Source organism: Humitalea rosea (assembly GCF_003253705.1).
Lineage (GTDB): Bacteria > Pseudomonadota > Alphaproteobacteria > Acetobacterales > Acetobacteraceae > Humitalea > Humitalea rosea.
In genome coordinates, this window is the sequence record NZ_QKYU01000017.1 from 1 (window position 1) to 57,671 (window position 57,671).

Here is a 57,671-nt window from a genome sequence, read left to right on the forward strand (position 1 = left end):
CTGCCGCAGGCTGCATCGCCTGATGCAGCCATGAACCCACCCAGACCCGACCAGGCAACCACATCCATGACGTGAATCCGACAGGCTGCTAGGCCGCCGCAGTTGCAGGCAGGCGGCCGGGCATTTGCCTGTCTCTTGGACAGTGCTCGGGGCCATATCGCCGGGGACAAGGGCGCGCGGCATGGCGCGCGGCTTGCTTTGCCGGCAGCGATAGGGGCAGCCTTGCGTCGCCCGTGACGCCGCGTCCGCCCCGCCGGAGCCTGCCATGACCCCAGCCATCACCCGTCGCGCAGCCGTCCTGACCGGTGCTGCCCTGCTCGGCACGCCCGCCATCCTGCGCGCGCAGACCGCCCTGCCACGGGTAAAGTACCAGGTCGACTGGGCCTTCCAGGGGCCCAACGCCTATATGCTGCTCGGCCGCGACAAGGGGTTTTTCCGTGACGCGGGCGTGGACATCACGGTCGATCGCGGCTTTGGGTCGGGCCGCGTGCCGGTCGACGTCGCCGGCGGCGCCTATGAGATGGCGCAGGCCGACATCAACCCGGTCATCAAATTCGTCGCCCAGAATCCCAATGCCGGGCTGCTGGTCATCGGCATCTTCGGCGACCGCAGCCTGCTCTGCACCACCGTCCGTGCCGACAGCGCCATCCGGGTGCCGAAGGATCTGGAAGGCAAGACGCTGGCAGCACCCGAGTCCGATGCCGGCCGGCAGATCTTCCCCGCCTTCGCCGTCGCCGCCGGCATCGATGCGAGCAAGATCAACTGGCTGACGGTGCAGCCCGAGCTGCGCGAAACCATGCTGGTGCAGCGCCGTGCCGATGGCATCACCGGGGCCGCCACCAGCACCGCGCTGTCGCTGAAGGCGCTGGGGATGGACCTGCCGGCGCAGCGGATCATGTACTATCGCGACTATGGGCTGGATCTCTACGGCTCCTGCTACGTCACGACCAAGGCCTATGCGCAGCGGAATCCGGATCTGGTGCGGGCGGTGCTGCGGGGCGCCTTCCGCAGCCTGATCTACGCTCAGCGCAACCCGGCCGAAGCCATCGCCGCCCTGCGCGCCACCGAGCCTCTGACCGATGTCGCCATCGAGACGGAACGCCAGGCGGTCTCGATCGATGAGATGATCCGATCGGAAAATGTCCTGCGCAACGGCCTGTCGGTGGTCGATCCGGCACGGCTGGGCCGGGGGCTTGCGGCGGTGGCCCAGGCCTATGGCCTGCCCAACACGGTCAAGCCCGAGGACATGTACACCGATGCCTATCTTCCCCCGATTTCCGAACGCATGCTGAGCGGAGGCATCTGAATGCCGAATGTCCCTTCGGTCGATTTCTCGGCCGGTGCTGCCGATCCGGCGACCATCGCCGCCCTGGGCGCGACCTTCGAGAGCTGCGGCTTCGTCTCCCTGCGCGGGCATGGCGTGCCGCCGGAGGTGATCGCCGACGCCTTCGCCGCCGCGGAAGAGTTCTTCGCCGCCCCCGAGGCGGTGAAGCGCGCGGTGCAGAACCGCGCCAACAACCGCGGCTATGTGCCGATGTTCGACAGCGTGCGCCCGGGCGAAAAACCCTCTGGCCAGGAGGCCTTCTCGATGGGCCATCCGGATCGCCCGGAGGAGCCCGAATTGCGTGCGCTGCCCTTCCATGCCGAAACGCCGTTTCCGGCGCTGCCGGGCTTCGAGGCACGGCTGACGACCTGCTACCGCGCGATGTTCGCGGTCGGCCAGGCGGTGTTGCAGGCGGTGGCGCGGCATCTGGAGGTCGATCCGGGCTTTTTCGACGAAGCCTCGGCCAAGACCTATTCCAACATGCGCGTGGTGCATTACCCGCCGGCCGAGGCGGTCGCCGAAACCTCGGATTACGGGGTGGCGCCGCATGTGGATGAGGGGCTCATCACGCTGCTGATCCAGGACATGAACGGCGGGCTGTCGGTGCTCGGCCCCGATGGCGCCTGGTGGCCCGTGGTGCCGGACCCGGAGGCCATCGTCATCAATGTCGGCAAGCTGCTGCATCGCTGGACCGGCGGGCGCTATGCCGCGGCGCTGCATCATGTGGTGAACCGCTCGGGGAAGGAGCGGTATTCGATGCCGCTGTTCGTGCATCCCTCCTATCATACCGTGATCGACCCGATGACGCTGGCCGGCCACCGGCCGGAGGGCGAGGCCTTCGCGCCGATTGTCGCCGGGGAACGCGTCCTGGCCAATTTCAAGGCCCGCAGCAAATCCTGGGCGGAGCCGCAACCGGCCTGACGCGCTTGCGGGGCGGCGGCGAGGGTCCTAGATCGCCGTAACACCGAACAAGGCAGACCCGTGCCCGACGACGCCAGCAGTATCCGTTTCGTCGCCAAGAACATGCGGCTCGATCTGCGGCTGATCGCGGAGATGATCCCGCATGGCGCCCGCGTGCTGGACATCGGCTGTGGCGATGGCGCGCTGATCGGCCACCTCCAGCGCGAGAAGAACGCCGATGCGCGGGGCATGGAGATCGACATGGCCGAGGCGACCCGGGCGGTCGCCGCCGGTCTTGCCGTGATCCACGGGGATGCGGACCAGGATCTGGCCTTCTACCCCGACCAGGCCTTCGACTACGTGGTGCTGTCGCGCACGCTCCAGGCGGTGGAGCGGCCGCGCGAGGTGCTGCACCAGATGCTGCGCATCGGGAAGCATGCCATCGTCTCCTTCCCCAACTTCGGCCATTGGGCGCTGCGGCTGCAGATCCTGACCAGCGGGCGGATGCCGATGACCGAGACCTGGCACCGCGCCTGGTACGAGACGCCGAACATCCACCCCTGCACGATCCGGGATTTCTTCGACCTCTGCGCGCTGGAGGAGTACCGGGTGGAGCGCTGGCTGGCGGTGGATGACCGCGGGCTCAAGGCGCCCTGGCGGCGCAGCGCCTGGCTGGCCAATCTGTTCGGGGAACAGGCGCTGTTCCTGCTGACGCGGGGTTAGCGCCGGCCGGGGCGCAGATACTCGCCCAGCAGGAACAGCACCGTCACGATCACCACGACGACGACCGAGGCGGCCACCAGCACCGGGCTGACCTGGAGGTTCACGTCATCCCACATCTGCTTGGGCAAGGTGCTCCGCAGCCCGCCGCCGATGAACATGGCGACCGTCAGCTCCTCGAAGGAGGCGAGGAAGGCGAAGATCAGCGCCCCCACCAGCCCGCCGCGGATCAACGGCATGGTGACGCGCAGGAAGGTGCGCGGCCGGTTGGCACCCAGCGTCGCCGCCGCCTGGTCCAGCCGCAGGTCATGCCCCTTGAGCGTCGCCAGCAGGATCACGAAGGCGATCGGCATGGCATGCACCGTATGCCCGATCATGATGCCGAGGTCGGTCGCCACCAGCCCGATCTTGGCGAAGAGCTGGAACAGCGACACGGCGACGACGATGGAGGGCACCACCATCGGCGTCATGAACATCAGGAAGGCCGCCCCCGACAGCCGGCTGCCGCTGCGCGCGAGCCCCAGCGCGGCCAGCGTCGCCAAGGTCACCGTGACGAAGGCCGTGGCGATGCCGATGCCGAAGGAGCGCAAGGTCGCCGAGACCCAGACCGGCGAGGTCGCATATTCCTCGAACCAGCGCAGGCTGAAGCCGGGCGGCGGGAAGGACATGAAATTGGAGCTGGTGAAGGCCATCGGCACCATGGACAGCACCGGCACCACCAGCACCACCACCATGGCGCAGGCATAGGCCGGCAGCAGCCAGCCGAGGCGATGCCCACCGAGCAGCCGCGCCGCCCCCTCCGCCAGGCCGCCGAACACCGCCGCCAGCACCCGGCTGAGCCCGAGCCCGAGCCGCCGGACCAGGCCATGCGGCGACCGCCGCACCGCGCCGCCGCCGCCCGACATGCCGGACAGCCCGAAGATCGCGTCATAGACCACGCAGGTCAGCAGCGCCGCCGCGATCAGCACGGCCGACAGGGCGGCGGCGAAGACCATGTTGTCCATCTGCTGCACCTGGATGATGATGGCATTGCCCATCATCGTCTCGCGCGGGCTGCCCAGCAGTGCCGGGGTGATGAAGTAGCCAAGGGCGGCGATGAAGACGAGCAGCCCGGCCGAGGCGACCCCCGGCATCGATAGAGGCATATAGACGCGCCAGAACGCGACCACGCGGGAGGCGCCCAAGGTGCCCGCCGCCGGCCGCAGCCGCTCATCGATCCCGGTCATGACCGAGAGCATGGAGATGACCGCCAGCGGCAGCAGGCTATGCGTCATCGCGAAGAGGACGACGCCGCGGTTGAACAGCAGGTCCGGCGGCGCTTCCACGCCCAGGGCTTGCAGCGTCCCGGCGACGATGCCGGTGCGGCCCAGCAGCACCAGCCAGGCGAAGTTCTTCACCAGCGCGCTGGTCCAGAACGGCAGCAGCACCAGCAGCGTCGCCATCCGCCGCCTCCGCGCCGGCAGCCCGGCCAGCCAATAGGCAAGCGGATAGCCGAGCAGCAGGCAGAACCCCATCGTCTGCAACGCGATCATGAAGGTCGAACCGATGATCCGCGTATAGACCCCGACGCCAAAGGCACGCCGGTAGGCCGCGAGCGAGAAGGCGCCGGTGTCGCCATCGGTGAAGCTGAGCGAGAGCAGCCCAAGCGCCGGCCCGACCAGGAAGGCCACCAGGAACAGCACACCCGGCACGGCGAGCCAGAGCGCGTCCCGCCGGCGGGGCGCCAGGGCGGCGCTCATCGGGCGGGGGCTACTTGGCCACCTCCAGCGGCGCGGGCGCCGGCACGACATGCCGGTTCGCCGGCCGCTTCAGCCCGAGGTTTTCGCGCAAGGTCCGGCCGGTGTAGGCGGTGCGGAACAACCCGCGCCGCTGGATCTCCGGCACCACCTCGGCCACGAAGCGTTCCAGCCCCATCGGCATGATGCTGAAATTCATCATGAAGCCATCCGCCGCCCCGGCCGCGAACCAATCCTCCAGATTGTCGGCCACCTGCATGGCGGTGCCACGGAAGGTCTTGTTGCCGCGCTCGTAGCGCAGATAGAGCTGGCGCAGGGTCAGCTTGTCCGTCCGGATCATCTCCACGATGTGGTCGAAATAGGCCTTGTGCTGGTTGGAGGTCTTGGGGATGCGGTCCTCGGGGATCGGCTCGTCCAGCGGCAGGTCGGACAGGTCGGTTTCCAGATCCATGCCGAGCCGCATGCGGCCGACCATGGGATGGATCATCTCCTGCAAGGTCTGGAACATGTCCTCGGCTTCCTGGGCGCTGTCGGCGATCAGCACCGGCTTGCCGGCCAGGATCTTCAACTCGTCCGGGTCGCGGCCGAACTTGTCCATGCGGCCCTTGAGGTCGCGATAGAAGCGCAGCCCGCTCTCGATCGAGGCATCGGAGGAGAAGACGATCTCCGCCGTCTCGGCCGCGAATTCCCGCCCGGTGTCCGAGGCCCCGGCCTGGATGATCACCGGATGGCCCTGCGGCGCGCGGCGGATGTTCAGCGCGCCATGCAGGGTGAAGAATTTGCCCTCGTGATCCACCGCATGCTGCTTGGCGGGGTCGAAGGTCAGCCCGCTGGTGCGGTCGAAGATGAAGGCGTCATCCTCCCAACTGTCCCAGAGCTTGCGGACGAGATCGACATATTCCTGCGCGCGCTCATACCGCTGCGCGTGCGGCGGCAGCCGGTCCAGGCCGAAGTTGCGCGCGGCGAAGTCGTTGGCCGAGGTGACGACATTCCAGGCCGCGCGGCCGTGGCTCAAATGGTCGAGCGAGACGAATTGCCGCGCGACATTATAGGGCTCGGTGAAGCTGGTGCTGACCGTGCCGCCAAGGCCGATGTGGCTCGTGAGCCCCGCCAAAGTGGCGAGCAGGGTCACCGGCTCGAACACATTCATGAAGATGGGGAAGCGGCTATAGGCTTCGAGGTTGCTGGTCCGCGCCGCCGGGGTATCGGCGATGAAGAACAGGTCGAACAGCCCGCGCTCGGCGAGCAGCGCGGTGTCGCGATACCATTCGATGCTGGTCGAGGCATCGGCCTGGGTGCTGGGATGCAGCCAGGAGGCGCCGTGGTGGCCGGTCCCATTGACCAGCAATGCCAAGGCCATTTTCCGTTCGGCGGTCATGGGCGATGTCCTTCTCGGCTATTCCGCGGCTTTGGCCAGGCTCGGCGCGCGAAAGGGCGGGCGCCGCAGGCCCAAATGATCGCGGAGTGTGCGCCCGGTATATTCGGTGCGGAACAGGTGCCGTCGCTGCAATTCCGGCACCACCAGGCGCACGAAATCCTCCAGCCCCGCGGGTTGCAGATGCAGGATCAGCATGAAGCCATCGCAGGCCCCGCCGGTGAACCATTCCTCCAGCCTGTCCGCGACATGCTTCGGTGTGCCGCGCAGGGTCCGGGTGCCGCGCTCGTAGCGCTGGGCGATCTGGCGGAGGGTCAGCTTCTCCTCCCGGATCATCCGCACGATCTCGGCGAAATAGGCGGTGTGCAGGTTCGCCTTGCTCGGGATGCGGGATTCAGGGATGGGTTCGTCATAGGGCAGGTCGGAGAGGTCGGTCTCCAGATCCATCCCCAGCCGTTGCCGCGCCACCGCCGGATGCAGCAAGGCCTGCAAGGTCTGGTGCTTGTCCTCGGCTTCCTGCTCGCTCTCGCCGACGACGACGGGCATGCCGGCGAGGACGCAAAGCTCGTCGCGCTCGCGGCCGAAGGCGGCCATGCGGCCCTTCACGTCGCTGTAATAGGCCTGGGCCTTCTCCAGCGTATTGGCCGAGGCGAAGACCACCTCCGCCGTCTCCGCGGCCAGCGCCTTGCCATCGTCCGAGGCACCGGCCTGGATGATGACCGGATGGCCCTGCGGCGTCCGCTCCAGGTTCAGCCCGCCCTTGATCTGGAAGTGCTTCCCCTCGTGCAGCACCGGATGCAGCTTGGCCGGATCGTAGAAGCGGCCGGCCTCGCGGTCATAGACGAAGGCATCGTCTTCCCAGGTGTTCCAGAACTTCTTGACCAGCGCCACGAACTCGCGGGCGCGGTCGTAGCGTTCGGCATGCGGCGCCAAAGGCGCATGGCCGAAATTGCCCGCGGCGTAATTATTCGCCGTGGTCACCACGTTCCAGGCCGCGCGGCCGCCGCTGACATGGTCCAGCGAGGCGAATTGCCGTGCCACGTTGAACGGCTCGTTGAAGCTGGTGGTGGCGGTGCCGCCGAGGCCGATATGCTCGGTGGCCCCGGCCAGGGCGGACAGCGCCGTCAGCGGCTCCAGCACATTGGTGAAGAGCGGAAACCGGCTCCAGGATTCCAGATTGTCGATCCGCAGCGCCGGGGTATCGGCCATGAAGAACAGATCGAACAGCCCGGCCTCCGCGATCCGCGCCAGACGGCGATAGGCGGCGATGCTGACATCGCTGCCGTCTTCCGTGCTGGGGTGTCGCCACCCCGCCGGATGCGCGCCGGACAGATGCGCCGAGAAGGCGAGATGCATACGGCGTTCGGCGGGCATGGCGGTGTTTCCTTCAGCCCAGCAGCCAATCCTGGAAGCGTTCCTGCACCTTCGTGCGGTTCGCTGTCCACCAGGCGGCGTTGCTCGGTGCCAGCCCGGCGAGGTTGGCGGCGGAGGTTGGCAGCAGCCGGGCGCGTTCGGCGGTGATGAAATCAAAGGCCTTGGTATTGGTCGGTCCATTGGCGACGACGTTGGAATAGGCCGCCTGCCGCTCCGGCTTCATGCAGAAGGCGATGAACTGGCGTGCCAGATCCGCCTTCGGCGTGCCGCGCAGGATCGACCAGCCATCGGTCGAGTACAGCCCCTGGTTCCAGACCGTGCGTACCGGCGCGCCGCTGTCGATGGCGGCATAGGCGCGGGCGCTCCAGGTGTCGCACATGTCCAGCTCGCCGCTTTGCAGCAACTGCGTGTTCTGCGCGCCGCTGGTCCACCAGACGTTGATGTGCGGCTTGATCTGGTCGAGCTTGCGGAAGGCGCGATTGAGGTCGAGCGGGTAGAGATCCTTCGAGGCCACGCCATCGGCCATCAGCGCCGCCTCGATGACGCCGGTATAGCCGCGATACAGCCCACGCCGGCCGGGGAATTTCCCCACGTCCCAGAAATCCGCCCAGTTCTGCGGCCCGGCATCGCCGAATTTGTCGGTGCGATAGGCGATGACGGTGGAGAAGACCGAGAAACCGAGCCAGGTCGGCGTCAGCATGCCCTCGACCAGCGTGGACATCGGGGCGATGTTCAGCGGTTCGAGGTACATCCGCGGCGCGGTCAGGTTCAGCACATGCGTGGGCGTCACCATGCACAGGTCCCAGATGTAGCTGCGGCTGTCCACGGCGAGCTTGAACTGCACGGTCGGGTCGGGCTCATGCCCCACGCCGACGACGCGGATGCCGGTCTCCTGCTCGAAGGGTTCGTAGAAGGCGCTTCGGATTGCCGCGCCCGGCGCTCCGCCGACATCGGCCGAAATGATCTGGTCCGCCGCGAAGGCGCGGCCGCCGGTGAAGACAAAAGGCGCGGCCAGCCCCGCGGCGCGCAGCACGGCACGGCGGGAAGCTGTCCTGGTCGGGTCCGTCATCGTCATCTCCTCAACGAAAGCCATATACGTCTCAAGCGGGCAGCAGGCGCGCCCGGTCGGCGGCCCAGCCCAGCGCCACTTCATCGCCGATGCGCAGTTCGGCGTGGCCCGGGGAGCGGCGGGCGACCAGCGTGGTCCCCGAATCCAGCGTCACCAACAGGCGGAATTCGGAGCCAGCATAGACGGACTCGCTGATGCGGCCGCGCAAGGCGGTGCCATCGGGGGGCAGCAGTTCGATATGTTCCGGGCGGATCACCAGCGCCGCCGTCTGGCCCGCCGCGGGGCACGGCGCCCCGGCAGGGAGCGGCAGCGCGCCATCGGCGGTCTCAAGCATTCCGCCCGGACCGACCCGCCCGCGCATCACATTGGAGATGCCGATGAAATCGGCGGCGAAGAGGGTCTTGGGCCGTTCGTAGATATCCTGCGGCTCGCCGAGTTGCTCGATCCGGCCGTGGTTCATCAGGCAGATGCGGTCGGACAGCGCCAGCGCCTCGTCCTGGTCGTGGGTGACGAAGATGATGGTGGCGCCGGTGTCGCGGTGCAGCCGCTTGATCTCGATCTGCATCGTCTCGCGCAGCTTGCGGTCCAGCGCGCCGAGCGGCTCATCCATCAGGATCAGCGCCGGCTGGTACACGAAGCACCGCGCCAGCGCCACACGCTGCTGCTGCCCGCCGGACAGCTCCCCGGGAAAGCGGTCCTGCAAGGCGCCGAGCCCGACCATCTCCAACGTCGCGGCGACCCGGCGCTGCAACTCCGCGCGGGGGATGTGGCGCATCTGCAAGGGGAAGCAGACATTCTCCCGCACCGTCATATGCGGGAACAGCGCGTAGCTCTGGAACACCACGCCGACGCCGCGCTTATGCGCGGGGGTATGCGTCTCGTCGCGGCCGTCGATGAACAGCGCCCCGGCGCTCGGCTCGATCAGCCCGGCGATGAGCTGCAACAGCGTGGTCTTGCCGGACCCGGAGGGGCCGAGGACGGTCAGGAACTCACCCGGTGCCACGTCGAGGTCGATCGGCAGCAGCGCATCCACCATGCCATAGCGCTTGGCGATTCCGCGCGCCGAGAGCTTGGCGGGACGGCCCTGGTTGACGCTTGCCGTGACGGTGCTCCCGGTGTCTGCGTTCATGTGTCCGATTCCGTCAGTTGCCCCAACGCATATGCGACCTCAAGACGTCTGGCGCAGCGTAGTCTAGCCGCGCCGACGCCGGGCGCGCGCCAGGCCCGGCACAAAATACCCCTGGCGCATCGGCTTTGATGAGACATGCGGCAACCGGCGCTGCGCAGGATGCAGCTGCACAAAACCGTGACAGCATCACGCAGCTTCCCCGAGCTTGGCGGGCGGCGCCGTCGCGGCGCCATGGATGCGGTCCGACAGCCCCGCGGCGCGGCGCACGAAGTCGAGCGGTCCTTCGAAGTCGAAGGCGCGATACACCGCCGCGAGATGGCTGAAATGCGGGGCCTGGGCGAATTGCGCGAAGGCGAGCCGGTGCCCCGCATAGCCGCTGTTCAGCAGGTCGCGCGCATAGGCGAGCAGCTTGCGCCGGTCATCGGCATTCCAGGCATCGTTCAGCGTGTAGAATTTCCGCAGCCAGGGGCCGGCCTCGCCATCGAATTGCGCGGCGTCGGGCGTCACGCAGATCTGCCCGCCGATCAATTCCCGCGCCGTGTGCATCATCGCCGGAAGCTGGCTGCAGGCCAGCACCCGCCCGGCATAGAGCAGCGACTGGTTCGGCATCTGGAACCCCGCCGGCGAGGTTTCCGACAGCGCGATGGAGGCGGTCAGATGCGCGTGGATGCCCTCGCGGTAGCAGACCAGATCGGCCAGCTTCTCCTGCACCGCCTGCAATTTTTCCAACCCGGTCTGCCGCGCGTTCCACATCGCCGCACCGATCATCGCATCGGCGTTGTAGAGCAGGCGCAGAACAAACGGGAAGGCGCTGTAGCGGTGCAGGGTCGCGCGCACATGCTGCGCGGCGCGGGTGTGGCGGTAGAAGAACACATCCTCCCACGGGATCAGCACGTCGTCGAACACGACCAGGGCCTCCACCTCGTCGAAGCGCGTCGCGATCGGATGGTCGGCGGCATCCTGGGTGGCGAAGGAGGCGCGGCAGATGTGCTTCACCCCCTTCGCCCCCATCTTCACGATGCAGCCGACGGCGTGCTGGCTCTCCTTCTCATTGGTCCAGGCGCCGACCGTGGGCTTGAGGAAAGCCTGGTCGGCATAGGCGGCGGCGGTCTCGTACTTCGCGCCGCGCAGGATGATGCCGGCATCGGTCTCCTTCACCACCCGGATCATCATATCCGGGTCGCGCTGCTCGACCGGGCGGGAGCGGTCGCCCTTGGGATCGGTATTGGCGGAGACGTGGAAGGGGTCGTTGTGCACGGAGGCCAGGATGTGGCGGTCGATGTTCTCGGCGAATCGAGGGTCGATCTCGGCCAATACATCGCGCCCATCGGCCAGCGACCACATCTCGCCCACCGTCTCATCGCCCATCCGCGTCACCACGCCGCCGAGGTCGCGCAGCACAAGGTCGATCCCCGCCCATTTGCGATGCCAGTCCTCGCGCGTCAGCGGCGGGTTCAGCAGCAGGCTGTGGGTTCCGGCATCATCGGTATACGTCAGCGCCGCCTTCGAAGCCTCGGCATGGTGCAGGTCGTAGACCCGCGCCTTGGCCGCGATGATGGGGCGCAGCGCCGGGTGGCTCGTGACATCCCGCACGCGGGCGCCATCGATATAGACCTCCCGCCCATCCTGAAGCCCCGCGAGGTATTGCGCGCCGGTGCGGATCATCGCCTGCCCCTGATTGCCAAGGCGTCATGCTGCGCCGCGTCAGGGCATCGGCGAAACCATCTTCTGCCACGGTACTGGATAGGTATAGCCTATACAGATGCGGCTCTCCCTCCGGTCCCTGCGCTATGTCGTCGCCGTGGCGGATGCCGGTTCGGTCTCGGCGGCCGCGAAGCATCTGCATCTGTCGCAGCCCTCGATCAGCGACGCGATCGCGGCCTGCGAGGCCGAGTTCGGCTTCTCCCTCTTCATCCGCCACCATGCCCGCGGCGTGTCGCCGACCCCGGCGGGGGTCCGGGTGCTGGCCGAGGCGCGGGTGCTGCTGACCCATGCCGATGACTTCTACCAGGCCGCCCGCGCCATGGGGCGCGAGCCGGTGGGTGACATCGCCGTTGGCTGCTTCGTCTCCGTGGCGCCGCGCTTCGTGCCGGCGCTGCTCTCGGGCTTCAACACCATCTTCCCCCGCATCCGCCTGGTGCTGGAGGAGGCCGACCATGAGGGGGTGCTGGCCTCGCTGACCCAAGGGCGGACCGAGGTCGCGCTCGCCTATGATTATGCGCTGGGGGAGGGGATGACGGCGGAGCCGCTGGCCCATCTGCCGCCGCATGCCATGCTGCCCGCGACGCATCGCCTGGCCCGCCGCGCCAGTGTGCGGCTCTCGGATCTGGCCGAGGAGCCGTTCATGCTGCTCGACCTGCCCGGCTCGCGCGATTATTTCCTCGGCCTGTTTCGCGCGGCCGGGCTCACCCCGGTGATCGGTTTCCGTTCGCGCGGCATCGAGATGGTGCGCGGGATGGTTGCCGCCGGGCATGGCTGGTCGGTGCTGAACATCGTGCCGCGCAGCCCCTATGCGACCGATGGCCGCCGCATCGTCGCACTCCCGCTGGAACCCGAATTGCCCGGCGTGCGGCTGATGCTGCTGTCGCACACCGGGCGGTCGCGGCGCCCCGCGGTCGAGGCCTTTGCCGGTTACGTGCGCCAGGCCTTCTCCCGCGGCGGCATGTTCGACCCGCGGGAAGTGGGCTTCTGACCCTGCTCAGCCGATCGCGCGCACAAAGCCCGCGATATGCTCTGCGACGAGTTTCGGATGCTGGTGATGCGGCGTAGGGATCGACGAAAAGCAACGCCGTCTGATCCGGCAGAAGCAGCGGGGCCGGAGGCCTCACCCGGCGGCGGGCGGCTCCAGCAACGCCGCAACCCGGACCAGCTCGGCCAGGGAGCGCGCGCCCATCTTCCGCATCGCGCTCGCGCGATGGATCTTCACGGTGATCTCGCTCAGCCCGAGCTCCCAGGCAGCCTGCTTGTTCATGCGGCCCGCGGCCACCAGCGCCATCACCTCCCGCTCCCGCGCGGTCAGGCTCTCGTAGCGGTTGCGCAGTTCCGAGGCGCCCGTCTCCGCCTCCCGCCGGGCGCGATCGCGGTCGAGCGCGGTGGCGACCGCATCGAGCATGTCCTGGTCGTGGAACGGCTTGGCCAGGAAATCGATCGCGCCCGCCTTCATCGCGCGGACCGACATCGGAATATCGCCATGGCCGGTCATCAGGATCGCCGGCAGATGGATGCCCAGGCTATGCAATTGCGCCTGGAGGTCGAGCCCGTTCATGTCGGGCAGCCGCACATCGAGGATGATGCACCCCGGCTCGTCGTCGCGCGAGGCATCGAGGAAATCCCGCACCGAGGCATAGGGCCGCGCCTGCAGGCCCGTGGAGCGGAACAGCCCGACCAGCGCGTTCCGCAGCGAGGCGTCGTCATCGACGATATGGATGATGGGCGCGGTCATGCCGGTGCCGCGGGCAAGGTGAAATGGAAGGTCGCGCCCGCACCGGGCACGCTGGTCGCCCAGAGCCGCCCGCCATGCGCCTCGACGCAGGCGCGGCAGATGGCGAGGCCGACGCCGATGCCATCCTCCTTGGTGGAATAGAAGGGCTCGAAGATGCGGGTGATGCGGTCTGGGGCGATGCCGGTTCCGGTATCGGCCACCTCGACGCGGACGTCCTCGCCATCCGCCTGGGCGCGGATGAGGATCTCACGCGGGCGCGGGCTGTCCGCCATGGCCTGCGCGGCGTTGAGGAGGAGGTTGGTGACCACCTGGCGCAGCCGGCTCACATCGGCCATGACCCGCGGCGTCCCGGGCTCGGCGCGGACCCGCAATATGGCATCGGCCGCGCGAAGCTCGCGATCGACCAGCAGGGCGGCGCTCCTGATGGCATCGACGATCTCCAGCTCCGCCGGCGTATGCGGCGCGTTGGTCAGCAGCAGCCGCGTGCGGTCCACGACATCACGGGCACGCAGCGCATCGCCGACGACGGCCCCGATCGCCGCCTCCGCCTCCACCAGATCGGGCGCCGGGCGGCGCAGCCAGCGCAGCGCGGCCTCGGCATTGGTGACCACGGCGGCGAGCGGGCTCTTCACCTCATGCGCGATGGAGGCGGTGAGCACCCCTACCGTCGCGGCGCGCGAGGCGCGCGAGGCCTCGCGTTCGATGATCGCAAGCCTGGCCTGGTCGGCCTTGTAGTCGGATATGTCGATGATGCTGACGAGAAGGTTGCCGAACCCCTCCAGATCGCGCGGCAGCACGGCGGTGACCAGGCAATCCCGCAATTCACCATCGAGGCGCCGGACCCGGCTTTCGGAGCGATAGACCCGGTCGCCGCGCGCCATCGCGGCGATCCAGCGCTCGAAGGTCTGCGCCGAGGCGGGCACCACATCGGCGAGGCGGCCGATCAGTCGGCTTTTCTCCCGCGCGCCGGTGAAATCGAGGGTGGAGTCATTCACGTCGGTGATCCGCACCGTGCGGTGCAACTGGTCGAACAGCTCCGGATGCGCCGCGAAATGCGCCTGCACATCCCGGCCTTCCGCGCGTAGCGAGAGGATGACCTTGCCGACCTCGGTCCAATCCTCGATCCAGATCGAAATGCCGGCACGGCGCAGGTCGCGATCCCGGATCGCCTCGCTCCTGCCGCGCGCGAGCAGCGCCGCGATGGCGACGCCGGTCCCCAGGCTCAGCACCGCGCCCCCCGCCAGGGCATCGCCATCGCCGAGCAGCAACAGGCCCACCGGCACGCAGGCAAGGGCGAGGAGGGTCGCCGCCCGCTCGATGGCCCTGCCCGGCCGCGGTGTCGTGCCGTCGGCCGCGGTGGGCGTCGGGGCAACGTCGAGGCTGGGGGCCGGTGCCATGGCCATGGCCTACCGAGCGCCGCCGACGGCTTCGCTGAGGCAGCGCGCGATCGCATCCGCCTCGAAGGGCTTGCTCAGGAAATGCAGCGCGCCGGCGGCGATGGCCTGCTCGCGCACCGCATCCTCGGGGAAGGCGGTGATGACGATGACCGGCAGGCGCGGGCGGCGGTTGCGGATCGCCAGTTGCAATTGGAGCCCGTTCATGCCCGGCATCTGGATGTCGGTGACCAGGCAATCGGGCGATGCACGGCTGTCGGCGAGGAAGGACTCGGCACTGGCGAAAAGGCGAACCTCGTAGCCCAGCGAGCGCAGCAGGCTCGACAGCGCGGCGCGGATGGCCTCGTCGTCATCCACGATGGCGATGACGGAGCTGCTACACATGCGGCGAAATCGGCAGGCTGAAATGAAAGACGGCGCCGGCCCCGGCGGTGGTGTTGACCCATAGCCGCCCGCCATGCGCCTCGACGCAGTTGCGGCAGATGGCCAGGCCCATGCCCAACCCGCCCGGCCGGGTGGTGTAGAAGAGATCGAAGATGCGGGGCAGATGATCCGCTTCGATGCCCACGCCCCTGTCGCGGACGTCCACGCGGACGTCATCCCGGTCGCGCGCGATGGTGATGGTGAGGTCCCGGGGCTGGGCCAGGTCGGCCATGGCCTGGGCCCCGTTGATCATCAGGTTCACCAGCACCTGCTGGATCTGGATGGGGTCGGCGAGGACATGCGGGACATCCTCATCCGCATCGAAATGCACCGAGGCGCCGAGCGTCCGCAATTCGCGCTCCACCAGCAGGATCGCGTTCCGCGCCGCATCCGCAAGGTCGATGGCCGCACTCCGGCGCGGCGAGTTGCCGAGGAAGGATCGCGTGCGCGCCACCACGTCCCGGGCGCGGGTCGCATCGGCGATGACCCCGGTGATGGCGGCCTCGGCCTCGATGAGGTTGGGGATGGGCCGGCGCAGCCAGCGCAGCCCGGCCTCGGCATTGGTCACGATGGCCGACAAGGGCGAATTCACCTCATGTGCGATGGTCGCGGCCAGTGCGCCGATGGTGGTGACGCGGGAGGCGCGGGCGATTTCGGTTTCCGCCGCGACCAGCCTGGCCTGCGCCGCCTTGAATTCCGTGATGTCCATGGCGGTCACGATGATGTCGCGGAATCCGTCGAGGTTGCCGGGCAATTCGGCCACGAACAGCGTGTCCGCGACGCTGCCGTCGGGGCGGGTGATATGCGCCTCGGAGCGATAGTAGGGCTCGCCATTCGCGAAGGCGATGATCCATTGGATGAAGGTGTGGTCGGTATCCGGCAGGATGCGGTCGAGGGTGCCGAGGAAGGCCTGCTTGTCCGCAGCACCCATCATCTGCACCGTGAAGGCGTTCACGTCCCGGATGATGACCTGCCGGCGCAGGGCGCGCGCCAGATCCGGCTCGGCCGTGAAATGCGCCCGCATGTCATGGATGCCGGCCTGCTTCAGCGCGATGACGGCCTTGCCGACCGCGGTCCAATCCTCCCGCCACAAAGAGATGCCGGCGCGTTCGAAGATGGCATGCCCGCGCTTCTCGCTTTCGGCAAGCCGGGCGGAGAGCCACCACGCCGCGCCGATCGTGGCCAGGAGGAGGAGGCAGGCCAGGATGGTGAAGCCGGCCGCGACCCTGGGCCGGTCCACCATCGCGGCGGCGACCAGCAGGCCGCCGGCCACACAGGGCAGCGCCGCGAACAGCACCGCGCGGACCCCGTGCGACAGCAGCGCCGGCAGGGGGCGGTGCTGGCTGGCGGGCCGCGCCCAATGCGGCAATGCGGCCATACCGCCCTCAGCACGCGCCAGCGGCGGCGCGAGCCCGGTCGGCCAGCGGGAGAAGACCTGCTTCAAGGCCGGTGCGCGTTGGGGAACGCGGCGGTCCGGGTGCGATTGCGGTACGGGGGGTGGAGCTGTGGCGTCTGGCACTCCCAGCCGTCGTTCCGACGGCCCTCCGGATCGGACGTAAAAAAGGGTGCCAGCGCAGCCGTGCCGAAACAAGCGCGCCGGCACCCCGATGGTTCAGGTGAGCAGCGTGGCCTTCAGCGTGACCTCCGCCTTCAGCAGCTTCGACACCGGGCAGCCGGCCTTGGCCTTGGCCGCCAGCGCCTGGAAGGTGGCATCATCGGCGCCGGGAATCCGCGCCTCCAAGGTCAGATCCACCTTGGTGATGGCATAGCCGTCGGCCTGCTTGTCGAGCGTCACCTCGGCGGTCGTGTCCATCTGTTCGGCGGTGAGGCCGGCCTCGCCCAGCATCAGCGACAGGGCCATGGTGAAGCAGCCGGCATGGGCGGCGCCGATCAACTCCTCCGGATTGGTGCCCGGCTTGCCCTCGAAGCGGCTGGCGAAGCCGTAGGGATACTGATCGAGCGCGCCGCTATGCGTCGTGATCGCGCCGATGCCGTCCTTGATGCCGCCGCGCCAACGCGCCTTCCCATGCGTTTTCATGATGTTGTCCTCATTGGGGTCGCCTCGTTCGCGGGGCGGGATGCCGCCGCGCCGGTGCGACCTGCTGATATCGGTCGGAGTCCTGCCGGCCAGCCTGGGCCGGGGCGCCATGATGCCGCTGCCGATGGCCGGGAGCTTGACGAATCACGTCATGGACCGCCGGACGATGGGTCAGGCAAGGCTTAACGCCGGCGGCCGTCAAGCAGCCGCCTGACCGTGCATGGCCCGCCGGGGGGCGGCCCGCTCGAGCGCCGCGCGGATATCGTCGCGCGAGCGGTGGAGGCCGTCGCGCCAGGGGGCGCCCTCCGCGGCGGGGGCGACGTCCGGCACCGGCATCTCCAGATATGCGGCATGGCGGCGGGCCAGGGCGGCGGTCTCGCCCGCCTCCCGCAGCCGCTCGGCGGCATAGCTGCGGGTCGTGCGCAGCAGCCGGTAGTGGACGGCCTCGCCCGCGGTATCGACGGCGATGAGGGATTTGGCCGCCATGCGCGTGATCTGCTCGACGAGCCCATGCCGCTCCGCCGCCTCGCCCGGCACCACCGCCATGGCGGCCGCAAGCGTGAAGCCGCCGGGGAAGATGGCGAGCCGGCGGAGCACCCGCCGTTCGGCCTCCGGCAGCGGGCGGTAGCTCCAGTCCAGGCTCGCCTCCAGCGTCTGCTGGCGGGGCAGGGCGGTGCGGCGGCCGCGGGCGAGCAGGCCGAGCCGGTCCCTGACCTGCTCGGCCAAGGCCTGCACGCTCAACATCCCGACCCGGGACGCCGCCAGTTCGATCGCCAGGGGGATGCCGTCCAGGTGGCGGCAGATGGCGGCGATGGCGCGAAGGGCCTCCGCATCGGGGGTGAAGCTGTCGAGGCTCGCCACCGCCCGCTCGACGAACAACTGGACGGCGGGGCAGCCGAGCAGCGTCTGTGCCGGCAGGCCGTCCGCCTCCTCCGGCAAGGCGAGGCCGCCCAGCCGGTGCACCCATTCGCCCTCGGCCAGCAGCGGCTCGCGGCTGGTGGCGATGATGCGTATGCCGGGCGCGGCCCGCAGCACGGCTTCGGCCAGGACGGCACATGCGTCGATCAGGTGCTCGCAATTGTCGAGCACAATCAGCAGGCGCCTCGGCCCCCGCTGGCGCAGCAGCCCGACCAGGGCCGGAATCGGCGCCTCGGACGGGATGCGCCGGCCGAGCGCCGCGGCCAGCGCGGCGGGGACCAGCGCCGCATCGGTCAGCGGGGCGAGGTCCACGAAACAGGCATCCTGCGGCTCGGCCTCCACCTGCTGCCAGGCCGCGGCCAGGGCCAGGCTGGTCTTGCCAATGCCCCCGGGCCCGACCAGCGTCACCAGGCGATGCTGCGCGATGAGGCGCGCGGCCGCGGCGCGGTCGGCAGCCCGGCCGACCAGGCGGGTGAGGAGCACGGGCAGCCCGGCCATAGCGCGGGGCTCCACCGGGCCGGGAAGGGGGGCCGCGGAGGTGTCCTCGACCGGCGCGACGAAGGAATAGCCCTGCCCGGGGATGTTGAGGATGTAGCGTTCCCCCCCCTGGCCCTCGCCGAGCTTCTTGCGGAGGCAGGCGATATGCACGCGCAGGTTCACGTCATCGACGAAGACACCGGACCAGACGTGGTCGCGGATCTCCTGATGGGTGACGACCTCGCCCGCCCGCTCGACCAGCAGCGTGAGGATGCTGAAGGCGCGGCTGCCGAGGCGGACCGGCGTGCCGGCTTCGAGCAAGATGCTCTGCTGGGGCAGAAGCTCGAAGGCACCGAATTGCAGCCGCCGGGCGGCAGGCGCTTCGGCATAGGTGGTGAGCTGCATGCGGTGCCCTTTCGCGCCGATCGCCGGATCGGCTCCCCTTGGCGCGGGGAGCGTGTCGCCACGACCTGTTGCTCAGGCGACATGAGGGGCAGGCGGCGGCGCCGGTGCAATCATACCAAGGTATGACGACCGTACGGTCAACTGCCCTTGAACTCCGGTTTCCGCCTGTCGAACCGGCGGTCCTCGGTGGTCTGCGCCAGGGCCTGGTCGGCGGCCGATAATTCCAGCAGCGAGGAGGGTCGCATGTGCTGACCCTCCCGCCGCATCCATCCGGCCGCCACGCAGGTCGGCACCGGCTTTGCGCGGCTGACGGAGAAAACCATCATGAAAACTTTGCTGTGCCCACATATAAAAAATCGCACATGAGGCGCGGTATTGGACGGGGGCGGGATAATGCCGGCATCGTGATGACATGGGCTGGTGCGCCACCGTCCGGGCATGTTTGATATGCTGGTCTGACCTGGACGCGATGCGTGGACAGCGCCGTCTGATCGCTTCCGCGCGCGGCGGCGTCGGGGGAACCAGCATCCGGGAAAATAGCGTCCGGAACGGACCGCGTCGTCGGAGGGTGACATGAAGCCAGTCGATGTGCTCATCGTAAGCGATGTCAGGATCTATCGCGACGGCATTGCCCTAGCGCTGCGCGGCGACCATCGCTTCGCCACGATCATGCTGGTGGGAACCGTGGAGGAGGCGCTGGCCTCGGCCCATGGCCGCCGCCCCGATGTCGTGCTGCTCGACCTGGCCGGTGACGGGCTCGCCACCATCGCCGAGTTGGCGCGCAGCCTGCCCGGCCTGCCCGTGGTGGTGCTGGCGGTGCCGGAGGCGGAGGAATTCATCCTTGCCTGCACCGAGGCGGGTGCGGCCGGCTATGTCACGCGCGACGGCTCGCTCGACAGCCTGGCGGACGCGATCCAGGACGCGATGCGGGGCGAGTTCCGTTGCCCGCCAAGGATCTCCCGCCTGCTTTCGCTGCGCCTCTTCGCCCTGCGCTCCACGCCGGTGGCGCGGGATGGTGCCGCGCGCCTGTCGGATCGGGAGGAGGAGGTGCTCGATCTGATGGGGCAGGGGCTGTCGAACAAGCAGATCGCACGCGCGCTCGGCATCGCCGTCGCGACGGCGAAGAACCATGTGCATCGCATCCTGACCAAGCTCGCGCTGGGTCGCCGCGGCGACGTCGTGCGGCTGCGCGCGGCACGCCTTGCCCATGCCGAATTGAACCACGGCTCATCCATGGGCGTAGGCCATCCGTGAACCCTCACCGACAGTGCGGGATGGTTTGGGAGGGATCATGATCCGCCCTTGATCGCGCCGGGGGGGATCGATTGTGCACGTTGCTGTCATGATCGAGAAAATTTCGGAAAGAATTTCCGAAGCCGGTCCAACCGCCTCCTGCCCGGCTGGTCGCCGCGCATGGGCGCGCGCCGTATCGGGGAGCTGAACATATCATGGCGGTCCTCATCGTTCCCGGCGTGCAGGTGCAGGCACGCTTCGACATCGTGCCACCTCTGCCCGCCGCCAGCGGCATCGTCGGGATCGCCGGCATCGTGGATCGCGTGCCGGCGGATGGCGGCCTCGTCGGCGTCACCCGCACCACGGAATTGCGCGAGCTGCTGGGGCCCGGCACCGAGGCCAGCATGCCCGAGGCGGTCCATGCCCTGGCCAATGGCGCTGCCGAACTCGTCGTCTCCGCCGTCACCGGCGGTGCCCGCGCGCAGACCGAATTGCGGAACACCGATGGCCAGGTCTGCGTCCGCCTCGTGTGCCGCTCGGCTGGCGCCTGGGGCAATGAGATGCGCGCCGATGTGCAGGCCATCACCGGCGCCGACAATGCCCCGATCCGGGTGACGCTGCGGCTGCTGCGCGGCGGGCGCGTGGCGGAAACCTTCAGCGATCTGCGCGTGGCGCCGGGGCAGCCCGATGATCTGTTCGACACGATCAATCGCAGCTCGCGCCATGTCGTGGCGCTCGATCCCGGTTTCGGCGCCGGCACGCTGCCGGGCGATGGCATCTTCGCCTTCGCCGCCGATGGTGCCGCCTTGCCGGTGACCGAGGCCGGCGGCGCGCGCGAATTGCTGCAATTGCTGCCGGGCGATGGGGTCGATCCGACCGGGCTCAGCGTGCAGATCACCACCGGCGCCGGACGGGTCGGGCTGCGCGTGTCGCAGCGTGGGCTGCAGGAAAGCTACACCGGCCTGTCGATGGACCCTGACGACAACCGCTATCTGCCCGACGTGCTGCTGCGCGAGGGGCGGCTGGTCCGCGCCCGTGTGCTGCCCTCGCTGGCCGTGGCCGCACGGTTGCCACGCGGCACCGATGCGCCGCAGGATTTTGCGGGGGGCGTCTCGCCCGGTGTCGCCGACTACCAGACCGCCATCGACCGGCTGGAGGATGATCCGCGCATCGACCTCGTCCTCGCCGCCTTCGAGGCCGCGCGTCCCGGGGCCGAGGTCGTCCAGATCCACCAGGCGCTGCTGGCCCATGCCGTGCGCATGGCCGATGCCGCGGCGCCGCGCATCGCCTTCGGCGCCGTCACAGCCGATGAGCAGCGCAGCCTGGACGCCATCCGCGCCCATGCCGCCGCGGTGCGCGGCCGGCGTTTCGTGCTGATCGCGCCGAGCGGTGCCGCCGGCGCGGTGGCGGGTGCGGTCGGGCGGCTCAGTCCCGAGATCGCGCCGACCTTCAAGCCGCTGCCGCTGTTCGAGATCGCGCCCACGCGCTTTCGCGAAAGCGAGCTGAACCGGCTGCTCGGCTCGGCCACCAATCTGTTCGTCGTGCAGGACCGGATCGGCGTCGGCATTGTGGTACTCAAGGGAATCGACACGACAGGGGACCAGATCTCGGTCACCCGCGTCGCGGATTCCTGCATCCGCGAGACCAAGGCGACCGCCGAGCGCTACATCGGCGCCACCAACACCGATGAGGCGCGCACCGCGCTGCGGCAGCAGCTGGTCGCGACCTTCACGCGCATGGAACGCGCCGGCTGGCTGGTGCCCTCGACCGATGGGACCGACCCCGCCTTCCTTGTCGATGTCTATTCGACGCAGCTGGATTTCGGCCAGGGCATCGTGCGGGTGGACATCGCGGTGCGGCCGGTCCGCGCCATCGATTACGTCTACGCGACCATCCGCGTGAAGGTCTGAACGCGGGGCACATCATTCCGCAGCTTCGAGGATAGCCGGCATGCCCATCATCTACGCGGCGAGCGAGAGCACCGTCAGCATCGGCGGCACCGTCATCGAAGGTGTCCGTGCCATCGAGTTCCGCCAGCTTCGGGCGCGCAGCAACCTCTACGCGCTGGGCGGCACGGAGCGGATCGGGATCGTCTCCGGCCCGGAATCGGTGGAGGGCAAGGTGGTGGTCGCCTCGGCCAGCGCGGCGCTGGATGCGGTGGGTGCCGGCACCTTCCAGCTCACCGCCACGCTGCGCCATGGCGACACCAGCAAGACGGTCACCTTCGACGAATGCTTCCTGCTGGCGCGCAGCTTCGCCCTCTCGGCCGGGGAGCATGGCGAGGGCACCTATGTCTTCAGCGCGGTCCGCGTGCGCGACGATCCGCCCCCGGCGGCACCGGGCTGACGGGCGCGCGCCATGAGCGCCTACTGGAGCGGAACGGAGGACGGGGCACGGGCCAGCTTGCAGCCCGGCACGATACCGGGAAGCTGGCAGCTTGGCGGGCCGGACGGGCCGCTGATCGCCGCCATCTGCTTCCGCGACCGCACCGAGGCGCTGGCCATCGCCGCGCGGTCGCCCCAGGCGGCGCAGGTGGCCCTGACGCATCTGCGCGCGCTGGCATTGCGGCGTGAGGGGATCGCCGATCCGCGGGCGCTGGATCTGGCGGTGCTGCATCTTGCCGGGGCCGAGGCCGACGACACGCTGCCCGGATTTGCCGAAACCGCCTTGTGCGTCGCGCGCGGGGCGGGCCTCGGCCTGTCGGAGATCGCCAAGGCACCGGCCGCCGAGATCGACGCCATGGCGCGCGCGCTGCTGCCGGCGGCGGAGGATGGCACCACGCGCATCGTCTTCGCCATCGCACCCGCGCATGACCCTGCGGGTGAGATCGAGGCACGCCTTGGCGCCCTGCTGCGCCGGGCCGCCGTGACGCGCGCGATGGCCACGCCGGAACCGGCTGCGGCGCCGGTGACGGAGCCGGCTGCCGCCCCGCCCGCACCCCCCGCGGCGGAGGCGCCCATGACTTGGGTGGCGCCGCAGCCTGGCAGGAGCGAAGGCGGCATGCCCGCCGCCGCACCCCCGCCCGCGGGGCCGCGCCCCTTTCGCCTGGCACCGGCCGCAGGCACCGCGCGCAGCGCCGCCAGCACGGTGCCGATGCGGTCCAGGACCATCGAGGCGGTGTGGCGCCCCGCGCCGGCCGCGGTCGCGACACCCGGCCAAATGGCGAGCCGCCCGCCCCTGGCGCTGGTCACCCCAGCCTGGCCCGACGCGGAGGCCGCACCACGGCTGGTGGATGATCCCGCCTTGCCGGCGGTGGGCCCGGTATCGCTCACCGGCGCCGGCCTGCCCGGCTCCGCGCCGCGCGCCGCCGGCCTGGGCCTGGGCCTGGATCTGGGCCTGGGCCTGGGGCAGGCACCCGGGCGGCCTGCCTCCGTGCCGGCCTCCAGCGCCCAAACCTCCACGGCGGCACTTCGCCTGCCCGGCTGGCCGCCGGCCTGGCAGGCGGCGCCGCCCCCCGCCGCCGATGCCCCCCAGGTCGCGCCCGATGTCGCGCCGCCTTGGCAGGCGGCCTCGGCGGCCGTGCCCCTCGAAGGTCTCGCCTTCGCCGATGCTTTGGCGGCGGCTCTGGAGGATGAGGCCGATCTGCGCGGGCTGGCGCCATGACCGCGACCCCGCTGCTCGGCGACATCCCGCTGACCCGCGTGCAGCGGATCGAACATGCGCTCGACGGCGGTTTTTCCGGCGCGCGGGTGCTGGGCCTGGCGGGCGATGTGCAGGAACGGGCGGGGCGTGGCTCGCACCATATCCACATCACCGGCGCGCTGACCGGCGATGCCGCCGCCGATGAACTCGACACCTTGCAGCAGGCGGCGGCGACGGGTGAGGAACTCACCTTCGCCGCCGATATCACCGCGGCGCTGGAGCTGAGCAAGGTCGTGATCCTGCGCTTCCGCGCCAGCGAGACGGCGGGGCTGCCGGGTTTTTACGCCTACGAGTTGCTGCTGGCCGAAAGCCCGCCGCTGCCGCCCCCGGCCGAGGTCTCGGGCTTCGGCGGGCTGGATGGTCTCGGGGACCTCGGCTTCGACACCGACATCCTCGGGGACATCTCGGATCTGGCGGATCAGGCGGCGAGCGCCATCGACGCGGTGCAGAGTGCCGTGGAACAGCTCGAAAGCCTCGCCAGCCTCGGCGATCTGGCGCTCGGCAGCGGGCTGCTGTCGGGGCTGACCGACCGGGCCGGCGCGGCCGGCCGCGCCGGGGACCAGCTGGCCGGCGCCTCCGAGGCGCTGGCATCGGCGTTCGGGCCATGAGCCTCCTCGCCGCCGCTTCCGTGACGCTGGGGCGCAAACGCTACGACAGCCATGTCGCGGGGGTCGAGGTGCAGCTTGGCCTGCTGCCGCGCATCAACCAGGCCCGCATCCGCCTGCCCCGCGCCTTGACGCTGGAGGCCGCCCCCGGCGACGACGCCGAGTTGGCGCTGGAGGGCGCCGATGGCCGTGCCACGGTGCTCCACGGGAAGGTGCAGTCCGTCGCCACCGCCGGGGGCGCGGCGACGGAGGTGGTGCTGGCCGATGGCGGCGCGCTGCTGGCGGCGCTGCGCCCGGCGCGCAGCTACCACGGCCAGGATGGCAGCGCGGTGGTGCGGGCGCTGGTCGGCGATGCGGGGGCGGAGGTCGGCGCGCTCGATCTCGACCTGCCGCTCTCCGCCTACATCGCGCATGGCCGGCGCAGTGCCGCCGAGCATGTGGCGGATCTGGCCCGGCTGGGCGGGGCGCTGGCCGGCTGCGACGATGCCGGGCGCATCGAATTGCGTGCCCGCCCCAGCCGCGCCGAACGCGCATTGCGGCATGATCGGGAAATTCTGGCGCTGCGGATCGCGCGCGGGGTGCCGCCCGGCTATCGCCAGATTCTTGTCGGCAATGGCCCGGCCACGGCGGATCTGCTGCGCCATGGCGCCGGCCCTTTGCCGGATGACGCGCCATCGCCCGGGGCCGCGGCGCGCTGGCGGGCGGCGCCGGTGCTGCGCAGCGCGCGCGTGGCGGTGGCCGCTGGGCAGGCCTGCGATGCCGAGGGTGCGGGCGCCGCGACCCGCCTGACCGCCCAGGCGATCCTGCTGCCCTGGCTGCGGCCGGGGCTGGTGGTGGAGATCCAGAACCTGCCCGACCGGCTGGATGCCGGCGGCGCCTGGCTGGTGCTGACGGTCTGCCACAGCGGTGGCGCCGGGGCGGCCGCCGGAACCCGTTTCAGCGCCGTTTCGGCCGAGGCGGGGTCGTCGCTGCTCGGCAGCCTGGCCGGTGCCGTGGGAGGGCTGCTGTGAGCGCCGCCTTGTTCGACAGCATCGCCCGCATCGCCCGCCACGAGGCCGAGGCGCGCCCCACCGCCGCCATCGGCCGGGTGACGGAGGTGCATGGCGGCGACGGCTCGCCCCCCGACCATGCCGTGACCGTCACCCTGCGCGACAGCGGCGAGGTGCTGCCGCGCGTGCCCGTCGCGGTCGGTGCCTTCGGCCTCGGGCTGCTGCCGGATGAGGGCGACCTTGTGCTGGTGGTGTTCGGGGAGGGCGATTGGCACGCTCCGGTCGCCGTCGCGGGGCTGTACCACGGTGATCTGGCGCCGCCCGCGACGGCCGCCGACCTGCTCGCGCTGCATCTGCCGAAAGGCGAGGCGGAGCCAAAGCTGAGACTGGAACTGGAAAAGACCGGCGAGGCGCTGCGCCTGAACATCGGCGACGACACCAGCCTGAGCGCCTCTGCCGACACCATCGCCCTGGCCGTCGGCAAGATCACCTTGACCCTGACCAGCAAGGGCGGCGGGCGGCTGGAACTCGCGGCCGGCGGCAGCACCATCACGTTGAAGGAGGATGGCGACATCACCATCGAGGCCAAGGGCAAGCTCACCCTGTTGGGGGCGGAGCTGGATGCCAAGGGCAACTCCAAGGCGAGCCTCAAGGGCGCCACGGTGGAGATCAACTGATGGGCCAGCCCGCCGCCGTCCAGGGATCGCAGGTTGTCGGCGTGGACACGCATATCGTGCTGGTGCCCTCGCCCGGCGGCCCGGTGCCGACGCCGCTGCCGCATCCCTTCGCCGGCATGCTGGATGGCGGGCTGGTGGGCTCGGTGAAGATCGGCGGGCAGGCGGCCGGGGTGGTCGGATCGACCGCGAAGAATTCACCGGCGCATATCGCGACGCCGCCGGGCACCAGCTTCGCCACGCCGCCGGCCAACCTCGGCACGGTGAAGATGGGAAGTTCGAGCGTCACCATCGGCGGGCAGGCCGCGGCGCGGCTGGGCGACCCGGTGGCCACCTGCAACGATCCCGCGGATGCCCCGGTCGGCCAGTTGGTGGCCGCCGGCACCGTGTTGATCGGGGGCTAGGCGATGGCGGGCTTCGGCACCGATCTGTCGGTTCTGCCCGGGCTCTCCGCCACCGGCGCGGATCTGATCGACCTGCGCCCGCGCCGCCGCCCGGTGCGCGGCCCGGTGGAGCCCGGGGTGCCGGAGGCCGTGGATCTGGCGACCATAACGGGGCGGGAGAATCTGGCCCAGGCGCTGATCCTGCGGCTGATCACGCCGCGCGGGGCGCTGGCGGGGTTGGGCCATGCCGCCTATGGCTCGCGCCTGCATGAGTTGATCGGGCGCAACAAGAGCGATGCGCTGCGCCTGCTCTGCCGCGCGCATGTGCTGGAAGCGGTGGCGCAGGAGCCGCGCATCCTGCCCAAGGCGCTGGCCGTCGTCTTCGATCCCTTGCAGGAGACGCCCGCGAGCTTCGTCTTCCGCCTGGACGTGCAGCCGCGTGAGGACGCCGACCCGCTGAGCCTGTTCCTGGAGGCCGCGCTGTGAGCGGCACCAGCTTCACCGCCCGCAGCTATGACGCGATCGTGCGTGACCTGCTCACGACCCTCGTCGGCGGCACCGTGCGCGAAAGCCTGACGGCGCCGCCCGAGGGGCTGCCGGTGACGCCGCTGCTGCTGACCCGGCGCCCGGTGCGGCAGGTGAGTTTCCTGGAGGGCACAGTCGCGATCGGCGCGGGCGCCACCGCGCGCCAGATCACCTTCCGCTTCACCCCCGCCGATTTCGAGCTGGTCGCCGCCTCCGGCGCCGGCGAGCCCGATGCGATCCGCTTCCGCCCCGAAGGGCGGCGGCCGATCCCCGGCACGGCCCTGACGGTGAACTACTTCCCGGTGCAGGCGGAGCGCACCGAGCTGACCGACCTCAGTGTCGGTTCGGTGGTGCGGACCATGCTGGAGACGGTGGCGCGGGAGATGGCGCTGTCCTACCAGATGCTTGACCGCATCTACGACAGTGCCTTCATCGATACCTCGGAGGCCGGATCGCTGGACCGTCTGGTGGCGCTGGTGGGCGTGGCGCGGCTGCCGGCGACGCGACCCATCGTCGGGCTGCGCTTCGAACGCGCGGAGCGCGAGCCGGGGCGCATCACCATCCCCTCCGGCACCGCGGTCGATGACGCGGCCGGCGCCCGCTACCTGACCATCGCGCCGCTGACCCTGGAGCCGGGCGAGAACGACCGCGAGGTCGATGCCGTCGGCGAGGCCGATGACACGACGGTGGTCGAGGCCAATACCCTGATCCGCCCGGAAACCCTGGTGGCCGGCATCGCCCGCGTCGGCAATCCGCGCGCTGCCCGCAAGCTTTCTGAACCCGAAAGCGACGAGCAGCTTCGCCGCCGCGCCCGCAACGCCATGGGCGCCGCCGGGCGCGGCACGCTGGAGGCGCTGCAATTCGCCCTGGCCGCGATGCCGGAAGTCCGCAGCGTGCGCGTGCAGGAACAGCCCGATGGCCTGCCCGGCACGGTGCGGCTGGATATCGCGCTGACCGACACCGGCGCCGAGGCCCGCGCCCGGGTGCAGGCGCGGATCGACGACGTGCGCCCGGCCGGCATCCGCGTGCAATGGGGCGATGCCGCGCGGCGTAGCGTGATCCTGGCGGTCACCCTGCGCCTGGCTGGCAGCAGCCTGGACCCCGCCGCGCTGGCCGCATTGCAAGCAGGGATCGAGGGCGCGCTGCGGGCGCATGTCACGGCACTTGGTCCCGGCGCCGAACTGCGCCGCAGCCAGTTGCTGCGCCTGGCGCTGGCCGATCCCCGCGTGACCGATGCGAGCATCGCGATCCGCGGCGACGACCCCTCGGCGCCTGAGGTCGAGCAGCTCACCTTGCCCGCCGATACCGTCGCCGATCTGCAAGCCGTGACCTTCGCGCCGGCGAGCTTCGAGCAAGCGGCGGGCGACGCGCCGCCCTCCCGCGCCGTCGCCAGCGCGGTGCTGCCGATCCTGCTTGCGACGGGGGTCACCCTGGCCGAGGCGCGTGGCGCGATCCTCCTCGCGGTGAACGCGCATCTTGCGACGCGGGCGCCGGACCAGCCGCTGACCCTGGACAGCCTCGCCACCGCGATCCGTGATGACAGCCGCTACGCCTTGGCGCGCAGCGCCGCGATGCTGACGGTGGAATCCGGCAGCCGCTTCCTCCAGCTCACCGATGGCGTCGGCGCCTATCCCCCCGCCGCGAACGAGCGGATCGAGGCCGGCACCATCGAGGTCGAGCTGGACGAGGGGAACGGGTGATGGCGCGCCGCGACGACATGGCCGACCGGCTGCCGCCTGCCTGGCGGGAGGGGGAGTTGGTGCGCGGCCTGCTCGGCGTCGTCGCCGCGCAGATCGAGCTGCTGGACGACGAGGCGCGCGAGGTGCAGCGCGCGCATTTCTGGCGCACGGCGCTCAACTTCCCCGAGGTCGCCGGGCTGGGCGCGTTGCTCGACATCCCGCCTGAGCCGGGCCAGCAGCGCGACGAATACCGCGCCTGGGTCGATGCACTGCGCGACACCATCCTCGGCTTCGGCGGGCCGACGCGGGATGCGGTCCGCCAGGTGGTCGCGGAATACGCTCAGCGCCACGCCGAGGCTGCCCGCCTGCCGCGGCTGCTGCCGCCGCTCGGCGACTGGGGCAGCGAGGATGATGATCCGCCGCCGCGGCTGGTGGAAACGCCACGGCGCTGGCGCTGGGTTGCCGCCCCCGGCGATGGCGCGATGGAGCCGTTGCAGCAGATGACGGTGGAGAACCGCGGCCTCGATCCGGCGCCGGCGCATTTCCTGCTGCGCGGGCTGGCGGGCGGGCCGGAGCATTCGCCGCTGCTGGCCAATCTGACGACCGGCGAGGCCCTGGCGCTGGCGACCGATGTGCCGCAGGGCAGCATGGTTGCCCTGGTCGCGCTGCCGGATGGCACCGTGCGGGCCAGCCTCGATGGCCACGACATCACCCGGTATCTGGGCTCCATCGCCGGGCTGGTGCCGGGCCAGCCTTGGACACCCGCCGAACTGGTCACGCCCGCGCAGCCGATCACCTTGCGGCCGGGCGCCAACCGGATCTGGTTCATGCCGATCGCGCGCTACGATGTCGCGGGGCTGGACCGCTACCTGGCGGCGCTGGCCGATGCCGCGATGATGCAAGGCCGGTATAACACCGCGCGCTTCGATGCCGCGCTGTACTACCAGGATCCGTTGATGCATCTGCTGGTGGGGTTCCAGGAATCGGTGCCGGCCGCGTTTCGCGTCGATCTCGATGCGCGCTGGATGCTGGCGCCACGCGGCCGCACGGCCGAGGCGCTGGCGACGCGGGAGCGGCTGGACTTCGCGCTCGGCCGCGCCGTCACGCGCATCCGCGCAGTTGGCGTGACCAGCGAGTTGCGGCTGTTGCCATCGGCCTCGATCCAGCCCTCGCCGGATCGACTGGTTGCGATGGGGCCGAAGCGGCTCCGCGATGCCGGCTCGACCGGTGCGGACCGGCTGCTCCCGCGCGGCGGCAGTTTCGATACGACCGGTTTCGACCAAACAGGCTTTCGGTAGGGCAGGGCCGTGCGCGCAATCGTCCAGATCCTCCTCCGTGACCGCAGCGGCCGCATCCTGGCCCGCCGCGATGCGTCCAACGCCGTCATGCGCTCCGGCGCCGAGCTGGTCGCGCGCGCCTTCGCCGGGCAGGGGGCCGGCATCACCCATATGGGCGTCGGCAACAGCGACGCCGCCGACCCGGATGACTTCTCCCTCGATGCCCTAAGCAACGAAGGCGTCGCGGGCGAAAACCTCGTCGGGGCGACCGAGGTCGCCATCGCGGCCGACGCCTTCCAATTCGTGCCCGATGCGGCGCGCCGCGTCATGGTGGTGCGGCTGCGCGCGACCCTGCCCGACAGCGCGGCTCTGGGGACGGTGCGGGAGGCCGGGCTGCTGGCCCGCGGCGAGGCCGGGGCCACGCTCTACAACCGCGTCACCTTCGCGCCCTTCACCAAGGGCGATGACCACGAACTCACATTGTTCTGGGAGGTCGCCTTCCCTTACGGCGACCTCCAGGCGCTGTTCTGAACGGAGACGGATCATGGCGACCAAGGCAGCCTTCAAGATCCAGCTCCAGGGCTTCGCGGAGGCCAACCGCGATGCCGAGGTCGAGCTGAAGAACGAAGCCACTGGACAGATCATCAAGCGCAAGCCCTTCCTCGACGGCTCGCTGCTGGTGCGCGACCTCGATGCGGGGGCCTGGGAGGTGAAGGTCAGCCATCCCAACCTCGTGTTGCCCATCGCGCGCCAGCGCATCCGGCTGTTCCCCCAGCCGATACCGACCTTTGTGCCGATCCCGGTGCCGGCGAATCTGTTCCGCGACACGCCGATCCGCGATGTGCCGGATGCCGATCTCGGCCCGGTGCAGCAGACGATGGCCGCGGTCCAGGCGCAGGTCGCGCCCCTCGGCGGCAAGGCCCCGGGCGAGGTGATCCGCGCCTCGGACTTCAACACGCTCGCCAGTGCCATCGGCGACCTGGCCGGTGCGGTGAGTGAGCTGACGCGGCTCGTCGCCCCGCGTGGCCACGACCATCCGGAGATCGCCGACAAGATCGACGAGGTGCAGGGCAATCTGCGCAGCTTCGCCGATGCCTTCGGCCGCAGCCTGGTCGAGCTTCGGCGGGAGCTGGAGCTGCTGAGCCTGCGCCGCACCGCCGATGACATGCTGAACCTCGGCAATGCGCCGCCGCTGGTGCGGGAGGATTTCACCCGCCGCATCGACGATCTGGAAGCCTCGTTGCAGACCGACACCTCGACCTTCACGAGCAAGCTCGCCCGCACCGGCCAGGCGCTGCTGAACGGCGTGCAGTCGGTGGGCGAGGCGCAGCCGGAGGACCGGCGCGAGGCATTCCTGAACAGCCCGGTGACGAAGAAGCTCAACGACGTCGCCGGCCAGTACACTGCCACCGGCACCGTGCAGAAACGCGAGACGGAGCTTGCGACCTATACGCGCACCGGCGTCGCGACCGGCAGCAAGCTCGGTGGTGTGATCCGGGGAGGGTGAGCGATGCCGACTGTCGAAGCCCTCGAACGCCTCTCCGCCATTCTGGGCAGGCTCGCGCCATTGGCCAAGGCGCAGCCGGGCCAGCCGATCGAATCGGCGCGGTGGAACACGCTGGTGGAGGGCGTGCTGGAACTCGCCCGCGCCGTGCTCGACCAGGGCGAGCGCGAGACCACCGTGCCGCCGCATGCGCATCTGGAGGAGGTGCGGCTGAACTGGCTGCAGGCCGATCTGCGCCAGGCCTTCGAACGCGGCGGCCTGTCCGATCCCTCCGGCAGCGGCAAGGGGTTGGAGACGGAGGCAGCACTGAAACGCGCCGCCGCCCGGCTGGATCTGGTTGAGACGCAGACAGCGAATTTGCGCGAACGCATCGTGGGCCTCGCCACCAATGACGCGGTGCGGGGCGATGAGGTGATCCGCCTGCGCCGTGCCTCGGAGGCCGGCGGCACCGGCACCGCCGACCAGATCGCCGGGCTGCGCCGCTCGCTCGACGGTCTCAGCGCCGATGCGAAGCAGGCGGTGGCCGCGGCCCAGGCGCTGACCGTCGATGGCCGGCCGCTCGATGTCGCAACCCTGGTCAGCCGCGTCGGGGCGTTGGAGACGCTGCGCGACGGGCTGCGCCTCACCGACAACCAGCTGGTAAGTGCCGCCCAGATCGAACGCCGCTTCGCCGAGCTGGAGGCCCGCGCGGTGACCAGCGAGGAGCTGGACGAGGCGCTGAAGGACCGCACCGCTTCCCTGAGCGATGCCGATCGCGCGGGGCTGCGCGACGGGCTGCGCGCCGATCTGCGCGGTGACCTCACCGCCGATCTCTCGGCGCTGGAGACCCGGCTGCGCAACGACACCACCACCCAGATCGGCGGCTTCGACGCGCTGGTGACGCGCCGCATCACCGAGGCGACGCCGGCCCTGCGCGACTCCATCCTCGCCGATGCCCGCACCGCGCAGAGTGCCGCGAATGACGCGCTGCGCCGCGATCTGACCACCGCCACCGATGCGCGGATCGACACGCTGAACACGCAGCTCAACGCGCGGCTGGATGAGCGTCAGGGCGCGCTGGATACGCGCGTCACGACCGAGGTTGCCGCGGCCCTCGATCGCAGCCTGGCCCCCCGGCTGGCCACGGTGCAGGCCTCGATCGACGCGCTCGGCGCCCGCATCGGCCGCAGCGAAACCGGCCTCGCCGATGCCAATCGCCTGTTGGCCCAGGCCAATGATCGTGTGGCGGCGGTGGAGCGCGACGCCCAGACGCAGCTTGGCGCCTTGCGGGACCAGATGCTGCGCGGGCTCAACGACCTGCAGCGTAGCGTCGCCCAGGATGTCACGCAGCTGCGCGCCGATACCACGCAGCAGATCGCCGCCGTCGAGACGCGGACGACCACCAGCCTGCGCGGCGAGTTGAACGCCAGCGAGCAGCGGCTGAACGCCAGCATCAACAGCCGCGTCGTGACCACGGGGGCCACCACCCCCGTCATCGGCCGCGGCATCACCGGGCGGGTGACCCCGACGCCATGATCGCCGCCTTCGAGCAACGCCTCGCCACGGTGCTCGGCAGCCGCCTCGCGGCCCCCTTTGCCGGCCGGGTGCAGGTGACGCCGGGGGCGGGGCTGGCGGGTGGGCCGCATATCCTGGTGGCGAGCACGGATGTTGCGCCGGCCGGCAGCGACTTCGGCATCGGGCGGCGGCCGGAGCCGACGACGCAGGACCTCGCCCGGCGGCTGCGGGTGCTGCGCCTCGCGGTGACGGTCGAGTTGCGTGTCGTGCCAAGCGATTCCACCGAGCGGTCGGAAGCGATCCAGGGGATGGAGCGGGTGCTCTACGCGATCGAGACCGCGGATATCGCGGCCGGGCGGGCGTTGGACGCGGCACCCCCGGCCGATCTCGGCTTTCGCATCGCGCGGCTGGGCTTGCTCGATGCGCGGGCGCCGACCCTGGCCGATGACGACGGCGCCGCCGTGATCCATCTGCGCGCGGAGGGGTGGTTCTGGCCGGCGGGGGCGGTGGGCGAGACGGGGCCGGAGATCCAGGAGGTCCGCCTGCGCGCCGGCTTCCTCTCCCTGCGGCTGGTGGGCGGGCCGGAGCCGCTGATCGCCGGTGGCGCCGCCGCGGCGCTGCGGCTGGAAAGCGACGCCGCCGGCGAGATGCGCTTGCGCGCGGATGCCCCGCCCGCCGCCGCCGCCTTCGGCACGCTCTCCCTGGCGCTGCGCCGGGCGGATGGCAGCCCCGGGGTCGGCAGCCTGACCGGGGGGGCCGCGGGCCCCGGCGGCACCCGGCTCGTGCCGCTGACGGCGGCGGGGGCCGTGTTCGGCTACACCCCGCCGGCTGCCGCGGGCAGCGAGGATCTGCTGATCCGCATGGCCGATCCGGATGGTGCTGCGCGTGGCGCGGTCCTGGGCCGCTTCCCGCTGCGCACGGCACCGGCCTGAGGCGCGCGGCATGGCCCAGGTCACCGCCGCGCAGGCTGGGGAGATGAGCGCGACCGTCGAGGTCGTCATGGCCACGCTGCTGCTGCCCGTGATCGAGGTGACGACGCAGGGCCATGCGCTGGCGGTGGATTGGGGCAGCACGCCGCCGGGCGCGACCCGGGTCGAGGTGACGTCCGCAAGCCTGGCGCTGACGCCGCTGTCGCGGGACACGACGCTCGGCGCGCTGCAACTGGCCAAGGATGGACGGGGCTACAAGGTCACCGCCCCGACCGGCCGGCGCCTCACCCGCATCGTGCTGCATGGGCTGAAGGCGGGCGAGAGCAGCCTGTCCGACCGCGCCAAGCTGGTGGAGCGCGGCCTGCGCCTGGCCGTCGCGGTCCCCGATGGCAGCGGCCGCTTCACCCCGACCGGGGCGACCCCCGGCGTGCCTGGTGCGGGGCTGGTGCCGCCGCTGCCGCAGCCCGGCTACACCGCGGGCGTGCTGGACCTGGGCAGCAATGTCGCCTCCCGCCTGCGCCTGTCGCTGGTGACGGGCGATGGCCCCGACCGCTTCACCGAGGACGCGACCATGGCGCTGGAGCGGGTCGAGGGCGTCGCGGCCGATCCGCCGCTGGATCTGAAGCTGGCCGGGGAAAGCGGTGCGCCGGTGCTCTGGGCCTTCCCGGGCGAAATGCCGTCGGGCGGGGCTGCGACCCAGGCCGATCTGCGGGTGGCGGTGGAGACGGCCTTGCAGGCCGCCGTGGATGCCGGGGCGGCGCCGCGCCTGCCGCTGCGCCTCACCGCCGGGCGGGCGTCGCAGCTGCGCCTGGCCTCCTTCCAGGCGCATGGCACGCTGATCCGCCGCATCGCCTCGGTGCCGACGCTGGAGATCCAGGGCGAGGCCGCGCCGCTGCCGGCCGAAGCGCCTTTGCCCGAACGGCCGAACACCGCGACCGCCGATCTCAGCCTGCGCTACCTCGGCATCCGTCTGGTGCCGGAGTTGAGCGATGCGGTGCCGGGGGGGCCGGTCTTAGGCCCGGTCTTCGGCCATGTCGTCGGCACCGCCGAGGTGGTCCGCAGCCTGCCGCCACAGGCGCTGCGCGGCGCCCGCCTCGCGCGGATCGGGCTGGTCGGCCGTGCGCCGGAGGCCGCGGCGCTGGTGCTTACCTTGCGCAACGCCACCACCGGGGCCGCGATCGGCGCACCCGTCAAACTCGCGCTGGAGGCCGCGCGTGACATCGCCACGCGCTGGGTCGAGGTGCCGGAAGAGGCGCCCATCGACGTGCCGCTGGCGGTGGCGCTGCGGGCCACCAGCGGGCGCTTCCTCTGGAGCGCGCGCGACGATGATGGCGCGCCACGGCTGCGCCTCGCGGTCCACGATCCCGATCCCGGGGGACGGCCGTTGCTGCTCGGCGGCGCGAGCCTGTTGACGGTGGATACGATGGTGCTGCGCCAGCGCGGCGTCGCGCTGCCGTCCGCCGGTTTCGCCGGCCACTGGCCGATGCTGTCGAGCGAGCTGTTCCTGACGCTGGACCTGGCCGACCTGACCCTGCGGTATGTGCGATGAGCCTGCTGGACGACCTGCAAGGCCTCGACCTCTCCGGCATCGTCAATGCCCGGGCCAGCATCACCGTGACCATCGACGGGCCCGACCTGCGGGGGCTGATCGAACACGGGCCGATCGGCGCCCTGGGCGATATCGGAGACAGGCTCGAAGAACTTCGCGCGCTGGGCGATGATCCGACGGCGCTGTTCGGGGCACTTCTGGGCGCGGTCGGCGGGCTGGCGGGCGGGTTCAGCGCCGATGGCTTCCCCGTCGCGCGCTACGTCAGCGCGGTGGCGGAGGGCGGCAAGGTCGTCGCCGATCTGCTGCGCGAGGTCGATGGCACGCCCGCATCCTGGCTGCGCGCGCTGAAGCTGCCGGTCGGCGACGGGCTGTCCACGATCGGGCGCAACATCGACGACTTCGGGCGCGCCACGCTTGGTGACACCGGCCGCTTCACCCATGCCATGGCGCTGGCCGGCAAGGGGTTTTCGTCCGATCCCGCGGCGCTCATCGAACAGGGGTTGGGCTTTCTGCTGCCCTTCGGCGGCGCCGATCTGGGTGGGCTGCGGCGCCTGCTGGATGGCACGCTGCCCGCCCTGGCCGCCTTCACCCTGCCGGCGACGCGCACCGCCGGGCTGCTCACGGCGCTTGGCGATGTGCGGCTGGCGGCCTCGGGCGCCGGGTCCGACGTTGCGGTGCAGGCCGCGGTCACCGCGGCACTTGCGCGGCTGGCCGAGGCCCGCGCGGCGACGGTCAGCCAGATCCGGCGCGACCTGCTCGATCTCCAGGGGCGGCTGACGGGACTGCGGCTGCCGCAGGTGCTGGCGCCGCTGACCACCGCCGCCGAGACCTTCCGCACCGGCGAGGCCGGCTTCCGCGAGATGATGACCGAATTGCGCGGCTTCATCCGCGGCGCGAAGGAGGACATCGACACCCTCGATGCCGCCAAGGTCGAAGACCTGATCGCGATGTTCGAGGAGAAGCTCGACGCCATCGAGGCCAATGCCAAGGCCGAGGTCGAGACCCGCATCGATGCGCTGGCCGACGAACTCATCGCCTATGTCCGCAGCTTCCTCGGCCATCTGCATCTGTCCGAGCTGCGCGACGCGATGCACAGCCGCTTCGAGTCCGCCGCCAACGCCATCCGCGATGCGGAGCTCGACCGTTTCGCGCGGCAGGCGCAGGAGCGGCTGGCGGGGCTGCGGGGGTTGCTGTCGGCGGGCGACCTCGGCGACCAGCTTCGGGCGCCGCTGCAACAGATCGCGCAGGTCGTGGCGCAGGCCGTCACCGCCATCTCCGACGCGCTGGAGGCGATTGCCGCGGCGGTGACGGCGCTGGTGGACCAGGCGCGCGCCTTGCTCGAACAGGCGGTGGAACTGCTGCACGGGTTCAAGGCGGCGCTGGATGAGGTGGTCGCCGCCATCGACGGGCTCGGCATCGAATCCGCCACGCAGAGCATCCTCGACCGCCTCTCCGAGCTGCGGCAGAAGGCGCAGGATCTGCTCTCCGGCGTGGAACTGCCCGAGCCGCTGCGCCCGGTGGTGGAACAGCTGGTGGAGGAGCTGCGGGCGCTGGATCTCGACGCGCTGCTGCTCGATCCGGTGCGGCAGCAGGCCGAGAAGCTGACCCTTTCCGCCGCCTTGCGCGGGCGCCTGTCGGCGGTGCTGGGCGAGGTGGACAAGGCGCTCAAAAACATCGTCCCCGCGAGCCTGATCGAGAGCATCGAGGCGGAGCTGAACCGGGCGACCGAAGCCTTCGCCTCGCTCTCCTCCGCGCGGCTGGTGGCGGAATTGCAGGGGCTGTTCAGCACCCTCGCCGATGCGGTCGCCAAGCTCGATCCGGTGCCGGCGCTGGATGTGCTGCGCAAGCCCTTCGTCGCTTTGCTGGGCGCCGTCGATGCGGTCAAGCCGGACAACCTGCTGCGCCCCGTGCTGGAGGCCTATGACAGCGCGCTGGGCCATCTGGCGCTGCCCGACCCCGCCGCCGCCGCGACCTCGGGCGACAGCTTCATGAGCAGCAGCGCCGATACCCTCGGCAAAGGGCTGACGGCACCGCTCGGCCCGACCCTGGGTGCGGCGCCGAAGGCGGCGGGCACCCCGACCCTGGCGCTGCCCGGCCTGCCGCCCGGCACCAGGCCCGGGGATTTCGTCCGCCTGCTCGGCCTGCTGCCGCGCAAGCTGAAGGAGGCGGTGGCGGCGCTGGAGGCCGGCCCGCTGGCCGAGGCGGAGACCGCCTTCTCCCGCCTCACCACCGGCCTTGCCGCCGATCTGCGCGGCATCGAGGGCGCGTTGTGGGACATCGAGGACCGGCTGGATGCGGGGCTGGAAGCGCTGCTGCAACCGCTGGCGGCCGCCGAGGTCGAGGCCGGCTTCGCGATTCATGGCAGGCTGCAACTCGGCCCCGTGCAGCTCGACGCCACCGCCGATGCGCTGGCCGCGGCCAGCCCCGGCGCGCTGCGCGCCGAGTTGCGGGAGGCGATGGCGCCGCTGCGCGTGGAGATCCGCCGCACCATCTCCGGCCTCGGCCCGATCGCCGTCGCGGTGGAAAGCATCGCCGGCGGGCTGGAGCGCGCGGTCGCCGGGGCCGAGGGCGGGCTCGCCGCCTTCCTCGACCTGCTCGACCCCGAGCCCCTGGCGCTTGAGGTGGATGCGCTGATCATCGCCGCGATGGACAAGTTCCCGGTGCTGGCGCTGGCGCTGCGCGACCGCGTCGCCGGGCTGCTGGCGCGGTTCTCGGCGCTGGTGCGCGACTATGGCCCGGCGATGCTGGCGCTGCGGTTCCGGCGCGTGTTGAACGCGGTGCGGGAGGAGCTGGACGTGCTGGACCCGCACCGCCTGGTCGCCGATCTGGACCTGGTCCATGCGGCGTTGCGGGAGGCGGTGGCGGCCTATGATCCGGCGGTGATCGCGACGGAAATGCGGGCGGCCGTGCTGGATCTGTCGGCGACCTTGCGCGGCATCGATGTCGCGGCAGCACTTGGCGATCTGAGCTTTCTTGACGACGCTATCGCGGGACTCGCCGCGGCCTCCCCCACCGCGGCCTTGCAGGGCGTGGGCGCGGATCTGGAGGAGATCGGTGCCACACTCGCCGAGCTGAACCCGGGCGCGATGCTGGAGGCGGTGGATCGCCTCGGGCCGCGCGTCGTCGAGCAATTCGCCCGTGCCGTGGGCGCGGTGCGGGCGGAGATCGCGACCTTGCTCGACTCGCTGCAGTTCGCGGCGAGCGGCGGCAGCGCCTCCGCCTCAGTCAGCGTCGGGGGCGGCGACTGATGCCGCGCGACACCCTGCTGCCGCTGCCTGGCTGGGACGGGCCCGGCCTGTCGGTCTCTCGCGATGCGGCGGGGCGGCTGCTGCGGATGGCGGTGGGCGACCGGCTGCATCTGGAGCGCCAGGATGGCGATGTGGTGCTGGGCGGCGGGCTCGCGCGGATGCGCGAACTCGCGACACCCGGGCGGCTGCTGCGCGCCGTACATAGCCAGGGGCGAAGCTGGCAGGAAAGCTACCATTGCGATGAGGCCGGGCGCCCGACGCTGGTCGATGGCGTCACCATCGCGCATGACGCGCTGGGCCGCGTCGTGCTCTGCGACGGCCCCGCCGGCGCCTGGCGCTACGGCTATGATGCGCGCGGCCACCTCGGCGCCATCGAACCGCCCGGGGAGCAGCGACGCAGGCTGCGCTGGGATGCGGCGGGGCGGCCGATCGACGTGGTGGCGCCGGGCGTGCTGGATCCCGGCCGCCATGGCCGCGATGCGCTGGGCCGGCTGTGGACGCTGCGCGATGCGGCGGGCACGATCCGCCACACCTACCTCTGGGACGGGCTCTGCTGCCTCGGCCGCATCGACGGCCCGCCCGATGCGCCGCTGGCCTGCGTCTTCTCGCTCGACCTCACCTTCACCCCGGTCCGGCTGATCGGATGGGACGGGGTGCGGATCGTGCCGCGCGATGCCTTTGGCGAGGCGCTGCTCGGCATTCCCGGCACGCCCGGGCTGTTCGGCGGCACCGTCGCGGGCGACCTCGTGCATCTGCGCGCCCGTGCGCTGGACCCGCGGCGCGGCACCTTCACCGCGCCCGATCCCTTCGATGGCAGCGAGCAGGATCCGCGCCGCGCCCATGGCTGGCGCGGCGCGCTGCCTGTCGAACCGGATGGCGCGCACCAGCCCTTCGCCGTCTGCCGCAACGATCCCATCGGGCGCGCCGACCCGACCGGGGAGATCTCGGCCGGCGTCGCCACCGGCCTGCTGACCCTGAGTTCGCTGACCTGGTCTTCGGGGAACATGCTGGTCAGCTTCTTCCTGATGGACCCGCTGAACTTCATCCTCGGGTTCTTCACCAAGCCGTTCTGGACCGAGGGGCGCTGGTTCAGCAAATCGGCGATGCGCGCGCGCTACCACGGCGGCTACGGGTTCCGCTACGACCCGCTCGGCTTCGAGGCGCTGGGGATCAACGAGGGCCGCGCCTGGACCGTCCAGCACGTCATCTGGGCGCAGCGCAAGGAATTCGACGAACTCAACCCCGCGCGGGTCTTCACCCCGGTCACGCCATTCCGCCCGAAGCTCTACGGCAGCCTGCTGCGGATCGAGGCGGCGGCGGCAGGCAATGACCTGCCGCTGCGTGTGTTGCTGCTGCATGGCGCGCAGCGGGCCGATGCGCGGCTGGTGCACGGCGCCCCCGTTGGATCGCCCGAGATCGCGCCGCTGCGCGAGGACCATGCCTGGACCCGGCGCGGCGGCGCGGCCGAGGCGGTGGTGCCGGGCGCCCGCGTGCCGGTCTTCCCCTCCGGCGGGCTGCATTTCCCGCCGCAGCCCCGCATCGCCACGCCCCGCGGCGCCGCCCGCATCGAGGAGGTGCTGCCGACCGGGGAGATCGCGCCCGGCACGGTGACGCTGCGCAAGCAGCTGGTGGTGAAGAAGCTCGGCATCGGCCTGGCCGCGGGGCAGGAGGTGATGCTGACCGGTGCCGCCTCCGCGCGGGCGCTGGTCACGCTCGACGCGGTGCGGATCGTGGGGAAGGAGACGCTGCTGTTCCTGCGCGCCGATCCCCCCGGCGCCCTGGGCACCAGCGATCTGCATCTGCGCGGGATCCAGACGCCCACGGCGGCGGCCCCGGCGCGGGCGGCGGTGGCGCTGCCGCCGGGCTCCGCCCCCGGGCGGCTGGATGCGCGGCCGACCACGGCCGACCCGATCGCCGCGTCCACGCCGCTGCGGCTGAAGCAGGCGGGGGTGGTGGTCGGCGGCGCGGTGGTGGACCGGCTGGAGGCAGCGGTCGGCATCGACGTCGCGCCCGAACGGGCGAAGGGCGACAAGCCGCGCCGCATCTGGCTGGCCGCGCCCAATGCCGCCGGCCCCGATCGCCCCGTCACCGCCACCACGGCGCGCAGCCTCACCTTCCCCGCCGGGACGGCGCCGGCCAAGGGTGCGGCGATCGTGGTCTTCATCCCGGGCGCGGGCGGTGCCTCGGCGGCCCGGCTGGTGGCGGATGATCCCGTGGCGGACCAGCGCGCGCTCGACCGCGACCTGCCCGCCGCGCTCAGCGGCGCGGCGGCGGGGGCGCTGCGCTGGCGGCCGCTGGCGCCGGTGCGGGCGCTCGGGGTGTGGGATGACGCGACGGGGGCCGCGGCCTTCGTCTATCGCCCCGAAGCTTCGGGCACCGCCGTCGCCGCCGGCCCGCTGCTGGTCCGCGACGATGACAACACCATCCGCCAGGTCCGCGACGGCACCGGCCTGCTGCGGGACGAGCTGGTGCTGGGCACCGCCGCGCTGCCCGGCAATCCGGCCGTTGCCTATGACGTGGAGCCGCTGGCCTTCGACGGGCCGGAACGCGGCGATGCCCGGCTGGAGACGATCACCATCTTCGCCTTCGCCAGCCCCCCCGGCGCCGGCATCACCACCGCGCCCCGGCCGGCGCTGGCGCTGCATCGGCTGAATGGCGCGACGGTGGCCGCGGCGCTGACGACGCCGCTGCTGACCGCGCTGCCGGCGCTGGCCGGCGCCACCATCACCCTGGCCCTGCCCGCCGATGCGGCGAAGCTGGTCGCGGGCTCGGCCGAGGCCACCACCGCGCCCACGCCGGGCCAACTCGTGCGGCTGACCGCCGGGGCGGTGGATGAGGCCGTGCTGGTGAAGACGGTGCGGGTCGAGGCGTTGGCCAACCACGATCCCGGGCTCGGCGCCGCGGCCCTCTCGCTGGTGCCGCTGATGCCGGCGGGCTTCCTCTATGCCGCCGAGTTTTTGGCGCCCGACCGGGTGCGGCTGCGCCCGGATGCGCATCGGCTGGCCGGGCTGGAGCCCCTGGCCCTCGCCGCCGCAGCCCCCCCCACCGTTGCGGTGCAGATGCCGCAGCTTGCCGTGGGCGAGCTGGTCCGCGCGGTCTGGAACGGGGTCGCCAATACGGCGCTGCTGCAAGTGGAGGCGGCCGAGGGCACGGTGCTGAAGCTCGCCGGCGGCGACCTCGCGGCGCTGGTGGCCGCGGCCCCGGCCGATCTGAAGCTGATGCGGATGGCACCGGTCGATCCCGGCACCGGCACGCCCTTCGCGGGCATCAACGGCGCGGTGGTGGCGCCGGCGCCGGCGCGGCTGCGCTTCGATGTCTGGGCGCCGAATGCGCTCGCCGCGCGGGCGGCGTGGTACACCGCCGCCGGGGATGCGACGGCGGCCGCGGCCCTGACCGGCGCACCGGCCCTGCACCGCTGGTGGGCGGTGACCGACGGCACCAAGACCGTGCCGATCCAGATCACCGCCACCGCGTCGCTGGCGGTCGAGCTCCACGCGCTGCCGGCCAGCCTCTCCGGGGCGGCGGCCAGCGCGATGGCGGCGCTGCATCTGTCGGATATCGGGCTGCTCGGCGAGTATGTGCTGGATGGCAGCCAGCTCACCACCGAGGAGCTGGACCTGGCCCCGGGCCCCTCCCTGGTGCTGGCGCTGCCGCACAAGCCCCAGGCGGCGGGCGGGGTGGCGGCGGCGGGCAAGCTCGGCTCGGGCACCGTGATGATCCCCGACGACGAGACGGAGAGCTGGTACCTCGACCGCCCTACCGCGCTGGAGACGCATGAGCTGCGGCACACGCTGCAATGCGCCATGATGGGCCCGCTGCTGCTGGGCATGCTGCCGATCGCGCTGGTCGAGGACATCGTGCGCTCCACCACGACCCTGGGCGACGTGGCCTTCTCGCCCTATGTCGCCGCGCAGATCGTGACCGATGACGGGCTGCGGCGGCTGGCGATCGCCAACCCCGGCGGCGTGAGTTTCGAGGCCGGCCGCAAGGTCGAGATCAGCGCCGGCAACCAGGTGGTGCTCGGCACTCTGGGCGAGGCGGACCCGGCCGGCTTCCTGCTGACGGGCAGCGCCGTCTCCCAGATCGCGGATGGCGCGGTGCAGGTGCGGCAGGGGAAGGAGGAGCTGGGCGACGGGCTGACCGCCCTCGGCTGGATCATCGACATCTGCTCCCTGCTCACCTTGGGCAACCTCGCCTCGACCGTCGGCGCGGCGGTGTTCAAGCTGATCCCGGACCTGATCGGCGGCGCCGTGAACGTCGCAAATGGCAAGGATTTCTTCGACCCCTACAGCCTCGACCGCTTCCCCGCGACGGTGCCGGACGCCGCACGCCCCGCCAGCGTCCGGCCGCAGCCGCGCGATGGCGACACCCTCACCCTGCGCCCGCATGACCGGGTGCGGGTCTCGGCCGGCGAGCGGTCGCTGGATACGGTGGTGACGCAGGTGGATGGCACCGGGCTCGCCGATCTCGCGACCGCGCCGCCGGTCGAGGGCGCGGAGCGGCGGTTGGAGATCGCGGTCATCGGGCGGGAGGACGAGCTGCGGCGGGTCTCGACCGGCGTTTCGGACGCGCTGCACGTGCCCTGGCTGCGCTGGATCTACGACCCCTATGGCGAGTTGCGCTTCGGGACGGATGCGAAGCCGGACAGCGCGGAGGAATGGGTCCTCAAGCTGGCGCGCTGGGCCTTGAGCTCAAGCGCCTGGTCCATGGTGATCCCGGGCATCTTCATCTGGGACAACGCGCTGAAGCAGCGGAACAACAAGGGCCATCTGTCGCGCATGGAGCAGGGCGCGTCCTCGGCCAGCGGCGACCTCTACAGCCCGGTGGCGCGGCTGGCCGGCAAGCTGGAGGTGGTGGGCGATGTCGCGCGCTACCGGGTCTGGGCGCTGTCGCGCACCGACTCGATGATCCCGCAGCGCCTCGGCGACGCCCCGGGGGCGGGGTCCGACCCGGACCAGGGGGAGCCCTGGATCTTCCCCAGGCGCCGGGGCGGGGCCGCGGTGGTGCCGCCCAATGCCGACCAGCAGGCCCATGCCGATGCCGCCGTGGATGTCCCGGATGTGCTGGTCCAGCGCAATTTCCTGGAGCCGCTGCTGCTGACCGCCGGCACCCCCGACCGGGTGCTGCCCGCCGATCTGGCGCGGCTGCCGGCCGAGGCCGGGCTGCAACGCACCACCGGGGTGCATGTCGGCTTTTCCCGCCCCGGGGCGCATCGCGTCACCGTCGGCAACCTGCCCTTCGCCGCCAGCGCGGGGGAGGCGCAGACCGAGGGCCGGCAGACCATCCTGTTCGATGAAACCGTGGGCGATGTGACCCTGCGCGCCGCCGGGCGGTCCCTGGCCGAGGGCGATACGCTGAAGCTGGTGCCCTGCCAGCGCGTGACCTTCAGCGTGGCGCCCGCGGCGGGGCGGCGGCATGCGCTGCTGGTGCAGCGGCCCATCGATGGCACGCTCGCCCGCCGCCCCGCCGATCTGCTGTTGCAGGTGCAGACGAGCCTCGGCACCGAGGTGCTGGAGGTGCAGCGCGTGCATGCCGTGATCCCCTTCAGCATCGAGGAGGACAAGAGCGCCCGCTGGCCGCAGGCGCATCTGCTGCCGGAGCTGCGCCTGGCCGTGCGCCGGCTGACGATCGAGGTGGTGGATGTGATCGCCGTGCATGCCTCGCTGGTGCCGGCCGGGGCCGGACCGCTGCCGCCGGTCAAACCCTTCGCCTTGCCGGGGGAGGAGGCCTTCCTGGTGGTGCCCGCCCGGCTGCATCTGGCCCGGCCGGTGCTGGCGGTGACCTATCCGGCCGGCGCCCGCCCGGCCAATGGCACCAACCCCGACCCCGAGGTGCGGCCGGTGACGCCGGTGCCCTCGGCCTTGGCGGAGGTGGTTGCCGATGGCGCGGTGCTGCGGCTGGTCTTCGATGCCACCGACCCGCCGGAGGAGCCCTGCCTCTGCGAATGGACCCTGTCGCTGCGGGCGCAGCAGCCGAAGATCGGCGGCGGCACCGAGAATATCTCGGCGAACATCAAGGCCAGCATCGAATACCGCCCGCATTTCCGGCTGGAACTGCCGGCCGGGGTGGATACCGTCGCGGCCGGGGCCAGCATCGTGCTGCATACCTCGAACGCCGTGCGGGCCGGGGCGGTGACGGTCACGCCCTCGGACGGGGTCACCAGCGCGGTTTCGGCCGATGGCCGCGACATCACCCTCACCGTCGCGGCGGCGGCGGCCAAGGTCGCGCGCAAGGTGGTGGTGGAGGATGCCGCGGCGCCGGCGCATCAGGCCAAGCGCACGATCCTGGTGACGTAAGAGGGGCTACGCCGGCCCAAGCCGCAGCACCCCGCCGCAGCCGCCGTCGCGCGGCGTCAGCATGCGGCCCGTCGGCACCGTCGGCAGCCCCAGCGCGATGGACGGGCAGGCGCGCTCCCCCGCCGGGCGTGGCAGCCAGAGCAGGCCGGCGATGGGCGCCACCGTCTCCCGCGTCACCGACACCACCAGCAGCGGGTGGCCGGGGGCGGCCGGGTCCTCGCGCCCCGAGCGCCAGGCCCGCAGCACCAGCCGCCGGTCCTCGGCGCCATCGGGCCGCGCCAGGATGAGCAGGGGCGTCACGCCGCGATCCATGACCGGCAAGGCGGGCAGCGCCATGGCCGGACCCCCCATGCCGAGCACCTGCGCGACGTTTGCCAGGGACCAGGGCGGCAGCTTCTGCCAATCGCCGAGGGCGGCCGCGAGCGAGGCCGCATCGCCCTGCCATTGCAGCAGGAACGGCTCCTCATCCTCGCCGCCGAGGTCGCTGCGATAGGCGGCGACGCTGCGCCAGCCGCCCTCCCGCCAGGGGGCCGGCAGCGGCAGCGGCCGCAGCGCATTGGCCTGCAGCACCGCCAGATCGGGGCCGATATGCGTCGCGATCCGCGCGCCGCCGACCAGCAGCAGCGCCGCCGCGACCAGCCCGACCAGCGGCATCGGCGCCACCGCGCGCGGCGGGATCGGGCCGAACCAGGCGGCGAGGCCGCTGACCACGATGAGGCCGAGCAACAGCCCGCCCACCACATCCGAGGGCCAATGCGCGGCGAGATAGATGCGCGAGAAGGCGATCAGCGCGATCAGCACCGTGATCGCGCCCAGCACCGGCCGCCGCCACCGCCCCGGCGCCCCCGCCGCGACCAGCCAGCCGAGCAGCCCGAGCGTCACCGCCGCCATGCTGCTGTGCCCGCTGGGGAAGGAGAAGCCGGGGGCGATCGGGGTCAGCAGCGGCGGGCGGCCGGCCTGCACGCCGAGCTTGATCGCCGTCATCGCCGCCGCCGCGCCGAGGATCGCGACCAGCACGCCGGCCGCGAGGCGGAACTGGCGGCGGAGCAGCAGCCAGCCGACGATCAGGGCGCTGACCAGCACGTTCATGACCGTATCGCCGAGCCGCGTCGCCGCCAGCATCACCGGATCGGTCCATTCGGTGTGCAGCGAACCGACCAGCCCCAGCACCGCGGCATCGACCCGCACGATGGTCTCGCGGCCGGCGACATCCTCCAGCAGTACCAGGAACCCCAAGGTGGCGCCGCCCGCCAGCGCCGCCAGCAGCGCCCCGCGCCGCAGATCGGCATGCTCGGCCGCGGTCGCATAGCGCCCGAGGTGGCCGGCGATGCCGCCGCGCGCCGCGGCCCAGCCGGCCAGGGCCTGCCGCCCCGCGCCGAACCAGCTCAGCCCCAGCACCGCGAGCCCCCGCGCCACCCAGAGCGCGCCCAGCACGAGCAGAAGCAGAATGGCCGCCGCCAGCCCGAGCCGCAGGCTGACCGCGCCGAGCCCGGCCAGGACCGTGCCCGCCAGCACCCCCGGCAGCACATGCGCCGGCGCCCAGACCAGCGCCGAGGCGATATTGGCCGCGTAGAACCGGCCCGGCGCCATGCCGAGCATCCCCGCGGCGACCGGGACCGTGGAGCGGATCACCGGCACGAAGCGCGCGACCAGGATGCTGCGGATGCCGTGCTGGCGGAAATGCGCCTCGGCCCGCGCCAACAGCTCCGGCCGGCGCGAGAAGGGCCAGAGCTTGCGCAGCCCCTCGCGATACCGATGCCCGATCCAATAGGACACCCCGTCCCCGGCGACCGCACCCGCCGCCGTGGCCGCCAGGATCGCCCAGAGGTTGAGATGGCCGAGTGCCACCAGCGCGCCGATCGCGACGATGATCGGCGTGCCCGGCACCAGCGCGCCGATGATCGCGAGGCTTTCGGCGGCGGCCAGCAGGAAGGCCACCGCCGCGGCCCAATGCGGATGCGCGGCGACGAGATGCGTCGCGCTGGCGATGAGGCCGCTCATGCGCGCCGCGCGGAGGTCAGGCGATGCGGGCGTAGGGCAGGCGGCGGGCCAGCCAGCAGCCGAGTTGCAGGCCCACCACCCGCCCCGCGTCGTCGCGCTGGAAGGCCAGCGTCCAGTCGCCCGGCGGGGTGTGGTCCAGCGCGCGCGGGCAGGGCAGGGTCCAGAGATCCGGCCCGGCCGGCTCCAGCAACTCCATCCGCCCCTGGCCGAGGAAGCCCGAGAAACCGCCGTAGAGCACGCCGCCGGCATCGGTGACGGTCAGCTCGGCCTCCAGCTCGGCGCAGCGGTAGCGGCCGGAGAGATCGGTCGCCGCCTCGCCCATGCAGGGGCGCAGCAGGCTGCTCTGGTTCTCCTGCGGGCGGTCCAGCCATAGCCCGTCCTCGGCCGGGCGCAGGGTGGTGGCGGCGCCGCCGATGCTGCCATCGGGGCGCAGGCCGAGCCGCTCGGCCGAATGGCCGTAGCGCAGCCGCAGCGGCCCGTCCGGCGCCGCATCGATGCGGACGGAGAGGCCGGTCTCGGGCTCGATGTAGGCGCCGAGCCAGGGGGGCGTGGGAACCGGCGCGAGCCTGGGCGGCACCTCGCCCAGCAGGGCGGCGAGCACATCCACCGCCGCGGCATGCGCATCGGAGAGGTGGTTGAACATCACCACGACCGAAATGCGCTCCGCCGGCAGATACATGCGGTGGCTGCGCCAGCCGCGCAGCGCGCCGCCATGGCCGATGGCGGCGCGGCCAAGCTCGGTGCCCCGGGACAGGCCGAAGCCATAGGGGGCGGTGCGGCCATCGGCGAAGGCGACGGGGCCGGCGAGGCGGCGGTACAGCCCGTCCGCGTCATCGCGCGTCGCGTCGATGTGCCGCTCCCAGGCGATCATATCCTCCAGGCTGGCGCCGAGGCCGGCATCGCCGGTCCAGAGGATGCGGTTTTCCGCCGCGCGGAAGCCGGTGGTCGTGTTGCCCTCATAGCCCTCGGTGCCATCCGGCATGGCGCTTGTATCGGCGGCCAGCAGCGCGCTCCCCATGCCGATGCGGTCGAAGACACGGGCGCGCAGCAACTCGGCGAAGCCGCGGCCGGTGCGGTCCTGCAAGATGTCGGACAGGATGCGGAAGTTCTGGTTGACGTAGGAGAACCGCGTGCCCGGCGCGAAGTGCAGGCTGCGCGTGCCGCCGATGACGCGGGCGGCCTCGGTGTCGCCGAAGGGGGATTCGACCGGCGCGCCATGCAGCATCGCCACCGCCCAGTAATCCCGCATGCCGGACTGGTTGTGGCAGAGGTGCAGCGCGCCCGGCGCCGCCTGTTCCAGCAGCGGCAGGCGGGCGGCGACGTCCTGGTCCAGCACCGAGGGATCGGGGAAGGCGTCGAGCAGCACCGCGCAGGTGAATTGCTTGGTGATCGAGCACATGCGGAACAGGCTGCGCGGCGTGAAGGCGATGCGGCGTTCGGCATTGGCCCAGCCCCAGGCATGGGCGGCCAGCACCTCACCCTCCCGCAGGACCGCCACCGCGCCGCCGGGGCCGGGATAGCTGCGGGGCAAGGCGGCGAGGGCGCGGTCGAGGGAGTCGGTCATCCCGGGCAGTTTTGCCCAAGGGGAGGCGCCGCGTAAGAGGCCCCCGGCTGGCGCGGATACGCGCCGGCCGGGGCGTCGCATCAGGTCACGCTGTACTCGGCCTTGCCAACCAGCATGTCGACCACGGTCGTCATCCAGATCATGTGCAGGCCCTCGACCACATTGTAGGCGCGCGAGCCGATCCAGAAGTCGATGTCGGAGAGGGCGCGGAGCTGGTTGTCCGGGGCGCTGCCGGTGAAGGTCACGACCTTCATGCCGCGGGACTTCGCGTATTTGGCCGCGGCCACCGCGTTCTTGGAATTGCCGGAGACCGAGATCAGCACCAGCGCGTCGCCGTCATCACCGTAGAATTCAACCGCCTTGGCCATGAAATTCTCATAGCCATAATCATTCGACAGGCAGGTGATGAGGTTCGGCTCGTTGAAATCGATCGCCCGCAGCCGGCCCTGCTTGGTAAAATCGACCGCGCCATGCGAGGCAATGGACGCGCTGGCGCCATTGCCGGCGAACATCAACTTGTTGCCGCTGGCCCGCAGCCCTTGGCAGAGGTCATAAAACGCGACAAGGCGTTCCTCGATGACCGGATTTACCAGGTTGGTTTGGTAAAGATTATAGTAATCATCGAGCCAAGATTTCCAGGTCATGATGAGTCTCCAAAAAGGTAACGATATGAATGCGGCACAATGCCAGCGAACCTGCCTCCGAGCAGGTTTCGTGCCGCGCCGTTTGTGCCGTCACATGGATCCGCGAGTATCGCCCGTATGGTTTTGGCGCCGGACAGGCGCGTTTCGCACAAGGCTGACGGCTGCCGCGCCAATCCGGGTTCCGTTTAGCATCCGCCGGGCGGGCTGCCAGCGCCGCTACGCGAAAGTTTACATCCACCGGTTGCGCCTGGCGTATCGATTGGCGGTCGATGGAGTGGTGTCCCCGGCGGGATTCGAACCCACGGCCCCCAGATTAGGAATCTGGTGCTCTATCCTGCTGAGCTACGGAGACGCCCGCGCCTCGCCTAGCACAGCTTCGCCCCCGAAAAAACCACCGGCCTCTGCCGCGATGCCTGCCACCCGCCTAGGCTCCGCGGTGCGACACCAAAGGGGCAGGACAATGAGCGGCACACGGGCGGGCAATCTCGGGGCGTATCGGCTGGAAGGCCGGGTTGCGGTCGTCACTGGCGGCAGCAGCGGCATCGGCGCCGCCACCGTCCGCCGCCTGGCCGCGGGCGGCGCCCGGGTCGTGGTCGGCTACAATGCCGGCGCCGAGCGCGCCGCCGCGCTGGTCGCCGAACTGCCGGGCGAGGGCCACCGGGCCCTGCATCTGCCGATGCAGGACACCGCCACCATCAATGCCGTCGCGGCCGAGGTGCGCGCGGCTTATGGACGATGCGACATTCTGGTGAATTCCGCCGGCTTCACCCGCGCCGTGCCGCATGCCGACCTCGATGCGCTGGATGATGCGACCTTCGACCGCATCCTGATCACCAATGTGCGCGGCCCCTTCGCCACCATCCGCGCCTTCGCACCGCTGCTGCGCGAAAGCGGCGATGCGGTGGTGATCAACGTCTCCTCGCTCTCGGCCAGCACCGGCATCGGCAGCAGCATCGCCTATTGCGCCTCCAAGGCCGGGCTCGACACCATGGGGATGTCGCTGGCGCGGGTGCTGGGGCCGGAGATCCGCATCCTCTCGGTCTCGCCCGCCGCGGTGGCCACGGATTTCGTGCCGGGCCGCAGCCGTGCGGCGGTCGAGAAGCAGGCCGCCTCAACCCCGCTGCGGACGGTGGCCGAGGCGGATGATGTGGCGCTCACGATCCTCGGCGCCATCACCCATCTGCGCCTGACCACGGGCAGCGTCATCGTCGTGGATGGCGGCCGACACCTATAGCCAGCCCTTGCGCTTGAAATACAGGATCGGGACGATCGCCGAGCAGAGCATGAAGCCGATCGCCATCGGATAGCCGAAGCTCCAGTCCAGCTCCGGCATCGACTTGAAATTCATGCCGTAGATGCTGGCGACCAGGGTCGGCGGCATCAGCGCCACCGAAGCGACCGTGAAGGTCTTGATGATCGCGTTCTGCTCGACGTTGATGATGCCGAGCACGGCGTCGAGCAAAAAACTCGCCTTGGCGTTGAGCACATTCGCATGCTCGATCAGGCTGCGCACGTCGCGCACCAGCGTCTTGATCAGCGGCTGGTTCTCCTTGCGCACCGCCGTCGCCTTCTCGGCGCTGACGAAGGTCAGGATGCGCGTCAGCCCGAGCAGGGTTTCCGAGGCGCGGGTGGTGACCTCACCGACCTCGCCGAGCACGATCAGCGCGTTCTTCAATTCGCGGTCGCGCACATTGGCCTTCATCTGGCCGCGCGCGGTGCGGAAGGCGGCCTGGCTCGCGCGGTCCATGTCGGCGCCGATCCGTTCCAGGATGTCGGCGAGGCGGTCCACGACCTGTTCGAACAGATGCAGCATCACCGCATCGGGGCTGGTCATCATCGCCTGCGGCTGGCGCGCCACCCGTGCGGCGAAGGAGGCAAAGGCCTTGGGCGTCGCATAGCGCACCGTCACCAGCGCGCTGGTCGCCAGCACGAAGGTGATCGCGGTCGAGCCATATTCCCCATTGTCCACGCCGTAGAGGAAGTTGGCGGTCAGGAAGAGGACGTCATCCTCCCGATACAGCCGCGAGGAGCTTTCGATCTCCTGCATCTCTTCCCGCGTCGGGATCTCGAAGTTCAGCGCGGCCTCAAGCTGGCGCCCTTCCTCCGGCGTCGGGTTCAGCAGGTCGAGCCAGACGGCGGCGCGCAGCGCCTCCGGCGTCTGGGCCCCCTCACGCAGCAGGACGCTGCCATTCTGCATGGCATAGGTGGTCAGCATGGATACGGGCGCTCCCGCGATTGGGGGGTGGCGGCGGCAGGCTTGAGCAAACCCGCTTTAGACCGGATTGCGGAGCCATGTCTAAAGCGATGAAATTGCTCGCGACGAGATTACGTCGGCGCGGGCTTTGGCAGGCCGAAGGCCTCCGACACGGCGAAGAAATCAGGAACCTCGGCATGGCGGCTGCCGGGCAGCGTGCCATCCGCCACCCGCACCAGGCGGCAGGCCCGCATCCCGGCGGCGGTGGCGGCGTCGCATTCCTCGGCGATGTCGGAGAGGAACAGGATCTCGCCCGGCGGCAGCCCCAGGGCGGCGGCGATGGCGGTGTAGGAGGCGGCCTCGCGCTTGCCGCCCACCCTGGTGTCGAAGAAGCCGCCGAGGAGCGGGGTCAGGTCGCCGGCCTCGGAATGGCCGAACAGCAGTTTTTGGGCCGCGACCGAGCCCGAGGAATAGACATGCAGCCCGACCCCCGCCTCGGCCCAGGCCCGCAGGCACGGGGCGACATCGGGCCAGAGATGCCCCTTCAGCCGCCCATCGAAAAAACCTTCCTGCCAGATCATGCCTTGCAGGGTCTTGAGCGGCGTCACCTTGGCATCCGCCGCCATCCAGCCGCGCAGCGTCTCGGCCGGGGGCTGGTCGGGCGCGAGGGCCGCGACCTCCGCCAGCAGCGCCGCCACGACGGGGTCCTTCACCCGTTCGGCCAGGAACCCGTCCAGCGCCGCGCTGGCGAAGGGGAACAGCCGATCCTTGACGAAGGCGATGGCGGAGGTGGTGCCCTCGATATCGGTGAGGATCGCGGTGGGGTGCTGACTCACGCGGCGGTCGCGGCGGGGAAGCGCAGGGCCATGTCCGTGCCGGTGTAATGCGGGGTCCAGCCGGAGGTGTCGGTGAAGACGCGGAGTGCCGTGAACATCGGCTGCTCGCCGGCGTCGAACCAGTGCTTGTGGTTGGCCGGCACGCTGATCAGGTCGCCCGCGGTGCAGCGTGCATCGAACACCCGCCCATCGGCGTGGATGACGAAATTGCCCGCGCCTTCGTGGAAGAAGCGGATCTCATCCTCGGTGTGGATGTGCTCGGACAGGAACTTCTGGCGCAGGGCGTCCTTGTTGGGATTGTCCGGGGTCAGGCGCAGCACGTCGCTGGAGCCCGCGGCACCGCCGGCCATGAAGGCGTCCAGGCGCGGACGATAGGCCTCCAGCACCGCCTCGGCCGAGGCCCCGGGGGGGAGGGGCGCGATCTCCCAGCGTTCGAAGCGCACGCCGATGCCGGACAGGATGGCGGCGATTTCGGCGGCATCTTCGGTCGTCGTCTGCACCTGGTTGGTGGCGGCGTCCCAGACAGTCAGGCGGCTCATGCGGATCTCCGTGTGGCAAGCTCGCACTCGAGCATGAATTCCAACGCCTCGAACCGGGCGAGGGCCCCCGGCATGTCGGCGGCCCAGATATAGGAACCATGCCCCCGGATCAGGTAGCCCGGCGGGGGCGATGCCCCCATGCCGTCCCATCGTGCCTCCAGCCCCGCCTGCATGCGGGCAATGTCCTGGTCATTGTCCACGACCGGGATCTCGGCGCTGGCGTCATGCGTGGGCAGGCCGGGAAATGCCTTCAACAATTCATATCCGGCCAGGGTCAGGCTGGGCCCCGCCGCGCGCGACAGCACCGTATTGGCGATGGAATGCCCATGCAGCACCGCGCCGGTGCCCGGAAAGCGGCGATAGACCCCGCAATGCAGCCCGGTTTCGGCCGAGGGGCGCAGCGCCGGGTTTTCGGGCTGCCCGGCCAGATCCACCACCATCAGCGACTCGGGTTTCAAAAACCCCTTGTGGTAGCCGGACCGCGTCACCGCAATGCGATCCGGCCCCAGCCGCATGGAAAAATTCCCCGCCGTGGCCGGCACCCAGCCGCGCGCATCCAGGCGGTGCCCGGCGGCGATGAGGGCCTCGGCGATCGCGGCGGGGATCGGGGTCATGTTCGGGCTTCCATCGGAAAGCTTCGTGCCTGCCAGAGCCACAACGCGCCGAGCACCGCCAGCCCCCCGACGTCGGTGAGGCCCTCCGGCGCCATCAGGCACAGCCCGCCGATGCCGCTGACGAAGCGAAGTGGCAAGGTGAGAGCGCCACGGCCCATCCAGCCCTCGGTCGCGCAGGCCAGGGCCCAGACGCCGAGGCTCGCGGTCGCGAAGGCGATCAGGATCGGCAGCAGCGGCCCCTGTGCCAGCAGCGCCGGGGAGAGCCAGAACATAAAGGGCACGATGAAGGTCGCGAGGCCGAGCTTCATCGCGATCATGCTGGTCCGCCACATATCCGCCCCGGCCATGCCGGCGGCGGCGAAGCTTGCCAGCGCCACCGGCGGCGTGATCGCGGACAGGATGGCGAAGTAGAAGATGAACATATGCGCGACCAGCGGATCGACCCCGACCCGGATCAGCCCCGGCGCCACCACCGCCGCGGCGATCGCATAGGCGGCCGTGGTCGGCACCCCCATGCCCAGGATGATCGCCACCACCATGGCGAAGATCATCGCCAGGAACTCGCTGTTGCCGGCGATCATCAGCAACATGCTGGCGAAACGCCCGCCGACGCCGGTCAGGCCGATGACCCCGGCGATCACCCCCGCCGCCGCGCAGACCGCGATCAACTGCATGCAATCCCGGGCGCTGGTGGTCAGCCCCGTCTCGATGTCCTGCGCGGTTTCCCAGATGGCGCCGAGGATGGCGCCCCCCAGGCCCTGGCCCCGCAGTGCCAGCCGATGGGCCAGCGCAGCGCCCAGCATCAGCACCAGCGTCGCGCCGATGCCCCAGGCGGCGGCGCGGAAGGGCGAATAGCCGATGAGCAGCATGTACAGCAGGATCACCAGCGGAGCGGCCATGTAGCTGCGGCGGCCGATATCGATCCAGCGCGGCAGCTCCGAGCGCGCCAGTCCGCGGATGCCGTTCTTGCGGGCATGCAGGTCGCAGTGGATGTAATTGGCGATGTAGAACAGCAGGGCCGGGATCACGCCCGCGAGCGCGATGTCGGCATAGGCCCGGCCCAGCACCTCCGCCATGATGAAGGCGCCGGCCCCCATCACCGGGGGGGTGATCTGCCCGCCGGTGGAACTGGTGGCCTCGACGGCCGCCGCGGTCGCGTTGTCATAGCCCACGCGCCGCATCATCGGGATGGTGAAGGAGCCGGAGGCGACGACATTGGCCACCGCCGAGCCCGAGATGGTGCCGAACAGGATGCCGGACAGCACCGTCACCTTCGCCGGCCCGCCGCGCGCGCGCCCGACCGCGGCCAGGGCCAGGTCGTTGAACCAGTCGCCGGCCTTGGAGGTCTGCAGGAACCCCGCGAAGACCACGAACATGATGATGAAGGTGGCGCTGACCTGGATGATGGTGCCGAGCACGCCATTGTAGCCGAAGATCTCGGCCAAGGCGGCATCCCAGGTCACGCCCTGGTGGTAGAGCACGCCCGGCAGCCAGGGGCCGGCGAAGCAATAGGCGATGAAGGCCAGGCAGATGATCGGCATGATGATGCCCGCCGTCCGCCGGGTGAATTCCAGCACGATCAGCAGGCCGACGAAGGCCGCGAGCGAATCGCGGCCGCTGGGGCCCATGAAGGAGCGCATCTCGATGCCGCTCGCATCGCCGATGTAATGCAGCGGAATCAATATGCAGAGGAAGATCAGCGGCCAGTCGTACCAGGGCACGCGGGTCGCGACCGGCCCCGCACCGGGGGCAAACAGGGCAAAGCCGAGCGCCGCGCCGCCGAAGACGTGCACGGTGCGGCTGATGGTCGGATCGACCGGTTGCACCAGCAGGATCCACAGGTGCCAAGCCACGAAGACCGCCGCAACCGCACGCCAGACCAAGCCTTGCCACCCCGCGAGCGCACGCCGCGTGGTGGCGAATTCGATGTCATCTACGGCCGTCACCTCTGCGGCCGTCACCTCTGCCGTGCGCGCCTCACTCATGCGTTTTCTCCCGTTTTGATTCGGGCTTTAGCACAGAGTTTAGCGAGGGGCAGACATGCAAGCGCCGCCGGGCCCATTTGGGCCACGGCGGCGCGTCACGCCATTGCCGGCCCCCGAAGGGGCCTGGCCACCTCAGGCCCAGGTCAACTCAGGCCGCAGGGCGGCTCGGGTGCTGGGCCGGGGTCGCCGTGCTGGTCGCTGCGGCCGGGCCCGGAATGCTGCCGGCCGGCGGCGCGGTCGGGGCCTGCGCCTCCATGGAGGCGTCGGGCTCTTCTTCCTTCATGTTCGCCTTGAAGGATTTGATACCCTTGGCCAAGTCGCCCATGAGGCCGCTGATCTTGCCGCTGCCGAAGAGCAGCAACACAACCAGCAGCACGACAAGCCAGTGCCAAATGCTGAAGGAACCCATCGTCGCGCCTCAATCCCTTTGCGGCGCCGGGCAATACGCCCCGCTGCCGTGTCTTGACCTGCCGGTTTCTAGGCGTTCATCCGGCGCCACGCAAACAGGTGGGCCGATGCCGCCCTGCCGCGGCCTTGGAAGCACAGACATGGCCCCGCTGACCGCGAAACTCAACCATCTTCGTGCAGGGATATTGCCCGGCAGGCCGAACGAGCCCGCATGACAATGCGGACATGTCACAATGCCCGGGCGATCCGCGCCACATCCTGGCCCGCCGCGCTGGCGGGGTGGCGGGTCAGCAGCGCGGTCTGGTGGCGAATGGCATCGGGGACCTTCGCGTCGTTCCGCACGATGCCGGCCAGGGGCAGCTCCCGTTTCAGGAAATTCCGCACCGCCGAGGCCAGGGCGCCATGGGTCCGCGCCCCCGCCCTGGCATCGGCCGCGCGGTTGACCACCAGCCGCAGGTCCAGCCCCGGCACGTCCCGCCAGGCGAGCTTCATCGCGGCATAGGCGTCGGTCAGGCTGGTCGGCTCATCCGTGGCCAGCACCAGCAGGATATCGGCCGCCGCCGCCAATCGCCGCGGGGCGGCATCCAACCCGGCGCCGCAATCCAGCACCAGCGCGTCCCGCGCCTCCGCCCCCGCCTGTAGCAGCCCGGCCAGGACGGCGGGATCGGCGCCCAGCAGCGCCCCGCTGCCGCTGGAGCCCGCCAGCACCGAAAAGCCGCCCACCTGCGTCACCGCATCCTCCAGCGGCATGTGCCCAACCAGCACCTGGGCCAGACCATGGGGTGGGTTCAGCCCAAGCTGCACATCGACATTGGCCAGCCCAAGGTCGCCATCGACCAGCAGCACCCGTTGCCCCGCCTCGGCCAGGGCCTGGGCCAGGGTCACCGCGAACCAGGTCTTGCCGACGCCCCCCTTGCCGGAGGCGATGGCGATGATGCGGCCGCGAGGGACAGGGGGGGTCATGCGGCGGCCTTCATGCGAGGGTCGGAGAGCCGCATTCGCGCGGCGAGCCATTCGGGGGTGAGGCGGGTGAGCCCATCCGCCGCACCGGTGCCGGTGCCGGCCAGGTCCAGCGCCAGGCCCGCGGCCTCGGCCGCCATCAGCCAGCCGGCCCAGCGCCGCGCGGCATCGAGCCGTGTCGGCAGCATCCAGCGCGCGCCGATCGCGCGCGCGGCGCGGGCGGTATCGGCGGCCTCGGCGGCATCGAGCCCGGCGGGCAGCACCAGCGCCGCATCGGCCGCGGCGATGCGGCAGAGCCCGACCAGCGCCTCGGCCGCCGCAAGGTCGAGCAGGTCGCAGCCGGCGCTGTCGATCAGCACGGGCTGGCCCGCGACCCGCCGCGCCAGGGCGCGGGCCAGGGCCGCCGGCGTTTCCGCCACCACCAGCCCGAGGCCGAGCACGCGGGCGAAGGCCGCGAGCTGTTCCACCGCCCCGGCGCGGGCGGCATCGGCCGCGACCAGCAGCGGTGCCTGGCCCGTCAGCGTCATCCGCGTGGCGAGCTTGGCGAGCGTCAGCGTCTTGCCGCCGCCATGCGGGCCGAACAGCAGCAAGGGCCGCGCGATGCCATCGGGGAGCGGCTGGAACGACAGCCGGGGCGGGGCCGGCACGGGCGGGAGGGGGAGGGGCTCCGCTTCGGGCGGTTCCAGCCCGGCGGTGATCTCGACCCCACCGGCGACGCGGGTGGAGGAGAGGATGATCGCCTCCTCGCCCATCTCGGCACGGATGCGCGCCATCGCCTCGGCCATGCGTGGAGCGCGAAAGGTTTTCAGCCGCATCGGCTGATCCTGATCCTGATCCTGGGCCTACGCGCCTTGCCGGTTGGTGAAGGCATCAGACCGTGCCGATGGTGCGGATGCGGGCGCGGGGATGGATCTCGGTCTGCGCCAAAACGGCGGTGCTGGGCCGGAAGCGTTCGATGATGGCGCGGACATGGCCGCGGATCGCCGAGCTGCATACCAGCACCGGCTGTTCGCCGGCATTGGAGGCGGTGTCGAAGGCCTCCTTCACCGCCGCCATGAAGCCATGCAGCCGCGACGGCGCCATGGCCAACTGCCGCTCATCCCCCGACCCCACCAGGGATTCGGCGAAGGCGGCCTCCCATTCCCCCGACAGCGCCAGCAGCGGCACATAGCCAT

General features: G+C 71.1%; 47 protein-coding genes and 1 tRNA gene (1 of these 48 running past the window's edge). 23 read left to right on the forward strand and 25 right to left on the reverse strand.

The window, feature by feature from the left end:
* The first annotated feature begins 265 nt into the window (after nt 1-265).
* The 3 genes from C8P66_RS14900 to metW all read left to right on the forward strand — a co-directional run bounded on the left by C8P66_RS14900 (nt 266) and on the right by metW (nt 2,947).
* On the forward strand, nt 266-1,306 hold the full coding sequence (locus C8P66_RS14900) for an ABC transporter substrate-binding protein (protein WP_111399076.1): 1,041 nt from the start codon (nt 266-268) through the stop codon (nt 1,304-1,306).
* Nucleotides 1,307-2,245 (forward strand): isopenicillin N synthase family dioxygenase, encoded by a 939-nt coding sequence (locus C8P66_RS14905; RefSeq protein WP_111399077.1) that lies wholly within the window; start codon nt 1,307-1,309, stop codon nt 2,243-2,245. It begins immediately after the preceding gene.
* 102 nt (nt 2,246-2,347) lie between these two features.
* On the forward strand, nt 2,348-2,947 hold the full coding sequence (metW, locus tag C8P66_RS14910) for a methionine biosynthesis protein MetW (protein ID WP_111399174.1): 600 nt from the start codon (nt 2,348-2,350) through the stop codon (nt 2,945-2,947).
* On the opposite strand, the gene C8P66_RS14915 is transcribed toward metW, so the two are convergent.
* The 6 genes from C8P66_RS14915 to C8P66_RS14940 all read right to left on the reverse strand — a co-directional run bounded on the left by C8P66_RS14915 (nt 2,944) and on the right by C8P66_RS14940 (nt 11,292).
* Complete coding sequence (locus tag C8P66_RS14915; RefSeq protein ID WP_111399078.1) at nt 2,944-4,683, reverse strand: ABC transporter permease subunit; 1,740 nt, start codon at nt 4,681-4,683, stop codon at nt 2,944-2,946. The genes metW and C8P66_RS14915 overlap by 4 nt on opposite strands.
* Before the next feature lie 10 nt (nt 4,684-4,693).
* Complete coding sequence (locus tag C8P66_RS14920; RefSeq protein WP_111399079.1) at nt 4,694-6,058, reverse strand: LLM class flavin-dependent oxidoreductase; 1,365 nt, start codon at nt 6,056-6,058, stop codon at nt 4,694-4,696.
* 18 nt (nt 6,059-6,076) lie between these two features.
* Nucleotides 6,077-7,429 carry an LLM class flavin-dependent oxidoreductase gene (locus C8P66_RS14925; protein WP_111399080.1) on the reverse strand — a complete coding sequence of 451 codons (1,353 nt, stop codon included), beginning with the start codon at nt 7,427-7,429 and terminating at the stop codon, nt 6,077-6,079.
* Between the two features lie 13 nt (nt 7,430-7,442).
* Nucleotides 7,443-8,498 carry an ABC transporter substrate-binding protein gene (locus C8P66_RS14930; RefSeq protein ID WP_211314159.1) on the reverse strand — a complete coding sequence of 352 codons (1,056 nt, stop codon included), beginning with the start codon at nt 8,496-8,498 and terminating at the stop codon, nt 7,443-7,445.
* A gap of 31 nt (nt 8,499-8,529) precedes the next feature.
* Complete coding sequence (locus C8P66_RS14935; RefSeq protein WP_111399081.1) at nt 8,530-9,627, reverse strand: ABC transporter ATP-binding protein; 1,098 nt, start codon at nt 9,625-9,627, stop codon at nt 8,530-8,532.
* Between the two features lie 186 nt (nt 9,628-9,813).
* The gene (locus C8P66_RS14940; RefSeq protein ID WP_111399082.1) at nt 9,814-11,292 is read right to left on the reverse strand and encodes a 4-hydroxyphenylacetate 3-hydroxylase family protein; all 1,479 of its coding nucleotides are present in this window, start codon (nt 11,290-11,292) and stop codon (nt 9,814-9,816) included.
* Nucleotides 11,293-11,389: 97 nt separating this feature from the next.
* Between C8P66_RS14940 and C8P66_RS14945 the strand changes: the two genes are divergently transcribed.
* Nucleotides 11,390-12,319 carry a LysR family transcriptional regulator gene (locus C8P66_RS14945; protein ID WP_111399083.1) on the forward strand — a complete coding sequence of 310 codons (930 nt, stop codon included), beginning with the start codon at nt 11,390-11,392 and terminating at the stop codon, nt 12,317-12,319.
* A gap of 132 nt (nt 12,320-12,451) precedes the next feature.
* On the opposite strand, the gene C8P66_RS14950 is transcribed toward C8P66_RS14945, so the two are convergent.
* From C8P66_RS14950 to C8P66_RS14975, 6 genes are all read right to left on the reverse strand, one after another.
* Nucleotides 12,452-13,069, reverse strand: a complete 618-nt coding sequence (locus tag C8P66_RS14950) for a response regulator transcription factor (protein WP_111399084.1) — start codon at nt 13,067-13,069, stop codon at nt 12,452-12,454.
* Entirely contained in the window at nt 13,066-14,466 is a 1,401-nt protein-coding gene (locus C8P66_RS14955; protein ID WP_158537260.1) for a sensor histidine kinase, read from the reverse strand. Before C8P66_RS14955 ends, C8P66_RS14950 begins: the two co-directional genes overlap by 4 nt.
* Before the next feature lie 9 nt (nt 14,467-14,475).
* Entirely contained in the window at nt 14,476-14,847 is a 372-nt protein-coding gene (locus C8P66_RS14960; RefSeq protein ID WP_111399086.1) for a response regulator transcription factor, read from the reverse strand.
* Nucleotides 14,840-16,330 (reverse strand): sensor histidine kinase, encoded by a 1,491-nt coding sequence (locus tag C8P66_RS14965; protein ID WP_111399087.1) that lies wholly within the window; start codon nt 16,328-16,330, stop codon nt 14,840-14,842. The genes C8P66_RS14960 and C8P66_RS14965 overlap by 8 nt, the downstream gene beginning before the upstream one ends.
* Nucleotides 16,331-16,498: 168 nt before the next feature.
* On the reverse strand, nt 16,499-16,924 hold the full coding sequence (locus tag C8P66_RS14970) for an OsmC family protein (RefSeq protein ID WP_111399088.1): 426 nt from the start codon (nt 16,922-16,924) through the stop codon (nt 16,499-16,501).
* A 198-nt stretch (nt 16,925-17,122) separates the two neighbouring features.
* On the reverse strand, nt 17,123-18,724 hold the full coding sequence (locus C8P66_RS14975) for an ATP-binding protein (RefSeq protein WP_111399089.1): 1,602 nt from the start codon (nt 18,722-18,724) through the stop codon (nt 17,123-17,125).
* Between the two features lie 573 nt (nt 18,725-19,297).
* Here C8P66_RS14975 and C8P66_RS14985 point away from each other — a divergent pair.
* From C8P66_RS14985 to C8P66_RS23900, 18 genes are all read left to right on the forward strand, one after another.
* A complete protein-coding gene (locus C8P66_RS14985; protein WP_111399090.1) occupies nt 19,298-19,978 on the forward strand; it encodes a LuxR C-terminal-related transcriptional regulator in 681 nt (226 codons plus the stop codon).
* 194 nt (nt 19,979-20,172) lie between these two features.
* Complete coding sequence (locus C8P66_RS14990) at nt 20,173-21,867, forward strand: hypothetical protein (protein WP_111399091.1); 1,695 nt, start codon at nt 20,173-20,175, stop codon at nt 21,865-21,867.
* Nucleotides 21,868-21,907: 40 nt separating this feature from the next.
* The gene (locus C8P66_RS14995; protein WP_111399092.1) at nt 21,908-22,303 is read left to right on the forward strand and encodes a hypothetical protein; all 396 of its coding nucleotides are present in this window, start codon (nt 21,908-21,910) and stop codon (nt 22,301-22,303) included.
* A 12-nt stretch (nt 22,304-22,315) separates the two neighbouring features.
* Nucleotides 22,316-23,560 carry a hypothetical protein gene (locus tag C8P66_RS15000; protein ID WP_111399093.1) on the forward strand — a complete coding sequence of 415 codons (1,245 nt, stop codon included), beginning with the start codon at nt 22,316-22,318 and terminating at the stop codon, nt 23,558-23,560.
* Nucleotides 23,557-24,207: a hypothetical protein gene (locus C8P66_RS15005; RefSeq protein WP_111399094.1), complete on the forward strand. Its 651-nt coding sequence runs from the start codon at nt 23,557-23,559 to the stop codon at nt 24,205-24,207. The genes C8P66_RS15000 and C8P66_RS15005 overlap by 4 nt, the downstream gene beginning before the upstream one ends.
* On the forward strand, nt 24,204-25,214 hold the full coding sequence (locus C8P66_RS15010) for a hypothetical protein (protein ID WP_111399095.1): 1,011 nt from the start codon (nt 24,204-24,206) through the stop codon (nt 25,212-25,214). Before C8P66_RS15005 ends, C8P66_RS15010 begins: the two co-directional genes overlap by 4 nt.
* Entirely contained in the window at nt 25,211-25,870 is a 660-nt protein-coding gene (locus tag C8P66_RS15015) for a hypothetical protein (protein ID WP_111399096.1), read from the forward strand. The genes C8P66_RS15010 and C8P66_RS15015 overlap by 4 nt, the downstream gene beginning before the upstream one ends.
* Nucleotides 25,870-26,271: a PAAR domain-containing protein gene (locus C8P66_RS15020; protein WP_111399097.1), complete on the forward strand. Its 402-nt coding sequence runs from the start codon at nt 25,870-25,872 to the stop codon at nt 26,269-26,271. Before C8P66_RS15015 ends, C8P66_RS15020 begins: the two co-directional genes overlap by 1 nt.
* Before the next feature lie 3 nt (nt 26,272-26,274).
* Complete coding sequence (locus C8P66_RS15025; RefSeq protein WP_111399098.1) at nt 26,275-26,736, forward strand: GPW/gp25 family protein; 462 nt, start codon at nt 26,275-26,277, stop codon at nt 26,734-26,736.
* The gene (locus C8P66_RS15030) at nt 26,733-28,475 is read left to right on the forward strand and encodes a baseplate J/gp47 family protein (protein WP_111399099.1); all 1,743 of its coding nucleotides are present in this window, start codon (nt 26,733-26,735) and stop codon (nt 28,473-28,475) included. The genes C8P66_RS15025 and C8P66_RS15030 overlap by 4 nt, the downstream gene beginning before the upstream one ends.
* The gene (locus tag C8P66_RS15035; RefSeq protein ID WP_111399100.1) at nt 28,475-29,752 is read left to right on the forward strand and encodes a hypothetical protein; all 1,278 of its coding nucleotides are present in this window, start codon (nt 28,475-28,477) and stop codon (nt 29,750-29,752) included. The genes C8P66_RS15030 and C8P66_RS15035 overlap by 1 nt, the downstream gene beginning before the upstream one ends.
* Nucleotides 29,753-29,761: 9 nt before the next feature.
* Nucleotides 29,762-30,262: a hypothetical protein gene (locus C8P66_RS15040; protein ID WP_111399101.1), complete on the forward strand. Its 501-nt coding sequence runs from the start codon at nt 29,762-29,764 to the stop codon at nt 30,260-30,262.
* Nucleotides 30,263-30,275: 13 nt separating this feature from the next.
* Nucleotides 30,276-31,238, forward strand: coding sequence for a peptidase associated/transthyretin-like domain-containing protein (locus C8P66_RS15045; RefSeq protein ID WP_111399102.1), 963 nt, complete (start codon nt 30,276-30,278; stop codon nt 31,236-31,238).
* Nucleotides 31,239-31,241: 3 nt separating this feature from the next.
* Nucleotides 31,242-32,750 carry a coiled-coil domain-containing protein gene (locus C8P66_RS15050; RefSeq protein WP_146422883.1) on the forward strand — a complete coding sequence of 503 codons (1,509 nt, stop codon included), beginning with the start codon at nt 31,242-31,244 and terminating at the stop codon, nt 32,748-32,750.
* Nucleotides 32,747-33,661 carry a hypothetical protein gene (locus tag C8P66_RS15055; protein WP_111399104.1) on the forward strand — a complete coding sequence of 305 codons (915 nt, stop codon included), beginning with the start codon at nt 32,747-32,749 and terminating at the stop codon, nt 33,659-33,661. The genes C8P66_RS15050 and C8P66_RS15055 overlap by 4 nt, the downstream gene beginning before the upstream one ends.
* 10 nt (nt 33,662-33,671) lie before the next feature.
* Nucleotides 33,672-35,207, forward strand: coding sequence for a hypothetical protein (locus C8P66_RS15060; RefSeq protein ID WP_146422885.1), 1,536 nt, complete (start codon nt 33,672-33,674; stop codon nt 35,205-35,207).
* Nucleotides 35,204-38,455: a coiled-coil domain-containing protein gene (locus C8P66_RS15065; RefSeq protein ID WP_111399106.1), complete on the forward strand. Its 3,252-nt coding sequence runs from the start codon at nt 35,204-35,206 to the stop codon at nt 38,453-38,455. The genes C8P66_RS15060 and C8P66_RS15065 overlap by 4 nt, the downstream gene beginning before the upstream one ends.
* Complete coding sequence (locus C8P66_RS23900; protein ID WP_158537261.1) at nt 38,455-44,751, forward strand: RHS repeat-associated core domain-containing protein; 6,297 nt, start codon at nt 38,455-38,457, stop codon at nt 44,749-44,751. The genes C8P66_RS15065 and C8P66_RS23900 overlap by 1 nt, the downstream gene beginning before the upstream one ends.
* Before the next feature lie 6 nt (nt 44,752-44,757).
* On the opposite strand, the gene C8P66_RS15075 is transcribed toward C8P66_RS23900, so the two are convergent.
* From C8P66_RS15075 to C8P66_RS15090, 4 genes are all read right to left on the reverse strand, one after another.
* Entirely contained in the window at nt 44,758-46,752 is a 1,995-nt protein-coding gene (locus C8P66_RS15075) for a bifunctional DedA family/phosphatase PAP2 family protein (RefSeq protein ID WP_111399107.1), read from the reverse strand.
* Between the two features lie 16 nt (nt 46,753-46,768).
* On the reverse strand, nt 46,769-48,316 hold the full coding sequence (locus C8P66_RS15080; protein ID WP_111399108.1) for a D-aminopeptidase: 1,548 nt from the start codon (nt 48,314-48,316) through the stop codon (nt 46,769-46,771).
* Between the two features lie 80 nt (nt 48,317-48,396).
* Nucleotides 48,397-48,960, reverse strand: a complete 564-nt coding sequence (locus C8P66_RS15085; RefSeq protein ID WP_111399109.1) for a D-sedoheptulose-7-phosphate isomerase — start codon at nt 48,958-48,960, stop codon at nt 48,397-48,399.
* Between the two features lie 275 nt (nt 48,961-49,235).
* Nucleotides 49,236-49,312, reverse strand: a tRNA-Arg gene (locus C8P66_RS15090).
* Between the two features lie 108 nt (nt 49,313-49,420).
* On the opposite strand from C8P66_RS15090, the gene C8P66_RS15095 reads away from it, so the two are divergent.
* Nucleotides 49,421-50,194 carry an SDR family NAD(P)-dependent oxidoreductase gene (locus C8P66_RS15095; protein WP_111399110.1) on the forward strand — a complete coding sequence of 258 codons (774 nt, stop codon included), beginning with the start codon at nt 49,421-49,423 and terminating at the stop codon, nt 50,192-50,194.
* On the opposite strand, the gene corA is transcribed toward C8P66_RS15095, so the two are convergent.
* From corA to flhA, 9 genes are all read right to left on the reverse strand, one after another.
* Nucleotides 50,189-51,175, reverse strand: coding sequence for a magnesium/cobalt transporter CorA (gene corA / locus C8P66_RS15100; protein WP_111399111.1), 987 nt, complete (start codon nt 51,173-51,175; stop codon nt 50,189-50,191). The genes C8P66_RS15095 and corA overlap by 6 nt on opposite strands.
* A gap of 110 nt (nt 51,176-51,285) precedes the next feature.
* Nucleotides 51,286-51,990, reverse strand: coding sequence for an acireductone synthase (gene mtnC, locus C8P66_RS15105; protein WP_111399112.1), 705 nt, complete (start codon nt 51,988-51,990; stop codon nt 51,286-51,288).
* Nucleotides 51,987-52,529, reverse strand: a complete 543-nt coding sequence (locus tag C8P66_RS15110; RefSeq protein ID WP_111399113.1) for a 1,2-dihydroxy-3-keto-5-methylthiopentene dioxygenase — start codon at nt 52,527-52,529, stop codon at nt 51,987-51,989. The genes mtnC and C8P66_RS15110 overlap by 4 nt, the downstream gene beginning before the upstream one ends.
* Entirely contained in the window at nt 52,526-53,143 is a 618-nt protein-coding gene (locus tag C8P66_RS15115) for a methylthioribulose 1-phosphate dehydratase (RefSeq protein WP_111399114.1), read from the reverse strand. The genes C8P66_RS15110 and C8P66_RS15115 overlap by 4 nt, the downstream gene beginning before the upstream one ends.
* A complete protein-coding gene (locus C8P66_RS15120; RefSeq protein ID WP_111399115.1) occupies nt 53,140-55,128 on the reverse strand; it encodes a TRAP transporter permease in 1,989 nt (662 codons plus the stop codon). Before C8P66_RS15120 ends, C8P66_RS15115 begins: the two co-directional genes overlap by 4 nt.
* A 148-nt stretch (nt 55,129-55,276) precedes the next feature.
* Nucleotides 55,277-55,537: a twin-arginine translocase TatA/TatE family subunit gene (locus C8P66_RS15125; RefSeq protein ID WP_111399116.1), complete on the reverse strand. Its 261-nt coding sequence runs from the start codon at nt 55,535-55,537 to the stop codon at nt 55,277-55,279.
* Between the two features lie 227 nt (nt 55,538-55,764).
* The gene (locus C8P66_RS15130) at nt 55,765-56,499 is read right to left on the reverse strand and encodes a nucleotide-binding protein (protein ID WP_111399117.1); all 735 of its coding nucleotides are present in this window, start codon (nt 56,497-56,499) and stop codon (nt 55,765-55,767) included.
* Nucleotides 56,496-57,311: a GTPase gene (locus C8P66_RS15135; protein ID WP_111399118.1), complete on the reverse strand. Its 816-nt coding sequence runs from the start codon at nt 57,309-57,311 to the stop codon at nt 56,496-56,498. Before C8P66_RS15135 ends, C8P66_RS15130 begins: the two co-directional genes overlap by 4 nt.
* 55 nt (nt 57,312-57,366) lie before the next feature.
* Nucleotides 57,367-57,671, reverse strand: partial view of a flagellar biosynthesis protein FlhA gene (flhA, locus tag C8P66_RS15140; RefSeq protein ID WP_111399119.1) — the end only. It continues 1,759 nt past the right edge of the window; only the last 305 of its 2,064 coding nucleotides appear in the window; the start codon falls outside the window, past its right edge — the gene reads right to left on this strand; the stop codon is at nt 57,367-57,369.

Coding starts and splice junctions, on each gene's coding strand:
- C8P66_RS14900 (WP_111399076.1), top strand. CDS start 266: ATGACCCCAGCCATCACCCGTCGCGCAGCCGTCCTGACCGGTGCTGCC.
- C8P66_RS14905 (WP_111399077.1), top strand. CDS start 1,307: ATGCCGAATGTCCCTTCGGTCGATTTCTCGGCCGGTGCTGCCGATCCG.
- metW (WP_111399174.1), top strand. CDS start 2,348: ATGCGGCTCGATCTGCGGCTGATCGCGGAGATGATCCCGCATGGCGCC.
- C8P66_RS14915 (WP_111399078.1), bottom strand. CDS start 4,683: ATGAGCGCCGCCCTGGCGCCCCGCCGGCGGGACGCGCTCTGGCTCGCC.
- C8P66_RS14920 (WP_111399079.1), bottom strand. CDS start 6,058: ATGACCGCCGAACGGAAAATGGCCTTGGCATTGCTGGTCAATGGGACC.
- C8P66_RS14925 (WP_111399080.1), bottom strand. CDS start 7,429: ATGCCCGCCGAACGCCGTATGCATCTCGCCTTCTCGGCGCATCTGTCC.
- C8P66_RS14930 (WP_211314159.1), bottom strand. CDS start 8,498: ATGACGGACCCGACCAGGACAGCTTCCCGCCGTGCCGTGCTGCGCGCC.
- C8P66_RS14935 (WP_111399081.1), bottom strand. CDS start 9,627: ATGAACGCAGACACCGGGAGCACCGTCACGGCAAGCGTCAACCAGGGC.
- C8P66_RS14940 (WP_111399082.1), bottom strand. CDS start 11,292: ATGATCCGCACCGGCGCGCAATACCTCGCGGGGCTTCAGGATGGGCGG.
- C8P66_RS14945 (WP_111399083.1), top strand. CDS start 11,390: ATGCGGCTCTCCCTCCGGTCCCTGCGCTATGTCGTCGCCGTGGCGGAT.
- C8P66_RS14950 (WP_111399084.1), bottom strand. CDS start 13,069: ATGACCGCGCCCATCATCCATATCGTCGATGACGACGCCTCGCTGCGG.
- C8P66_RS14955 (WP_158537260.1), bottom strand. CDS start 14,466: ATGGCACCGGCCCCCAGCCTCGACGTTGCCCCGACGCCCACCGCGGCC.
- C8P66_RS14960 (WP_111399086.1), bottom strand. CDS start 14,847: ATGTGTAGCAGCTCCGTCATCGCCATCGTGGATGACGACGAGGCCATC.
- C8P66_RS14970 (WP_111399088.1), bottom strand. CDS start 16,924: ATGAAAACGCATGGGAAGGCGCGTTGGCGCGGCGGCATCAAGGACGGC.
- C8P66_RS14975 (WP_111399089.1), bottom strand. CDS start 18,724: ATGCAGCTCACCACCTATGCCGAAGCGCCTGCCGCCCGGCGGCTGCAA.
- C8P66_RS14985 (WP_111399090.1), top strand. CDS start 19,298: ATGAAGCCAGTCGATGTGCTCATCGTAAGCGATGTCAGGATCTATCGC.
- C8P66_RS14990 (WP_111399091.1), top strand. CDS start 20,173: ATGGCGGTCCTCATCGTTCCCGGCGTGCAGGTGCAGGCACGCTTCGAC.
- C8P66_RS14995 (WP_111399092.1), top strand. CDS start 21,908: ATGCCCATCATCTACGCGGCGAGCGAGAGCACCGTCAGCATCGGCGGC.
- C8P66_RS15000 (WP_111399093.1), top strand. CDS start 22,316: ATGAGCGCCTACTGGAGCGGAACGGAGGACGGGGCACGGGCCAGCTTG.
- C8P66_RS15005 (WP_111399094.1), top strand. CDS start 23,557: ATGACCGCGACCCCGCTGCTCGGCGACATCCCGCTGACCCGCGTGCAG.
- C8P66_RS15010 (WP_111399095.1), top strand. CDS start 24,204: ATGAGCCTCCTCGCCGCCGCTTCCGTGACGCTGGGGCGCAAACGCTAC.
- C8P66_RS15020 (WP_111399097.1), top strand. CDS start 25,870: ATGGGCCAGCCCGCCGCCGTCCAGGGATCGCAGGTTGTCGGCGTGGAC.
- C8P66_RS15025 (WP_111399098.1), top strand. CDS start 26,275: ATGGCGGGCTTCGGCACCGATCTGTCGGTTCTGCCCGGGCTCTCCGCC.
- C8P66_RS15035 (WP_111399100.1), top strand. CDS start 28,475: ATGGCGCGCCGCGACGACATGGCCGACCGGCTGCCGCCTGCCTGGCGG.
- C8P66_RS15045 (WP_111399102.1), top strand. CDS start 30,276: ATGGCGACCAAGGCAGCCTTCAAGATCCAGCTCCAGGGCTTCGCGGAG.
- C8P66_RS15050 (WP_146422883.1), top strand. CDS start 31,242: ATGCCGACTGTCGAAGCCCTCGAACGCCTCTCCGCCATTCTGGGCAGG.
- C8P66_RS15055 (WP_111399104.1), top strand. CDS start 32,747: ATGATCGCCGCCTTCGAGCAACGCCTCGCCACGGTGCTCGGCAGCCGC.
- C8P66_RS15060 (WP_146422885.1), top strand. CDS start 33,672: ATGGCCCAGGTCACCGCCGCGCAGGCTGGGGAGATGAGCGCGACCGTC.
- C8P66_RS15065 (WP_111399106.1), top strand. CDS start 35,204: ATGAGCCTGCTGGACGACCTGCAAGGCCTCGACCTCTCCGGCATCGTC.
- C8P66_RS23900 (WP_158537261.1), top strand. CDS start 38,455: ATGCCGCGCGACACCCTGCTGCCGCTGCCTGGCTGGGACGGGCCCGGC.
- C8P66_RS15075 (WP_111399107.1), bottom strand. CDS start 46,752: ATGAGCGGCCTCATCGCCAGCGCGACGCATCTCGTCGCCGCGCATCCG.
- C8P66_RS15080 (WP_111399108.1), bottom strand. CDS start 48,316: ATGACCGACTCCCTCGACCGCGCCCTCGCCGCCTTGCCCCGCAGCTAT.
- C8P66_RS15085 (WP_111399109.1), bottom strand. CDS start 48,960: ATGACCTGGAAATCTTGGCTCGATGATTACTATAATCTTTACCAAACC.
- C8P66_RS15095 (WP_111399110.1), top strand. CDS start 49,421: ATGAGCGGCACACGGGCGGGCAATCTCGGGGCGTATCGGCTGGAAGGC.
- corA (WP_111399111.1), bottom strand. CDS start 51,175: ATGCTGACCACCTATGCCATGCAGAATGGCAGCGTCCTGCTGCGTGAG.
- C8P66_RS15110 (WP_111399113.1), bottom strand. CDS start 52,529: ATGAGCCGCCTGACTGTCTGGGACGCCGCCACCAACCAGGTGCAGACG.
- C8P66_RS15115 (WP_111399114.1), bottom strand. CDS start 53,143: ATGACCCCGATCCCCGCCGCGATCGCCGAGGCCCTCATCGCCGCCGGG.
- C8P66_RS15120 (WP_111399115.1), bottom strand. CDS start 55,128: ATGAGTGAGGCGCGCACGGCAGAGGTGACGGCCGCAGAGGTGACGGCC.
- C8P66_RS15125 (WP_111399116.1), bottom strand. CDS start 55,537: ATGGGTTCCTTCAGCATTTGGCACTGGCTTGTCGTGCTGCTGGTTGTG.
- C8P66_RS15130 (WP_111399117.1), bottom strand. CDS start 56,499: ATGACCCCCCCTGTCCCTCGCGGCCGCATCATCGCCATCGCCTCCGGC.
- C8P66_RS15135 (WP_111399118.1), bottom strand. CDS start 57,311: ATGCGGCTGAAAACCTTTCGCGCTCCACGCATGGCCGAGGCGATGGCG.